This is a genomic window from Streptomyces sp. HNM0645 (assembly GCF_030056615.1).
In the GTDB taxonomy this organism is placed as follows: Bacteria; Actinomycetota; Actinomycetes; order Streptomycetales; family Streptomycetaceae; genus Streptomyces; species Streptomyces marianii.
This window is the reverse complement of sequence record NZ_JASHLT010000041.1, coordinates 1-57,671: the sequence shown is the minus strand read 5'-3', so window position 1 is coordinate 57,671 and position 57,671 is coordinate 1. Positions and strand designations below refer to the sequence as shown.

40 protein-coding genes, 3 tRNA genes and 5 pseudogenes (1 of these 48 running past the window's edge) are annotated in these 57,671 nt (G+C 71.4%); 22 read left to right on the top strand and 26 right to left on the bottom strand.

The window, feature by feature from the left end:
- A protein-coding gene (ppdK, locus tag QMZ92_RS25505) for a pyruvate, phosphate dikinase (RefSeq protein ID WP_283299813.1) crosses the window boundary here: on the top strand, positions 1 to 1,256 show its 3' end. The gene continues 1,453 nt to the left of window position 1, outside the view; only the last 1,256 of its 2,709 coding nucleotides appear in the window; its start codon lies beyond the left edge, outside the window; the stop codon is at positions 1,254 to 1,256.
- A 582-nt stretch (positions 1,257 to 1,838) separates the two neighbouring features.
- Positions 1,839 to 2,870: an ArsR/SmtB family transcription factor gene (locus QMZ92_RS25500; RefSeq protein WP_283299812.1), complete on the top strand. Its 1,032-nt coding sequence runs from the start codon at positions 1,839 to 1,841 to the stop codon at positions 2,868 to 2,870.
- On the opposite strand, the gene QMZ92_RS25495 is transcribed toward QMZ92_RS25500, so the two are convergent.
- Entirely contained in the window at positions 2,836 to 3,996 is a 1,161-nt protein-coding gene (locus tag QMZ92_RS25495; protein WP_283299811.1) for a PhoX family protein, read from the bottom strand. The genes QMZ92_RS25500 and QMZ92_RS25495 overlap by 35 nt on opposite strands.
- Positions 3,997 to 4,454: 458 nt before the next feature.
- Between QMZ92_RS25495 and QMZ92_RS25490 the strand changes: the two genes are divergently transcribed.
- Positions 4,455 to 4,865 (top strand): VOC family protein, encoded by a 411-nt coding sequence (locus tag QMZ92_RS25490; protein WP_269730492.1) that lies wholly within the window; start codon positions 4,455 to 4,457, stop codon positions 4,863 to 4,865.
- Positions 4,866 to 4,996: 131 nt separating this feature from the next.
- On the opposite strand, the gene QMZ92_RS25485 is transcribed toward QMZ92_RS25490, so the two are convergent.
- The 4 genes from QMZ92_RS25485 to QMZ92_RS25470 all read right to left on the bottom strand — a co-directional run bounded on the left by QMZ92_RS25485 (position 4,997) and on the right by QMZ92_RS25470 (position 9,816).
- Positions 4,997 to 5,509 (bottom strand): DinB family protein, encoded by a 513-nt coding sequence (locus tag QMZ92_RS25485; RefSeq protein ID WP_283299810.1) that lies wholly within the window; start codon positions 5,507 to 5,509, stop codon positions 4,997 to 4,999.
- A 224-nt stretch (positions 5,510 to 5,733) separates the two neighbouring features.
- Entirely contained in the window at positions 5,734 to 6,081 is a 348-nt protein-coding gene (gene nirD, locus QMZ92_RS25480) for a nitrite reductase small subunit NirD (protein WP_283299809.1), read from the bottom strand.
- Complete coding sequence (gene nirB / locus QMZ92_RS25475) at positions 6,078 to 8,588, bottom strand: nitrite reductase large subunit NirB (RefSeq protein ID WP_283299808.1); 2,511 nt, start codon at positions 8,586 to 8,588, stop codon at positions 6,078 to 6,080. Before nirB ends, nirD begins: the two co-directional genes overlap by 4 nt.
- Before the next feature lies 1 nt (position 8,589).
- Positions 8,590 to 9,816 carry an NAD(P)/FAD-dependent oxidoreductase gene (locus QMZ92_RS25470; protein WP_283299807.1) on the bottom strand — a complete coding sequence of 409 codons (1,227 nt, stop codon included), beginning with the start codon at positions 9,814 to 9,816 and terminating at the stop codon, positions 8,590 to 8,592.
- A gap of 226 nt (positions 9,817 to 10,042) precedes the next feature.
- Here QMZ92_RS25470 and QMZ92_RS25465 point away from each other — a divergent pair, with 226 nt between their 5' ends.
- Positions 10,043 to 10,822, top strand: coding sequence for a sulfite exporter TauE/SafE family protein (locus QMZ92_RS25465; RefSeq protein WP_283299806.1), 780 nt, complete (start codon positions 10,043 to 10,045; stop codon positions 10,820 to 10,822).
- A gap of 116 nt (positions 10,823 to 10,938) precedes the next feature.
- Here QMZ92_RS25465 and QMZ92_RS25460 read toward each other — a convergent pair.
- The 4 genes and pseudogenes from QMZ92_RS25460 to soxR all read right to left on the bottom strand — a co-directional run.
- Positions 10,939 to 11,541, bottom strand: a pseudogene (locus QMZ92_RS25460) (class F sortase); the annotation flags it as partial.
- 137 nt (positions 11,542 to 11,678) lie between these two features.
- A complete protein-coding gene (locus tag QMZ92_RS25455) occupies positions 11,679 to 12,188 on the bottom strand; it encodes a GVDTG sorting domain-containing protein (RefSeq protein WP_283299805.1) in 510 nt (169 codons plus the stop codon).
- A gap of 256 nt (positions 12,189 to 12,444) precedes the next feature.
- Positions 12,445 to 13,230 (bottom strand): aminotransferase class IV, encoded by a 786-nt coding sequence (locus QMZ92_RS25450; protein ID WP_283299803.1) that lies wholly within the window; start codon positions 13,228 to 13,230, stop codon positions 12,445 to 12,447.
- Positions 13,231 to 13,375: 145 nt separating this feature from the next.
- Positions 13,376 to 13,831: a redox-sensitive transcriptional activator SoxR gene (gene soxR / locus QMZ92_RS25445; protein ID WP_283299802.1), complete on the bottom strand. Its 456-nt coding sequence runs from the start codon at positions 13,829 to 13,831 to the stop codon at positions 13,376 to 13,378.
- A gap of 401 nt (positions 13,832 to 14,232) precedes the next feature.
- Here soxR and cutA point away from each other — a divergent pair, with 401 nt between their 5' ends.
- Together cutA and QMZ92_RS25435 are read left to right on the top strand one after the other, a co-directional pair.
- Positions 14,233 to 14,547: a divalent-cation tolerance protein CutA gene (cutA, locus tag QMZ92_RS25440; protein WP_283299826.1), complete on the top strand. Its 315-nt coding sequence runs from the start codon at positions 14,233 to 14,235 to the stop codon at positions 14,545 to 14,547.
- Positions 14,544 to 14,972 carry a gamma-glutamylcyclotransferase family protein gene (locus QMZ92_RS25435; protein ID WP_283299801.1) on the top strand — a complete coding sequence of 143 codons (429 nt, stop codon included), beginning with the start codon at positions 14,544 to 14,546 and terminating at the stop codon, positions 14,970 to 14,972. The genes cutA and QMZ92_RS25435 overlap by 4 nt, the downstream gene beginning before the upstream one ends.
- Positions 14,973 to 15,073: 101 nt before the next feature.
- On the opposite strand, the gene QMZ92_RS25430 is transcribed toward QMZ92_RS25435, so the two are convergent.
- Both QMZ92_RS25430 and QMZ92_RS25425 read right to left on the bottom strand, forming a co-directional pair.
- Positions 15,074 to 17,359 carry a molybdopterin oxidoreductase family protein gene (locus QMZ92_RS25430; protein WP_283299800.1) on the bottom strand — a complete coding sequence of 762 codons (2,286 nt, stop codon included), beginning with the start codon at positions 17,357 to 17,359 and terminating at the stop codon, positions 15,074 to 15,076.
- Positions 17,360 to 17,458: 99 nt separating this feature from the next.
- Complete coding sequence (locus tag QMZ92_RS25425) at positions 17,459 to 18,154, bottom strand: SanA/YdcF family protein (RefSeq protein WP_283299799.1); 696 nt, start codon at positions 18,152 to 18,154, stop codon at positions 17,459 to 17,461.
- 356 nt (positions 18,155 to 18,510) lie between these two features.
- Here QMZ92_RS25425 and QMZ92_RS25420 point away from each other — a divergent pair, with 356 nt between their 5' ends.
- From QMZ92_RS25420 to QMZ92_RS25395, 6 genes are all read left to right on the top strand, one after another.
- Entirely contained in the window at positions 18,511 to 19,212 is a 702-nt protein-coding gene (locus tag QMZ92_RS25420; protein WP_283299797.1) for a hypothetical protein, read from the top strand.
- A gap of 178 nt (positions 19,213 to 19,390) precedes the next feature.
- The gene (locus tag QMZ92_RS25415; RefSeq protein ID WP_283299795.1) at positions 19,391 to 20,350 is read left to right on the top strand and encodes a sirohydrochlorin chelatase; all 960 of its coding nucleotides are present in this window, start codon (positions 19,391 to 19,393) and stop codon (positions 20,348 to 20,350) included.
- A gap of 41 nt (positions 20,351 to 20,391) precedes the next feature.
- On the top strand, positions 20,392 to 21,744 hold the full coding sequence (locus tag QMZ92_RS25410; protein WP_283299794.1) for a deoxyguanosinetriphosphate triphosphohydrolase: 1,353 nt from the start codon (positions 20,392 to 20,394) through the stop codon (positions 21,742 to 21,744).
- A 390-nt stretch (positions 21,745 to 22,134) separates the two neighbouring features.
- On the top strand, positions 22,135 to 23,403 hold the full coding sequence (locus QMZ92_RS25405) for an NAD(P)/FAD-dependent oxidoreductase (RefSeq protein WP_283299793.1): 1,269 nt from the start codon (positions 22,135 to 22,137) through the stop codon (positions 23,401 to 23,403).
- Positions 23,404 to 23,412: 9 nt separating this feature from the next.
- Complete coding sequence (gene dnaG / locus QMZ92_RS25400) at positions 23,413 to 25,320, top strand: DNA primase (RefSeq protein WP_283299792.1); 1,908 nt, start codon at positions 23,413 to 23,415, stop codon at positions 25,318 to 25,320.
- 194 nt (positions 25,321 to 25,514) lie between these two features.
- On the top strand, positions 25,515 to 26,816 hold the full coding sequence (locus tag QMZ92_RS25395) for an RNA polymerase sigma factor (protein WP_283299791.1): 1,302 nt from the start codon (positions 25,515 to 25,517) through the stop codon (positions 26,814 to 26,816).
- Here QMZ92_RS25395 and QMZ92_RS25390 read toward each other — a convergent pair.
- From QMZ92_RS25390 to QMZ92_RS25370, 5 genes are all read right to left on the bottom strand, one after another.
- Complete coding sequence (locus tag QMZ92_RS25390) at positions 26,804 to 26,995, bottom strand: glycine zipper domain-containing protein (protein WP_283299790.1); 192 nt, start codon at positions 26,993 to 26,995, stop codon at positions 26,804 to 26,806. The two genes, QMZ92_RS25395 and QMZ92_RS25390, sit on opposite strands and share 13 nt — an antisense overlap.
- A gap of 62 nt (positions 26,996 to 27,057) precedes the next feature.
- The gene (locus QMZ92_RS25385; protein ID WP_283299789.1) at positions 27,058 to 28,983 is read right to left on the bottom strand and encodes an ABC transporter ATP-binding protein; all 1,926 of its coding nucleotides are present in this window, start codon (positions 28,981 to 28,983) and stop codon (positions 27,058 to 27,060) included.
- Positions 28,983 to 30,716 carry an ABC transporter ATP-binding protein gene (locus tag QMZ92_RS25380; RefSeq protein ID WP_283299788.1) on the bottom strand — a complete coding sequence of 578 codons (1,734 nt, stop codon included), beginning with the start codon at positions 30,714 to 30,716 and terminating at the stop codon, positions 28,983 to 28,985. Before QMZ92_RS25380 ends, QMZ92_RS25385 begins: the two co-directional genes overlap by 1 nt.
- Positions 30,717 to 31,198: 482 nt before the next feature.
- Positions 31,199 to 32,638 carry an FGGY family carbohydrate kinase gene (locus QMZ92_RS25375; RefSeq protein ID WP_283299787.1) on the bottom strand — a complete coding sequence of 480 codons (1,440 nt, stop codon included), beginning with the start codon at positions 32,636 to 32,638 and terminating at the stop codon, positions 31,199 to 31,201.
- A 178-nt stretch (positions 32,639 to 32,816) separates the two neighbouring features.
- The gene (locus QMZ92_RS25370; protein WP_283299786.1) at positions 32,817 to 33,116 is read right to left on the bottom strand and encodes a YtxH domain-containing protein; all 300 of its coding nucleotides are present in this window, start codon (positions 33,114 to 33,116) and stop codon (positions 32,817 to 32,819) included.
- Positions 33,117 to 33,368: 252 nt separating this feature from the next.
- On the opposite strand from QMZ92_RS25370, the gene QMZ92_RS25365 reads away from it, so the two are divergent.
- The 3 genes from QMZ92_RS25365 (at position 33,369) to QMZ92_RS25355 (ending at position 33,781) form a co-directional block, all read left to right on the top strand.
- A tRNA-Asn gene (locus tag QMZ92_RS25365) sits at positions 33,369 to 33,441 on the top strand.
- 5 nt (positions 33,442 to 33,446) lie between these two features.
- A tRNA-Asn gene (locus QMZ92_RS25360) sits at positions 33,447 to 33,519 on the top strand.
- A gap of 188 nt (positions 33,520 to 33,707) precedes the next feature.
- Positions 33,708 to 33,781: transfer RNA gene (locus tag QMZ92_RS25355), tRNA-Ile, on the top strand.
- Positions 33,782 to 33,932: 151 nt separating this feature from the next.
- On the opposite strand, the gene QMZ92_RS36515 is transcribed toward QMZ92_RS25355, so the two are convergent.
- Both QMZ92_RS36515 and QMZ92_RS25335 read right to left on the bottom strand, forming a co-directional pair.
- Positions 33,933 to 35,450, bottom strand: a complete 1,518-nt coding sequence (locus QMZ92_RS36515; RefSeq protein WP_502962134.1) for a helix-turn-helix transcriptional regulator — start codon at positions 35,448 to 35,450, stop codon at positions 33,933 to 33,935.
- A 197-nt stretch (positions 35,451 to 35,647) separates the two neighbouring features.
- Positions 35,648 to 35,962 carry an NlpC/P60 family protein gene (locus QMZ92_RS25335; RefSeq protein ID WP_283299785.1) on the bottom strand — a complete coding sequence of 105 codons (315 nt, stop codon included), beginning with the start codon at positions 35,960 to 35,962 and terminating at the stop codon, positions 35,648 to 35,650.
- 492 nt (positions 35,963 to 36,454) lie between these two features.
- Here QMZ92_RS25335 and QMZ92_RS25330 point away from each other — a divergent pair, with 492 nt between their 5' ends.
- The gene (locus QMZ92_RS25330) at positions 36,455 to 36,886 is read left to right on the top strand and encodes a hypothetical protein (RefSeq protein ID WP_283299783.1); all 432 of its coding nucleotides are present in this window, start codon (positions 36,455 to 36,457) and stop codon (positions 36,884 to 36,886) included.
- Positions 36,887 to 37,022: 136 nt separating this feature from the next.
- Here the strand turns inward: QMZ92_RS25330 and QMZ92_RS25325 are convergent, their stop codons facing one another.
- Positions 37,023 to 39,938, bottom strand: a complete 2,916-nt coding sequence (locus QMZ92_RS25325; protein WP_283299825.1) for a DNRLRE domain-containing protein — start codon at positions 39,936 to 39,938, stop codon at positions 37,023 to 37,025.
- Positions 39,939 to 40,835: 897 nt separating this feature from the next.
- Here QMZ92_RS25325 and QMZ92_RS25320 point away from each other — a divergent pair.
- Both QMZ92_RS25320 and QMZ92_RS25315 read left to right on the top strand, forming a co-directional pair.
- A complete protein-coding gene (locus QMZ92_RS25320) occupies positions 40,836 to 48,359 on the top strand; it encodes a ricin-type beta-trefoil lectin domain protein (protein WP_283299824.1) in 7,524 nt (2,507 codons plus the stop codon).
- Positions 48,338 to 48,874 (top strand): HEAT repeat domain-containing protein, encoded by a 537-nt coding sequence (locus QMZ92_RS25315; protein ID WP_283299781.1) that lies wholly within the window; start codon positions 48,338 to 48,340, stop codon positions 48,872 to 48,874. Before QMZ92_RS25320 ends, QMZ92_RS25315 begins: the two co-directional genes overlap by 22 nt.
- Before the next feature lie 104 nt (positions 48,875 to 48,978).
- On the opposite strand, the pseudogene QMZ92_RS36510 reads toward QMZ92_RS25315, so the two are convergent.
- Together QMZ92_RS36510 and QMZ92_RS25310 are read right to left on the bottom strand one after the other, a co-directional pair.
- Positions 48,979 to 49,265, bottom strand: a pseudogene (locus tag QMZ92_RS36510) (penicillin-binding transpeptidase domain-containing protein); the annotation flags it as partial.
- A gap of 14 nt (positions 49,266 to 49,279) precedes the next feature.
- A pseudogene (locus QMZ92_RS25310) lies at positions 49,280 to 49,555 on the bottom strand (penicillin-binding protein 2); the annotation flags it as partial.
- Between the two features lie 38 nt (positions 49,556 to 49,593).
- Between QMZ92_RS25310 and QMZ92_RS25305 the strand changes: the two are divergent.
- Positions 49,594 to 50,073, top strand: coding sequence for a cation transporting ATPase C-terminal domain-containing protein (locus QMZ92_RS25305; protein WP_349307763.1), 480 nt, complete (start codon positions 49,594 to 49,596; stop codon positions 50,071 to 50,073).
- Positions 50,074 to 50,299: 226 nt separating this feature from the next.
- On the opposite strand, the gene QMZ92_RS25300 is transcribed toward QMZ92_RS25305, so the two are convergent.
- The 3 genes from QMZ92_RS25300 to QMZ92_RS25290 form a co-directional block, all read right to left on the bottom strand.
- On the bottom strand, positions 50,300 to 51,433 hold the full coding sequence (locus tag QMZ92_RS25300) for a PP2C family protein-serine/threonine phosphatase (RefSeq protein WP_283299779.1): 1,134 nt from the start codon (positions 51,431 to 51,433) through the stop codon (positions 50,300 to 50,302).
- A 1,164-nt stretch (positions 51,434 to 52,597) separates the two neighbouring features.
- Complete coding sequence (locus QMZ92_RS25295; RefSeq protein ID WP_283299778.1) at positions 52,598 to 53,236, bottom strand: CBS domain-containing protein; 639 nt, start codon at positions 53,234 to 53,236, stop codon at positions 52,598 to 52,600.
- Between the two features lie 270 nt (positions 53,237 to 53,506).
- Entirely contained in the window at positions 53,507 to 53,662 is a 156-nt protein-coding gene (locus QMZ92_RS25290; RefSeq protein ID WP_283299822.1) for a PAS domain-containing protein, read from the bottom strand.
- Positions 53,663 to 53,920: 258 nt separating this feature from the next.
- Here QMZ92_RS25290 and QMZ92_RS25285 point away from each other — a divergent pair, with 258 nt between their 5' ends.
- Complete coding sequence (locus QMZ92_RS25285) at positions 53,921 to 54,439, top strand: HEAT repeat domain-containing protein (protein ID WP_283299777.1); 519 nt, start codon at positions 53,921 to 53,923, stop codon at positions 54,437 to 54,439.
- A gap of 396 nt (positions 54,440 to 54,835) precedes the next feature.
- On the opposite strand, the pseudogene QMZ92_RS36105 reads toward QMZ92_RS25285, so the two are convergent.
- Positions 54,836 to 54,979: pseudogene (locus QMZ92_RS36105) on the bottom strand (IS5 family transposase); the annotation flags it as partial.
- Between the two features lie 511 nt (positions 54,980 to 55,490).
- Between QMZ92_RS36105 and QMZ92_RS25280 the strand changes: the two are divergent.
- Both QMZ92_RS25280 and QMZ92_RS36505 read left to right on the top strand, forming a co-directional pair.
- Positions 55,491 to 56,372 (top strand): CAP domain-containing protein, encoded by an 882-nt coding sequence (locus tag QMZ92_RS25280; protein ID WP_283299776.1) that lies wholly within the window; start codon positions 55,491 to 55,493, stop codon positions 56,370 to 56,372.
- A 480-nt stretch (positions 56,373 to 56,852) separates the two neighbouring features.
- Positions 56,853 to 56,990 (top strand): annotated as a pseudogene (locus tag QMZ92_RS36505) (transposase); the annotation flags it as partial.
- A gap of 487 nt (positions 56,991 to 57,477) precedes the next feature.
- Here QMZ92_RS36505 and QMZ92_RS25275 read toward each other — a convergent pair.
- On the bottom strand, positions 57,478 to 57,671 hold a 194-nt coding region (locus QMZ92_RS25275; RefSeq protein WP_502962034.1), incomplete at its 5' end, for a transposase.

Genomic DNA, 57,671 nt, shown 5'->3' with positions numbered 1-57,671 from the left:
CGGTGAACGGCACCGTCGTGGAGGAGGGCGACGTCGTCTCCATCGACGGTTCCACCGGCAAGGTGTACCTCGGCGAGGTCCCGGTCGTGCCGTCCCCGGTGGTGGAGTACTTCGAGGGCCGGATGCACGCGGGCGCCGACGACGCCGACGAGCTGGTCCAGGCCGTGCACCGGATCATGGCCTACGCGGACCGGGTACGCCGGCTGCGGGTACGGGCCAACGCGGACAACGCCGAGGACGCGCTGCGTGCCCGCCGCTTCGGAGCCCAGGGCATCGGGCTGTGCCGCACCGAGCACATGTTCCTCGGTGAGCGCCGCGAGATGGTCGAGAAGCTGATCCTCGCCGACACCGACGACGAGCGCGAGGACGCTCTGAAGGCGCTGCTGCCGCTGCAGAAGAAGGACTTCGTCGAGCTCTTCGAGGCGATGGACGGGCTGCCGGTGACGGTGCGGCTGCTGGACCCGCCGCTGCACGAGTTCCTGCCGGACATCACCGAGCTGTCGGTGCGCGTGGCGCTCGCGGAGGCCCGCAAGGACGCCAACGAGAACGACCTGCGCCTGCTGCAGGCGGTGCACCGCCTGCACGAGCAGAACCCGATGCTGGGGCTGCGCGGGGTCCGTCTCGGTCTGGTCATCCCCGGTCTGTTCACCATGCAGGTGCGGGCCATCGCGGAGGCGGCGGCGGAGCGGCGGAACGCCAAGGGCGACCCGCGTGCCGAGATCATGATCCCGCTGGTGGGCACGGTCCAGGAGCTGGAGATCGTCCGCGAGGAGGCCGAGGAGGTCATCGCGGAGGTCGAGGCGAGGACCGGCGTGGAGCTGAAGCTGGCGCTGGGCACGATGATCGAGCTGCCGCGTGCCGCGCTGACCGCCGCCCAGATCGCGGAGGCGGCCGAGTTCTTCTCCTTCGGTACGAACGACCTCACCCAGACCGTGTGGGGCTTCAGCCGGGACGACGTGGAGGCGAGCTTCTTCACGGCCTACCTGGAGAAGGGCATCTTCGGCGTCAGCCCGTTCGAGACGATCGACAAGGACGGCGTCGGTTCGCTGGTGCGCAACGCGGCGGCGGCCGGCCGGGCCACCCGCCCGGACCTGAAGCTCGGCGTCTGCGGTGAGCACGGCGGTGACCCGGAGTCGGTGCACTTCTTCCACGAGGTGGGCCTGGACTACGTCTCCTGCTCGCCGTTCCGGATCCCCGTGGCCCGCCTGGAGGCCGGCCGCGCGGCGGCGCAGTCCTCCGGGAGCGACAGCCGCTGACGGGAGTGAGTGCCGTCGGCGGAAGCCGTCGGCGGTACTGATTCCCGCCCCCTGAACCCGGGGCCGTCGGTGGTCCCCGACCCTCACCGACCGGCCGGCGGTCCCGGTGCACCGAGGGACGAGCGGGACGGGCACCTTGTGCGGAGGTGCCTGTCCCGCTCGTTTCCTTTTGACGATTACTGTTGCCGGTGACTCCTGACCGGCGGGCCGTGCCGCGCCGTCGGGCCCTGTTGAACGACGGACCAGTAGCGTGTTTTAAGGAAGCTCGATTTTCGCCATTCGTTGAGCAAAGAACAGGCGGGGCGCGGTCGACGGATCCCCACCCGCCGGCCGCGCCCCATTACCGATGCCGGACACGGAGCCGCAACCTCCGCCGACCGCCGCCAGGCGCGGAAAGCCCCCCACGGTCTTTGCCTCGCCCCTCGGTACCCGAAGGTTTCGTGCCCGACGTCGTACAGCTTTTCGGTTGACCACCCTGTTGCGCGATGCGTTTCAACTGTGGCTGAAACACCGTGGTAACGTCCTGTGATTGCATGCATACTCAGTGACGGGGGCGATTGCGGATGCAACAGTGGGGGTTCCGTGCTGCGAATCCACTTCACCGGTGAAGACCTCGCCAGGGTGCGGATGGCGGCCAGGCCGGACGTTTTGTGGGAAGCGATTCTGAGTTTCCACCGTTTACGGGACCGGCGCGGCGCCACCGTCTTCGGGGAATGGCGGACTCAAACCCGGGCCCGGCTGAACGGTGAAACACGGCTCCTCGCGGCCCTCGTTCCGCAGCGCGGCTATTTCCCGGACTTCCTGACCCCGCCCGAGGCGCTGGAGGGCCTGGAGGAGGGCCTGCGGGCGGTGCGCGCCACCCCGGTGCGCAGGCTCGCCGCCGAACTGGCGCTGCTCGCCGCGGAGCGGCCGCACTCCGTGCTCACGGGCCGGCTCGCCGGGCTCGCCGAGGGCGCGGACGGGCCGATGGACCGGCTCGTGGGGGCGCTGCGCAGCTACCACCGGTCGGCGATCGAGTCGTACTGGCCGCACATCCAGGCCGCGGTGGAGGCCGATCGTGCCGTGCGCGGCCGGGCCCTGCTCGACGGGGGAGCGGACGAGCTGCTGGCCTCCCTGCCGCCGATGCTGCGCTGGCGTGCGCCGGTGCTGGAGGCCGACTACCCGGTGGACCGCGAACTGCGGCTGGAGGGGCGCGGGCTGCTGCTGCAGCCGTCGTACTTCTGCCGCGGCACGCCCGTCGTCCGCCGGGACCCGGACCTGCCGCCGGTGCTGGTCTATCCCGTGACGCACACCGGGTCCCCGGTGACGTGGGAGCGGGACGGGCTGTCGCTGGGCCGGCTGGTGGGGCACACCCGCTCGGCGGTGCTGCAGTCCATCGGCAGCGGCTGCACGACGAGCGAACTCGCCCGCAGGGCGGGGGTGTCGCTCGCCTCCGCCAGTCAGCACGCGTGCGTGCTGCGGGAGGCCGGGCTCGTGGTCACGCTGCGGAACGGGAACGCGGTGCTGCACACGATGACGCCGCTGGGCACGGCCCTGCTGAGGGGCCGCGCCCAGCGCGATCCGGAGCCGCCGGGGGTGCTTACGCCCGGAACGGCCCCGTCACCTCGTAGGTGATGCCGCCCGACGAGCTGCCGCTGGTGCCGCGCTGACTGGAGAAGTACAGCCGCCGCCCGTCCGGGGAGAAGGCCGGTCCGGTGATCTCCGAGCCGGACTGGCCGCTGATCCGCAGGAACGGCGCGACGACGTCGTCGGGGGTGATGAGGCAGATCTCCATGTTGCCGCCGTCCTCCGCGACGAACAGATCGCCGGAGGGCGAGCCGGTGACGTTGTCCACGCCGGTGAGCGGGGCCGAGCCGCCCGTCACCAGCGAGTCGTCGTAGGCGAGTTCATAGGTGCCGCTGGTGAGGTCGAGCTGCCAGAGGCGGTTGTCGCCCTTGGTGGTGAACCAGACGGTGTCGTTGGCGTAGTGGCAGCCCTCGCCGCCGTTGAACCTCTTCGCTCCGGACACCTGGCTGCGGGTCGCGGTGGGGGAGCCGTCCGGATCGGGCACGTTCGCCCAGCTGAACGACCCGGTGGTCGCGGTACCGGCGACCAGCACCTGGAGCGTGCCGGAGGACAGGTCGCCCCAGGTCGTGGGGACGAAGCGGTAGAGGCAGCCGTTGGACTCGTCCTCGGTCAGGTACACCACCCTGCGGACCGGGTCGGCGGCCGCGGCCTCGTGCCTGAACCGGCCCATGGCGTCGCGGCGGACGGCGGCCTGCACGCCCCACGGGTCGGTCTCGTAGACGTAGCCGAGGCTGACCTCCTCGCACGACAGCCAGGTGTTCCACGGGGTCTTCCCGCCCGCGCAGTTGGTGCGGGTGCCCGACAGGATGCGGTAGGCCCCGGTGATCGCGCCCGCCGAGGAGAACCGCACGGCGCTCGCCCCGCCGGAGGGGTTGATCTCCGAGTTGGACACGTAGATCCAGCCGGAGCCGTCGGCGAAACAGGCCCCGCCGTCGGGGGCGTTGTGCCAGGTGTACGAGGTGGAGGCGACCTTCTGCCCGGACCGGGCGATCACCCTGCTGGTGAATCCTGCCGGCAGCCGGATGCCGTTGGCGTCGGCCGCGCCGAGTGCCCCGTACGGCCCGGCGCCGGGCTGCGCCGGGGCCGCGGAGGCGGCGCCCTGCCACAGCGTGCCGCCGAAGGCGGCCGCGGAGGTGCCGATGACCGCTCCGCGCAGGAAGCTGCGTCGTTCCACTGTCACTCCAGGGGAAGTCGTGACTGCCCCGGCCCACCGGGCGGCGGGACGGGGTCGCGCGCCAACGGACCATAGAGGTCCGGAGTTGACACAGCGTCAACGAAGGGTGACGTGGAGGCGTCCCGGACGGGGCGGGGCGAACGCGCCGCCCCGCCGCGCCCTCCGGGGGCCGGGGGGCGCGCGGGGCGTCGTCGGCGAACCACGGGGCGACGGGATGCGCCGGGACGTCGCCCGCCCCTGCTGTCGCCGTCGGAGCCCTGCCCGACGGCGCGCGGACCGCGCTCCTGCTCGTACCCCACGGTGATCGACTGTGCGCGCCGGGCTCGTCCGGCGATGCGGATGCGCTGATTCCGAAAAAAGTTCCCGCTGCGGCGATGAGTCCGGCGCGCACCCCGGGTCCACCCCCACGACAGACGACGCCCCCGGGCGCGACGACGAGCACGAGAAAGGCACCCGCCATGACCCAGATGATCTTCGTGAACCTGCCGGTGAAGGACCTCGACGCGTCGAAGGCCTTCTGGGAGGCGGTCGGCTACACCTTCAACCCCCGCTTCACCGACGAGACCGCCGCCTGCCTGGTCATCAGCGACTCCATCTTCGCGATGCTGCTGACCGAGGCCCGGTTCAAGGACTTCACCAGGAAGGACGTCGCCGACGCCGCCACCAGCACCGAGGTGATCGTCGCGCTGAGTGCCGAGAGCCGCGAGAAGGTCGACGAGCTGACCGACGCGGCCCTCGCGGCCGGTGGCTCTCCGGCGAACGAGCCGCAGGACCACGGCTTCATGTACGGCCGTTCCTTCCAGGACCCGGACCACCACATCTGGGAGGTCGTCTGGATGGACGAGAAGGCCGTCGAGGGCGGCGAGTAGCCCGGCCGTGGGCAGCAGGCCCTCGGCGCCACGTCCGCCGGACTCTCCGACCCGCGCGGGCTCCGCCCGCTCCCCGCCCCTCGCGCTGGGCAGGAGCGGCATCGGCCCGTCAGCGACCCCGGCCGGCCGGGTCAGTAGTAGCCCCTCTCCCCGTCGAGCAGTTCCCGGACGGTGTCCAGGTGGCCGGCGTGCCGGGCGGTCTCCTCCACCATGTGGATCAGCATCCAGCGCAGGGAGGCGGCGGACGACTCGTAGTCGGGGTGCCGCCCGGCCTCGTCGAGCGAGTGGGCCGCGATGATCTCGTTCGAGATCGCGCACTGCCGCTCGTAGTCCCCCAGCAGCCGTGCCAGCGGGACGCCCTCGACCCGCATGTCGGCGTCCTCCGGGGACTCGGCGAACTGCGGGCCGTCGGCGGGCCGGCCGAGGAAGAGGACCTCGAACCAGGTGTTCTCCGTCCAGCGCAGATGGGAGACGATGCCCGCCACCGTCATCAGGGGCGAGGCCGGCAGGACGGACCGGTGGGCGTCCGCTTCCGCGAGGCCCTCGCACTTGTAGTGGACGATCGCGCGCTGCATGTCGAGCCAGCCGACCAGCTGGGTCCGTTCGTCCGCCACGAAGGGGGGACGTATCCGGGGAGGCGTCATGGACGCCGACGGTAGTGGAGGACGGCTGCGGGCCGCACGTCGATTGCGCTCCGGCGAGCGGAGGCCGCCGCCCGGCGACCGCGGGGCCGGGCCCGTCTCACGTGTGCGCTCCCCCGGACGGCGCGGGTCTCCCGCCCCTCGGGACGCGTGTTTCCCCGACCGGCACGGGCGCCCCGTGCAGCGGGGCCGGCGGCCCCCCCGTCGTGCCGCCGGCCACCACCTCGTCAGGCCCAGCGCACCGCGAACGCGCGCACCGAGACCTCGTCGTCGTCCAGGCAGCGGCCCGTCGCCAGGTCGAACCGCTGCTTCAGCAGCGGGGAGGCGACGAACACCCGCCCGTCCGCGGTGCCCACCAGGCCCCGCGACAGGACCTGGGCGCCGGTGAACGGGTCGCGGTTGTCGATCGCGTACGGCGTCCCCGCGCGGTCCAGGAAGACCGCGGCCTGGCGCCCGTCGGGGAGCAGGGCGGCCATACCGCGGCCCGGGGTGAGTCGGGTGATCTCGCAGACGGGCAGCCAGCTGCCGGCCAGTTCGATCTGGAGCGTGATCGGGGGCGCGTCCTGGATCGTCATCGTGCGAGCGTCCCTTCCAGGTTGAGAACGGTGAGGTCCGGCTTGATCTGGTCCCGCTCGGGGACGAACCTCACGGACGGGTCCGGTGCGTCCGGCGCGTTCACGAAGGACACGAAGCGGCGCAGCCGGTCCGGGTCGTCGAGGGTCTCGGCCCATTCGTCGTGGTAGCCGGCCACGTGCCGGGCCATCATCGCCTCGAGTTCGCCGCACAGACCGAGGGAGTCGTGCACCACGACGTCCCGCAGGTGGTCGAGTCCGCCCTCCAGGCGTTCCAGCCAGACCGAGGTGCGCTCCAGGCGGTCCGCGGTGCGGATGTAGAACATCAGGAACCGGTCGATGAGCCGGACGAGTTCGGCGTCGGACAGGTCCTGGGCGAGCAGGTCCGCATGGCGCGGGGTGGCCCCGCCGTTGCCGCCGACGTACAGGTTCCAGCCGCTGGCGGTGGCGATCACGCCGAAGTCCTTGGACTGCGCCTCCGCGCACTCGCGGGCGCAGCCCGAGACCGCCGACTTCAGTTTGTGCGGGGCGCGCAGTCCGCGGTAGCGCAGCTCCAGGTCGATCGCCATCCGGACGCTGTCCTGGACCCCGTAGCGGCACCAGGTCCGCCCCACGCAGGACTTGACCGTTCGCAGCGACTTCCCGTAGGCGTGGCCCGACTCGAAGCCGGCGTCCACCAGGCGGGTCCAGATCGCGGGCAGCTGGTCCACGCGGGCACCGAACATGTCGATCCGCTGGCCGCCGGTGATCTTGGTGTAGAGGCCGAAGTCCCGGGCGACCTGGCCGATCACGATCAGCTTCTCGGGGGTGATCTCCCCGCCGGGGATGCGGGGCACGATCGAATAGGAGCCGTTGCGCTGCAGGTTGGCGAGGAAGTGGTCGTTGGTGTCCTGAAGGGCGCCCTGCTCGCCGTCGAGGATGTAGCCGTTTCCGAGGCTGGCGAGGATCGAGCCGACGGCCGGCTTGCAGATCTCGCAGCCGTCGCCGCCCCGGGCCTCCTCCCGCCCGTGCGAGTCGAGGAGTTCGGCGTACGAGGTGAGGCCGAGCGTGCGGACGATCTCGTACAGTTCGCTGCGGGTGTAGGAGAAGCAGCCGCACAGGCCCTGGTCGGCGGCCTGCGGCAGCAGCTGGCCGATGACCTTGACGCAGCTTCCGCAGCCCGTGCCCGCCTTGGTGCACTTCTTCACCTCGGGCAGGGCGGTGTGGGCGCAGATCTCGCCCTTGGTGACGTTGTGGCAGGAGCAGATCACGGCCTCGTCGGGCAGCGCGGACGGGCCGAGCGCGACGGGCGCCCCGGCACCGGCGGGCAGCACCAGCTGCTCCGGCGGCACGGGCGGCACCGAGCCGGTGAGCGGGCGGAGCATGCCGTAGGAGTCGGCGTCGCCGACGAGGACGCCGCCGAGCAGGGCGCCGTCCGCGCCGACGACCAGCTTCTTGTAGACCCCGGAGCGGGAGTCGGAGTAGACGACGTCCAGGCAGCCCTCGGTCGTGCCGTGCGCGTCGCCGAACGAGGCCACGTCCACGCCGAGGAGCTTCAGCTTGGTGGAGGTGTCGGCTCCGGTGAAGGCGCTGTCGGAGGTGCGGTCGGCGAGGACGTCCGCGACGGTCTTCGCCATGTCGTACCCGGGCGCGACGAGCCCGTAGACCCGCCCGTCCGAGGCGAGGGCGCACTCGCCGATCGCGTAGACGTCCGGGTCGGAGGTGCGGCAGCGCTCGTCGACGACGATGCCGCCGCGGTCGCCGACGGCGAGGCCCGTGTCGCGGGCCAGCTGGTCGCGGGGGCGCACCCCGGCGGAGAAGACGACCAGGTCGGTGGCGAGCGTCGAGCCGTCGGAGAGCTTCATGCCGGTGACGGCGGGGCCGTCGGCGACGATCTCCTGGGTGCCGACGCCGGTGTGGACGGTCAGGCCCATGCCCTCGATGGTGCGCAGCAGCGCGGCGCCGCCGCCGTCGTCGACCTGCACGGGCATCAGCCGGGGCGCGAACTCGACGACGTGGGTGTCCAGGCCCAGGCCCTTGAGCGCGCCGGCCGCCTCCAGACCGAGGAGTCCGCCGCCGACGACGACGCCGGTGCGGGAGGTCTTGGCGTACTCCTCGATCGCGAGGAGGTCCTCGATGGTGCGGTAGACGAAGCAGCCCTCGGCGTCGCGGCCCGGGACGGGCGGCACGAACGGGTAGGAGCCGGTGGCCAGGACGAGCGTGTCGTAGGCGAACGTCCGCCCGCTGCGCGAGGTGACCGTGCGGGCGGCGCGGTCGATCTGCTCCGCCGGGTCGTCCAGGTGGAGCTCGATGCCGTGCCGTGCCATGAAGCCGTCCTCGACGAGCGAGAGGTCGTCGGGCGTCCGGCCGGAGAAGTACGAGGTGAGCTGGACCCGGTCGTAGGCGGGGCGCGGTTCCTCGCACAGCACGACGACCCGGGCGCGACCGGTGACGCCGCGCTCCGCGAGGGCCTCCAGGAAGTGCTGGCCGACCATCCCGTGGCCGACGAGCACGATCGTGGGGGTGGTCATCTCAGAGTCCTCCATCGGTGGTGAGCAGGTGGAGCAGGGGTGCTTCCGGGAGCGGGTCGTCGCCCTCCCAGGCCCGGGCGAGCGCGCCGACGGACGCGAGGTCCCCGAGGAGCACGCCGCCGACGAGCCGGTCGCCGCGGACGACGACCTTCCGGTAGGCGCCCCGGGTGGCGTCGGCGAGTCGCACGACGTCGTCCCCGGGCCGCGGCGCGGGGTCCCCGAACGCGGCGACGTCGAAGGCACCGGCGGAGCCGAGGGTGAGCCGGGTGAGGGACCGGGTGCCGGTGTAGCGCGGGGCGCCCGGCCCCTGGCCCGGTACGGCCGAGGCGGCCAGGACCGCCGCCAGCACGTCGGCCTGTTCCAGGGCTGGGGTCGCCAGCCCGTAGACGGTCCCCGCGTGTTCGGCGCAGTCGCCGACGGCGTGGACGTACGGGTCGGAGGTGGTCAGGGTGTCGTCGACGACGACGCCCTGGCGGACGGTGAGGCCCGCGTCCGTGGCGAGGCCGGTGCGGGGGCGGACGCCGCAGGCGAGGACGACGTGGTCGGCGCCGAGGACGAAGCCGTCGGCGAGCTCGACCCCGGTGACGGACCCGCCGCGGTGGCGCAGCCCCCGGGCGTGGCACTCGGTGTGGACCTCCACACCGAGTTCCTCCAGGTGGCGGCGTACCAGGCCGCCGGCCTCCGGGTCGAGGTGGCGGTCCATCAGGGTGGGGCCCTGGTGGGCGACGACCACGTCCGTGCCGCGTTCCGCGAGCGCCCGCGCGGCGGAGACGCCGAGCAGCCCGCCGCCGACGACGACCGCGCGGCCGCCGCGGCGGGCCGCGGCCGCGAGTGCCAGGCAGTCGTCGAGGGTGCGGAAGGGGTGGACGCCGTCCGGCAGCCCGCCGTCGAGCCCGCGCAGCGGCGGCAGCACCGGGTTCGACCCGGTCGCCAGCACCAGCCGGTCGTACACCACCGACGAGCCGTCCGCGCAGAGCACGGTCCGCGCCTCGCGGTCGATCCGTACCGCCCGCACCCCGCGCCGCACCTCGGCCCTACCGTCCGGGACCGGCGGCAGCGCGATCACCTCGGGTCCGTACCGGCCGGCCAGGACGTCGGCCAGCAGCACCCTGTTGTAGGGGGCGTGCGGCTCCTCGCCGAGCAGCGTGACGTCGCACGCCGGGGCGAGCTGCCGCGCCAGCCGCGCGCCTGCCATCCCGGCGCCGATCACCACGATCCTCGAATCCATGTACGCAGCGTGCGGTGTGGGTGTTACCCGTCCGCATCCCGGTTGTTTCCCGTGCGGAACACTGCCCTCAGCGCGCGCCCGGCCGCCGTGTGAGGGGTGGGAGGCGGGGCTCGCTGCCCGGTCCACCGGGGGCGGGAGACCGCTTCCGCCACGCGAACCTCAGACGTAGCTCAGGACTCAGGGGATTGATGGACGTCACACGCATCTTTTCCGTAGGGTCGCGGCCATGCCCGACATATCGCTGACCACCCTCGTCCTGCTGTGTGTGGCCGCCGCGGCGGCCGGCTGGATCGACGCGGTGGTCGGCGGAGGGGGGCTCCTGCTCCTGCCGGCGCTGCTGCTCGGGATGCCGCAGGTGCCGGCCGCGCAGATCCTCGGCACCAACAAGGCGGTCGCCATCGTCGGCACGACCGGTGCTGCGGTCACCTACGTCCGCAAGGCGCCGGTACGGGTGGGGACGGCTGTACGGATCGGGCTCGCCGCACTGGCCGGCTCCATGGGCGGGGCGTTCTTCGCGGCGGGCATCGGCAGCGAGGTGCTCCGGCCCGTGATCATGGTGGTGCTGCTGGGCGTCGCGGCGTTCGTCATGCTGCGCCCGTCCTTCGGTACCCGTGCGGACCGGGGACCGGTCACCCGCGCCCGGATCGCCACGGCGGTCGTCCTCGTCGGCGGCGGGATCGGCTTCTACGACGGCCTGTTCGGGCCCGGTACCGGTACCTTCCTGGTGCTCGCGCTGACCGCGGTGCTCCATCTGGACCTGGTCGCGGCCTCCGCCACCGCCAAGATCGTCAACGTGTGCACCAACGCCGGCGCCCTCGCGATGTTCGCCTACCAGGGGACGGTGCTGTGGCGGCTGGCCGCGCTGATGGCGGTGTTCAACCTGGCGGGCGGCATGTTCGGCGCGTGGACGGCGCTCCGCAAGGGCGCGGAGTTCGTGCGCGGGGTGCTGCTCGTGGTCGTGTTCTCGCTGGTGGCGAAGCTGGCGTTCGACCAGTGGTCGGGGTAGGACCGCGTCGGCGTGGGGGGACGCGCGGACGCGCGGCGGGCTTCTGGAGCGGGCCGTTCCGCGAGTGCCGGACGGGCCGGCGGACGTGTGGCGGGCCTAGCGGACCGGGTAGTTCCGCGCACGCCGACCAGATGTGCGAAGGCCACCACGTTGCCTCCGTATCCGGTCTTCTCGTCGAAGGACCCGCCGCAGGTGATCACCCGTAGTTCGGCCCCGCGTGCGGCCCCGTACACCTTCCGGTCGGGGAAGGCGTCGTTCTCGTACACCTCGACCGCGTCGACCGTGAAGACCGCCGTGCGGCCGTCCTCGCGGAGGACCTCGATGCGGTTGCCCTTCTTCAGCGTGCCCAGCTTGTAGAAGACGGCCGGCCCTTCGGCGGTGTCGACGTGACCGGCGACGATCGCGGTGCCCCTGGCGCCCGGCGTGGTGCCGCCGCCGTACCAGCCGGCCACCTCGCCCTCGTCGGCGGGCGGCACCTCGAGGCTGTCGTCGGGGGCCAGTCCGAGGCGCGTCACGGGCGCGTCCACGGCGATCCGCGGGATGCGCAGCCGCACCGGCGGTGACGGCGGCAGCGGAGGGGCTGCGGCGTCCGTGTGCCGGCCGGTGGCGAAGGCCTCGGCAGCGGAGGGAGCGGGCGGGGTGACGGGCCGGGTGCCGTTCTGCACCAGCCACACACCGGCGCAGACGGCCGTTGCCAGCAGCAGCCCCTTCGACTTCATGAGCTCCTCCGGGACTCCTCGGACGCCTGCCTGGTCCGGGAGGGGAAAACTCCCCGCCCCCGTCAGCCGGACGAAGCGTGACGGGGGCGGGGACGGCGGTACGAGGGACGGTGGAGGCCGAGCGCGAACGCTCTCCGTCAGCCCTGCGCGCCGCTCGCCCGACGGCGCAGGAACCAGGTCCCGCCGACGGCGGCCGCGGCCAGGACGGCCACCCCCGCCGTGATCTGGGTGGTGTCGGGGCCGACGCTGCCGCCGACTCCCGTCTTCACATGGCCGCTCGGTTCGTGCCCGTGGGCCCGCACCACGAGGTCCCCGGCGGCCTTCTTGCCGTTGTCGCACAGCACGGAGACCGTGTAGGTCCCCGGCTCGGTGTCCTCGGGCACCGTGAACCTGCCGGCCGCGGTGTCCTTGCGGGCGCCGGGCGCCAGGTCGAACTCGTCCGCGCCGAGCGACTCGGCGTCGCCCGTGGCGTGACCGCGCTCGCCGCACCCGGTGGTGCTCACGGTCACGGCGGCACCGGCGGTGGTGCTCGAGGGGGTCAGGGTGAGTGTCCCGGGGTCCGCCGCGTACGCGGCGGGAAGGGTCGTCGCACCGACGCAGGCGGCCGTGAGCGCGGGGCCGACCAGCAGGCGGGCGGTGGTGCGCATGACGTCCTCCGGGGCGATGGCCGGTGCCGCCGGACCGGGGTGCCGGCGGCCGTTCCTACACCTCAAGAGGTAAGGCGCAGACCGCCTCCCACGCTTGCTGATGGGCGATCAGTTTCGCTCGAACCGTGCGGCGTGTCGTCTTGGTTCGGAGGTGTCGTCGCAGGTCACAGGGGTGTGATTGCGCCATTGGCCGGGCGGTTCGAGGTGCCGCGCCGAACGAGTGACGCCCCCTGCGCGCAGGCCGCGCGGGACGCCGTCAGATCTCGTCCCACGGGACCGTCCCGTACGCCTCGCGCAGTCGGCTCATCAGCGCCCCGTCCACGGTGAACTCCGTCGTGCCGATGCGGTGGACGGGTGCGATGCCCTGCGAGTTCATCAGGACCGCCGCCGGGTACGTGCCGAGGTCCGCGAGCCGCACCTCCCGCCGCTCGTGCGGAAGCCGCCGCTCCAGCAGCGTCATCGTGATCCCGCGCAGTGCCGGCGCGTCCGGCCGGACGAGCGAAGTGCCGTCCCAGAAGGCGACATTGGCGATGTGGCCCTCCGCGACCTCTCCGCGGGGGCCGGTCAGCAGCGCGTCGTCGAAGCCCGCCAGCGCGGCGGCCCGTCCGTAGTACGGCTGGCCGACCCCGCCCGCGTGCTTGATGTGCGGGACCGGCCGCAGGAACGGCACGGGCATCATGCTCCTGGGCGCCCCCGGCATGGACTGCGGCTCCCGAACGGTCACCACCACCGTCGGCGCGCCGCCTCCGGACGCCGCCCCGTACACGTACACCCGCACGCCCGCGTCGGCCCGGCCCGACCCGTCGAGCGCGTGGCGGACCAGCGCCCGCACCCGGTCCCCGTCGAGGTCCGCGCCGAACAGCTCACGCGTCCCGTGGTCCAGCCGCTCCAGGTGCAGTGCCAGGCCCCGGGCCCGGCCGTCGCGCACCTGCATCGCGGTGAAGTGCCCGTAGGCGCCCTGGAGCACGGGGATCACGACGGGATCCAGTCCGGCCGCCGGCCGGCCGTCGATCTCGATGTGCACGTTCGGCGGATTCGTCATCCGCCCACCCTAGGCCGGGCCCGCGACGGCGCTCTGCTGCGGACGGGCCCGGACGGGCGCCGCTGCGGGCAGGGCCCGCGACGGTCCTCCTCCGGGGTCCCGGTCCGGGACGCGGACCGACGGGCCGGCCCGGTCGCCCGCCCGCTCAGTCCTCGATCAGCCGGCGGGGACCGGGGCCGTGCCCGGCCAGTTCGTCACCCGGATTGGACAGCACGCAGCGGTCCAGTGACAGGCAGCCGCAGCCGATGCAGTCCGTGAGGTTGTCCCGCAGCCGCTGGAGCGTACGGATCCGCACATCCAGGTCCTCGCGCCAGCGCTCGGAGATCCGGGCCCAGTCCTCCCGGGTGGGCGTGCGGTCGTCCGGCAGCAGCCCCAGCACCTCGCGGATGGCGGCCAGCGGGATACCGAGCCGCTGCGAGGTCCGGATGAAGGCGACCCTGCGCAGCGTGTCCCTGCTGTAGCGCCGCTGGTTGCCGGCGGTGCGGCGGCTGGTGATGAGCCCCTCGCGCTCGTAGAAGCGCAGTGCGGACGGGGCGACGCCGCTGCGCTCCGCCAACTCACCGACCGTGGCTTCCCTGGCGTCCGGGGCGAGATGCGACATGGTGTCAGCCTATCGCTCGACTTCGACAAAGGTTTAAGTATTCCGCTGAGCGGTAGGAACCCCATCCCGCGCGTGGCCGCCGCCGATTCCGTGTCGCCGCCGCACCCCGTATCCGTCGCGACGCGGTCATCCGGCCCCGCTTCCGGCCCCGCTTCCGGTTCCGCTCCCGGACCCGGCTCCGCGTCCGCACGATTTCCGTGGCCGCCGCCGCACCAGGGGCCGAGGGGCGACGGTTCCGTCCCGCGGGTCCCGCCCCGTGCCGCCCGGCCGGGGCCGGCACTGGATCACCGGGCGAGGTCGATGGTAGACGTACGGCCGTGACCCCGGCCCTTCCGCCGGGGCGCGCAGGCCGCGCGGACGTGCCCGTCCGCGCCGTACGAGGAGAGTTCGTGACCCGGGCCATGACCGTACTGACCACGACCGACAGCGCCGCCAAGGCCGAGGAGCTGGCGCGCGGCGCGGTGGAGGCGAGGCTGGCCGCCTGCGCGCAGATCTCGGCGCCCGTCACCTCGGTGTACCACTGGCGGAACGCCATCGAGACCAGCGAGGAGTGGCAGGTCCTGCTCAAGACCACCGAGGACCGCTACGACGCGCTGGAGGCGCATCTGCTGGCCCACCACGACTACGACACCCCCGAGATCATCGCGACACCGGTCGTGCGGGGCAGCGCGGGGTACCTCGCGTGGATCGCGGCGGAGACCGCGGAGCAGGCGTGACGGGCCGGCACCGGGAGCCCCGCCTGCCGTTCTTCGTCTACGGCACACTGCGTGCCGGCGAGCACAACCACGACCTCTTCCTGCGGGGGCGCACCGCGGCCGAGGAACCCGCCCGGCTGCGCGGCGCGCTCCTGTACGAGGGCCCGGGCTACCCGTACGCGATCGAGGGCGACGGCGTCGTCACCGGCGAACTCGTCACCGCGGCGCCGGACCGCTACCGCGAGCTCATAGCCGTGCTCGACCACCTGGAGGAGTACTTCGGCCCCGGCGACCCGCGCAACCTGTACGTGCGGGTCGAGCGCCACGTCCACACGGCGTCGGGCACCGTACCGGCCTGGGTGTACGTGGCGGCGGGCCCGGTGGCGCGCGAACTGCGGGCGAAGGGCACACCGATCCCCGGCGGCGACTGGTCCGCGCGGGGCTGACACCACGGGCGTCCGTCGCGGCGCGGCAGGACCGGCCGGCACCGGGCGGGGTTCCGGGCTCCGGCGCTCCGTGCCACCCGGCTCGTCCGGGTGGGTCTCCGTCAACCCGCCGCCCGCTCCAGGCGCACCGCGCAGACCTTGAACTCCGGCATGCGCGACGTCGGGTCGAGGGCGGGATTGGTCAGCGTGTTGGCGCGCCCCGCGCCCGGCCAGTGGAAGGGCATGAACACCGTGTCGGGGCGGATCGCCTCGCTCACCCGGGCCGGAGCGACGGCCCGCCCGCGGCGCGACACCACCGCCACGGGCTCGCCGTCCGAGACCCCCACCCGTGCCGCGAGCTGTGGGTGCAGTTCGACGAACGGACCCGGGGCCGCCGCGTTCAGTTCGTCGACCCTGCGGGTCTGCGCCCCGGACTGGTACTGGGCCACGACCCGCCCGGTCGTCAGCACGACGGGGTACTCGGCATCGGTCGGCTCGGCGGCCTCCCGGTGCACCACGGGCACGAACCTCGCCCGCCCGTCGGGCGTCGCGAACCGGTCGAGGAACAGCCGCGGCGTCCCCGGATGCGGGTTCCCGGCGGGCCGGTCCGGCTCCCCGGTGTGCCCTCGCGGACTCTCCGCCGGTCCGTCCGGCCCTCCGCCGGCCTCCACGGAGCATCGCCCCGGCCCCTCCGGCCCCTCCGGCCCCTCCGGCCCGTTCGTTCCGTCCGCTGTTCGTACCGTGTCCTGGTCCGGTCCGTTCGTTCCGTCCGCCGGCCCGTCCGCCTCCGGGCACGGCCAGAAGACGCCCTGCTCGTCCTCCAGCCTGCGGTAGCTGATGCCCGCGTAGTCCGCGTGGCCGCCGGAGGAGGCGCGCCGCAGCTCCCCGAAGACCTCCTCCGGGTCCGTGGGAAAGCCCTTCTCGTGGCCAAGCAGCCCGGCGAGCCCGTGCATGACCTCCAGATCGCTGCGCACGCCCGGCGGCGGCGTCAGCGCCCGGCGCCGCAGCAGCACCCTGCCCTCCAGGTTCGTCGTCGTCCCCGTCTCCTCCGCCCACTGGGTCACCGGCAGGACCACGTCGGCCAGTTCCGCCGTCTCCGACAGCACGACGTCCGCGACCGCGAGGAAGTCCAGCGAGCGGATCCGTTCCTCCACGTGAGCGGCTCGGGGCGCGGACACCACGGGGTTGGACCCCATCAGCAGCAGCGCCCGTACGTCCCCGCCGAGAGCGTCGAGCAGTTCGTACGCGCTCCGGCCGGGGCCCGGCAGCGAGTCGGGGTCGACACCCCACACCCCGGCCACGTGCGCACGCGCCGCCGGGTCGTCGAGCCTGCGGTAGCCGGGCAGCTGGTCCGCCTTCTGGCCGTGCTCCCGGCCGCCCTGGCCGTTTCCCTGGCCGGTGAGGCAGCCGTAACCGGCCAGCGGCCGGCCCGCGTTGCCGGTGGCGAGGGCGAGGTTGATCCAGGCGCCGACCGTGTCCGTGCCCTTGGAGTGCTGTTCCGGCCCGCGGGCGGTGAGGACCATCGCGTTCGGCGCGTCGCAGAAGAGGTCCACCGCCGAACGCAGCAGGGGCACGCCCACCCCGGTGATCCGCTCGACCAGTTCGGGCCAGTGCGCCATCGCCGCAGCCCTGGCGTCCTCCCACCCCGTCGTGCGCTCCCGGATGAACTCCTCGTCGGTGCGGCCCTGCGCCACGACCAGGTGCAGCAGGCCGAGCGCGAGGGCGAGGTCGGTGCCGGGGCGCGGCGCGAGGTGCAGATCCGCCTGCTCGGCGGTCCTCGTACGCCGCGGGTCGACGACGATCAGGCGGCCGCCGTTGTCCTTCAGCTCCGTGAGGTAGCGCAGCGCGGGCGGCATGGTCTCGGCGAGGTTCGAGCCGACGAGGACGACGCAGCCGGTGCGCGGGACGTCCTCCAGCGGGAACGGCAGCCCCCGGTCCAGCCCGAACGCCTTGTTGTGCGCCGCCGCCGCCGAGGACATGCAGAACCGGCCGTTGTAGTCGATCTGCGAGGTGCCGAGCACGACCCGCGCGAACTTGCCCAGCGCGTACGCCTTCTCGTTGGTCAGGCCCCCGCCGCCGAACACGCCGACCGCGTCCGCCCCGTGCCGTGCGCGGGTGCGCCGCAGCCCGTCGGCGGTGACGCGGAGGGCCTCCTCCCAGGTGGCCGGCTCGAGCCTGCCTGTGGCGGGGCGTCGGACCAGGGGCCCGGTCAGCCTGACCCGGGAGGAGAGCACCGCGGGTGCCGTGCGGCCCTTGCCGCACAGGGCGCCCCGGTTGACGGGGAAGTCGTCCCGCTCCACGACCTCGACCGTCTCCCCGGACCCGCGCAGGTTCATCCCGCACTGCAGGGAGCAGTAGGGGCAGTGGGTCGGGACGAGGGCGGGCGCCGGGGCCGGTGCGTGGGACATGCGCCCCAGCGTGCGTCGTCCGTGTTACGGCGGCGAGCCCGCCGCATTACGGCCTCGGTACGCGGCCCTCCCCGGGCCGGGCGAGCGGCGGTGAGCGGCTCAGGGCGCGGTGTCCGCCGAGGCCAGTGCCTCGGTCACGCCCGTCTCCTCGGGCCCCAGGAAGTGCGGGTCAGGCCGGAGCGCCACGTCCAGTGCCGCCTTGCCGGCCGCGAACAGCTCCCGCGTGCCACCGTAGTACCAGACCGAGTCGTGGGGCTCGGCGACGCCGACGCCGTACGACTCGATCCCCGCGGCGTCGCACAGCGCGATCGCACGCTTGATGTGGAAGCCCTGGGTCACGAGCACGGCCCGGTCGACACCGAAGATCTTCTTGGCGCGGACGCAGGAGTCCCAGGTGTCGAAGCCCGCGTAGTCGCTCACGATCCGGCCGTCCGGCACGCCGTGCCTCACGAGGTACGTGCGCATCGCGTCCGGCTCGTCGTACTCCGCACGGCTGTTGTCGCCCGTGACGAGGACGACCTCGACCTTGCCGGAGCGGTACAGCTCGGCGGCGGTGTCCAGCCGGTGGGCGAGGTACGGGGTCGGCCGTCCCTTCCACAGCCCGGCGCCGAACACCACCGCGACCTCGCGCTCGGGGGCGCCGGCGACCGTGCCGGTGCGGCTGTCGGCCACCGCGTGCAGCCAGGTCGCCGGGGCGAGTGCGAGCACCGCCGCGAGCATCAGCGCCTGCACGGTCCGCCGCTGCCCGCGCCGGGTCCTGGGCACGAGCCTGCTCGGCAGCAGCCGCTTCGGCACCGGTCCGCCCGGTGGGAACCCGCGCCGCGCGGGCCGGTCCGGCACGGGACCGCGCACCGCGGGTCCGCCCGGCGGAGATCCGGACCGCACGAGTCCGCGCGGCGGCAGTCTGCGCGGCGGGAACGCGCGTGGCGGGAACTTCCGCATCGATGACCCCCTGGTTCGTCGGCTCACCTCCTCCGACGTTCGGCGGGGTGCAAAGGTTCGCCCGTCCGCGCGATGTGAGCGGGAGAACTCACCGGCTCGTCATTTGGAAGGGCGGGAGCCGCCTGCAGACGTCGTAATCCGAGGCGCAACAGCGTTCTCCGCTCCGGGACATGATGCCGGTGCGCCGCAGATTGCGGCATGATCGAGCCATGATCACTGTCTCTGCCCGGAACAATGCCGAGTGGTGCCACGCGATGTGCCGTGCGCACGGGATCCCCGGGGTGTTCGGTGACCGGGCCTGGACCAGCGAGCGGCGCACCCCGCCGTTCTACCCGGATGCCGTCACACTCGCCCCGGACGCCACGGAGCGCGAGGTGCTGGGAGCGATCGACCTCACGGGGGCGGGCTGTTCGGTCAAGGACAGCTTCGGGCGGCTGGACCTCTCGGCCGACGGTTTCGACGTGGCCTTCCAGGCGCGCTGGATCCACCGTCCCGCCGTGCTCGCCGCACCGGTCGCACCCGACGACGTCGTCTGGCGCCCCGTACGGACCGCCCCTGCCCTCGACCGCTGGGAGGCGGCGTGGTCCGGGGGCGACACGGCCCGGACCGGGATCTTCCGTCCGGGACTCCTGTCGGACCGTACCGTCACCGTCCTCGCCGGCACCGCCGACGGCGGCAGCCGCACGGTCGCCGGAGCGGTGGTCAGCCGCAGCGAGTCCGTCGTCGGCCTCTCGAACGTCTTCGCCGCGGACGGCGACCCGGACCGCGCCTGGTCCGGCTGCCTCGCCACCGTTGCCCGCCTGTGGCCGGGCATGCCCGTCGTCGGCTACGAGCACGGGGAGGACCTGGAGGCGGCGGCCGGGCAGGGCTGTGTGCCCGGCCCCGAACTGCGCGTATGGCTCGCGAGCTGACGCGTCTCCGGGGGCCGTCCCCGTACCTGCGCCCTTCCGGACATCGCCGGCTCCGCCCGGCGTCGCCCTCCGCCCCCGGACATCGCTGACATCGCCCTCCGCGCCGCCGTGAGGCCGCGGTAAACACCCGTCACCGCGGCGCAACGACGCGGCAACCTGCGCCGGGCAGTATCGGTTCATGACGGAGTCGGCACACCCTCGCGAGTCACTGGCCCCGAACCCGCTGCCCCTCGACAGCACCGCGCAGCTGCTCACCCGTATCACCGCGCAGCTGGGGGCACAGCTCAGTCACGTCCAGCTCAACGGAGTTCGCAGGTCCATGAGTTCCCCCAGCCCCCCGTCCGCCGCCGCGGGCGACCCGTTCACCGCCCGATCGGCCACCGGGCCCGCCGGCGCCGCCCCCGTACTCGTCGCCGTCGCCCACGGCAGCCGGGACCCCCGTGCCCTGCGGACCGTCACCCGGCTGCTCGACCGGGTGCGGGAGCTGCGTCCCGGTGCCGACGTGCGGCTCGGGCACATCGAGCTCGACGAACCGCTGCTGCCGGACACCCTCGCCGGTCTGGGCGGCCGTGAGGCGGTGCTCGTACCGCTTCTGCTCGGCCGGGGCTTCCATGTGAAGCACGACATCCCCGCCGCCGTGGCCGCCGTGCCGGGGCTCCGGGCCCGGATCGCCCCGCCGCTCGGCCCGCACCCCCTGCTCGTGGAGGCGCTCCACGACCGGCTCGTGGAGGCCGGCTGGCGCGGTCCGGAGGACGGCGGCCGCGGCGCCGGAGTGGTCCTCGCCGCCGCCGGATCACGCGACCCCGCGTCGGCCGCCGACGCCCGCAGCACCGCGGCGATGCTCGCCGAGCGCCTTGGTGGTGTGCCCGTCCTCCCCGCCTACGCCTCCGCCGTCTCGCCCTCCGTGCCCGAGGCGCTGCGCGCCCTGGCCGCGCGCGGCCGGCACCGGGTGGCACTGGCCTCGTACTTCACCGCGCCCGGCCGGTTCGCCACGGCCTCGCGGAGCGCCGCGCCGTGGATGGCGGCCGCGCCGCTCGGTGCCCACCCCGCGCTCGCCCGCCTCGTGCTGCAGCGCTACGACGAGGCCCGGAACGCCCCGTACACGCCGACCGACCCGCGCCGGCTGGTCACCGTCTGAAGTCGCGCCCGGCCCCGGCCGCTGCCGTTACCGTCGTGGGCATGGAAGGCACCACGGGCAACCGCACCGAACACCGCGCGCATCATCGCGACCCCTGCGAGTACGACGACGCGGCCACCGCGCGCTGGGCCCCCGAGCCCGACAAACGCCCAGGCCGCACGGCCTTCCAGCGCGACCGCGCGCGGGTGCTGCACTCCGCGGCGCTGCGTCGGCTCGCGGGCAAGACCCAGGTGGTCACGCCCGGCTCGCGCAGCGCGGCCTGGGACCCCAGCCCCCGCACCAGGCTGACCCACTCCCTGGAGTGCGCCCAGGTCGGCCGGGAGCTGGGCGCGGCCCTCGGCTGCGACCCGGACCTGGTCGAGGCGGCCTGCCTCGCCCACGACCTGGGACACCCGCCCTTCGGGCACAACGGCGAGCAGGCCCTCAACGAGGTCGCCGAGGACTGCGGCGGCTTCGAGGGCAACGCCCAGTCGCTGCGGCTGCTCACCAGGATCGAGCCGAAACGGTTCGTCCGCTCCGGCGCGGTCACCTCCGCCGTTCCCGAGTCGGGCGGTGAGCTGATCAGCGTCGGGCTGAACCTCACCCGGGCCGCGCTCGACGCGGCCACCAAGTACCCCTGGTCCAGGGGCGGCCACCCCACCGACCCCGGCTCGCCGAAGTTCGGTGTGTACGAGGACGACCTGCCGGTCTTCGCCTGGGTGCGGGAGGGCGCCCCGGTGTACCGCACATGCTTCGAGGCCCAGGTCATGGACTGGGCCGACGACGTGGCCTACTCCGTCCACGACTTCGAGGACGGCCTGCACGCCGGCCACATCGACCCGAACGTGCTGCTGTCCGAGACCGAGCGTGCGGGGATCTGGGCGGTTGCCATCGGCCGCTACGTCCCCGAGGAGACCGATCCGCAGGCCCTCGCGGACGCCCTCGACCGCCTCGTCGACCAGGAGTGGTGGCCGCACGGCTACGACGGCTCGGCCGTCGCCCAGGCCCGGCTCAAGGACGCCACCAGCCAGCTCATCGGCCGGTTCTGCCTGGCCGCCGAGGGCGCCACCCGGCAGGCGTACGGCACCGGCGGGCTCACCCGGTACACGGCCGAGCTGGTCGTCCCTGAGGAGGCCCGCCTGGAGTGCGCGGTCCTCAAGGCGGTCGCCGACCGCTATGTGATGCAGCGTGCGGAGCAGGAGGCCCTGCGCGCGGACCAGCGCGTCGTCGTCGCCGAGCTGGCCGAGGCACTGGCCGCCCGGGCGCCCGAGGGCCTGGACCCGCAGTTCCGCGCGATGTTCGACGGCGCCCACGACGACCGTGCCCGCAAGCGGGTGATCGTCGACCAGATCGCCTCCCTCACCGATGCCTCCGCCCGGGCCCTGCACCACCGGCTGCGCCCGCACGCCCGGTGAACCGCGGCGGCGTCCGGCCGTGACCGCGGGGCCGTCCGGGTGGGGCGCCCGGCTGCGGCAGGTGGCCTGATACCACCCGTCGCCGTTCCGCCGCAGCCCGCCCGGTCGCACCGGTTGCGCCCGCCCGGTCGGACCCGCGGCGGCCATCTGGCCCGTCCGGCCCGGTTCCGTACGGCCGCCCCGCACCGCCACGGTCCCGTGCACGGTGGGCGCGGACCCCCGGCCCGGCGGTCACGGGGGCCGGATCCGGCTGCTCCGGTACGCCCACCGGAGCGCCCCCTCTTCCGCCATCACGCTCTGTGCGGGACGCTCGCAGTAAGGCGGCGTAGCGTGCTGTGTCATCCCGGAGGACACCTCCGGGACCCCCGGCGGTGAACAGGGAGGCAACAAGTGGTCGATGCACATCGGACTTTCGTCATCGTGGGCGGGGGGCTCGCCGGGGCCAAGGCGGCGGAGACCCTCCGTGCCGAGGGCTTCACCGGCCGGGTGATCATCATCGGTGACGAACGCGACCACCCCTACGAGCGGCCGCCCCTCTCCAAGGGCTATCTGACCGGCAAGGAGGAGCGCGACGCCGTCTTCGTCCACGAGCCCGCCTGGTACGCCCAGCACGACATCGAGTTGCATCTCGGCCAGTCCGTCACCGCCGTCGACCGGGAGGGCCGGTCCGTGCTCCTCGGCGACGGCACCACCGTCCACTACGACAAGCTGCTCCTCGCCACCGGCTCCGAGCCCCGCCGGCTCGAGGTGCCGGGCACGGATCTGGTCGGCGTCCACCATCTGCGCAGGCTGGCCCACGCCGACCGGCTGCGTCAGGTTCTGGCCGCTCTCGGACGCGACAACGGCCATCTGGTGATCGCCGGGGCGGGCTGGATCGGCCTGGAGGTCGCGGCCGCCGCCCGCGGGTACGGGGCCGAGGTCACCGTCGTCGAGCCCGAGCCCACGCCGCTGCACCAGGCCATCGGCCCGGAGCTGGGGCAGCTGTTCGCCGATCTGCACCGGGAGCGCGGTGTCCGCTTCCACTTCGGCAGCCGGCTCACCGAGATCGTCGGGCAGGACGGCATGGTGCTCGCCGCCCGTACCGAGGACGGCGACGAGCACCCCGCCCACAGCGTCCTCGCCGCGATCGGCGCCGCCCCGCGCACCGGCCTCGCCGAAGCCGCCGGACTGGCGCTCGTCGACCGCGAGCACGGCGGCGGCGTCGCCGTGGACGCGTCCCTGCGCACCTCCGACCCGGACATCTACGCCGCCGGTGACGTCGCGGCCGTGCACCATCCGCTGCTCGGCGTCCGGCTGCGCGTGGAGCACTGGGCCAACGCGCTGAACGGCGGCCCGGCCGCCGCCCGCGCCATGCTCGGCCGCGAGGTCTCCTACGACCGGATCCCGTACTTCTTCTCCGACCAGTACGACCTCGGCATGGAGTACTCCGGCTGGGCCCCGCCCGGCACGTACGACCAGGTCGTGCTGCGCGGCGACGCCGGGAAGCGCGAGTTCGTCGCCTTCTGGCTGAAGGACCGGAAGGTCCTCGCCGGGATGAACGTGAACGTGTGGGACGTCACCGAGGGCATCCAGGGCCTGATCCGCTCCGGCAGCGCCGTGGACACGGACGCCCTCGCCGATCCGGGCACGCCGCTCGGAGCTGTCACACCCGCCCCTTAAGATTTACGCGTGGCGGGAAGGATCAACGACGACGACGTGAAGGCGGTGCGGGACGCGGTCCCCATCGACTCCGTCGTGTCCGAGTACCTCCAGCTGCGCAACGCGGGCGGCGGCAACCTCAAGGGCCTGTGCCCCTTCCACGACGAGAAGTCCCCCTCCTTCCAGGTCAGTCCGAGCAAGGGCCTCTTCCACTGCTTCGGCTGCCAGGAGGGCGGGGACACCATCACCTTCGTGATGAAGGTCGACCATCTGTCGTTCTCCGAGGCGGTCGAGCGCCTCGCCGCCCAGGCCGGAATCACCCTGCGCTACGAGGAGGGCGGGTACAACCCGGCCCACCAGCGCGGCGAACGCATCCGGCTGGTGGAGGCCCACCGGATCGCGGCCCAGTACTACGTGGAGCAGCTCGACGGCGCGGAGGCCGAGATCGGCCGGAAGTTCCTCGCGGAGCGCGGCTTCGACCAGGGGGCCGCGCAGCACTTCGGCGTGGGCTACAGCCCGGCCGGCTGGGACCACCTCACCCGCTTCCTGCGCGGCAAGGGCTTCTCCGACAAGGAGCTGCTGCTCTCGGGTCTCTCCCAGGAGGGCCGCCGCGGCCCCATCGACCGCTTCCGCGGCCGGCTGATGTGGCCGATCCGGGACATCTCCGGCGATGTCGTCGGCTTCGGCGCGCGCAAACTGCGCGACGACGACAACGGCCCGAAGTACCTGAACACCCCCGAGACCGCGATCTACCGCAAGTCCCAGGTGCTCTACGGCATCGACCTGGCGAAGAAGGAGATCGCCAAGTCCAGCCGCGCCGTGGTCGTCGAGGGGTACACGGACGTGATGGCCTGCCATCTCGCGGGCGTCACGACGGCGATCGCGACCTGCGGCACGGCCTTCGGCGGCGAGCACATCAAGATCCTTCGCCGGCTGCTGATGGACAACGGCAGCGCCAAGGTGATCTTCACCTTCGACGGTGACGCGGCCGGCCAGAAGGCCGCGCTGCGAGCCTTCGAGGACGACCAGAAGTTCGCCGCCGAGACCTTCATCGCCGTCGCCCCGGACGGCATGGACCCGTGCGATCTGCGGCTCGCCAAGGGCGACGAGGCCGTGCGGGAGCTCGCCGAGCCGCGCAACCAGCTGTTCGAGTTCGCGATCCGGCAGATCGTGAAGAACTACGACCTGGAGACCCCGGTCGGCCGTGCCGCCGCGCTCGACGAGGCGGCGCCCATCGTCGCGCGGATCAAGAACAGCGCCTCCCAGCACGAGGTGGCCGTCCAGCTCGCCGGCCTCCTCGGCATCCTCGACACCCAGTTCGTGGTCCGTCGGGTCTCCCAGCTCGCCCGGTGGGCACGGGAGCGGGGGAGCGGCGGAGGCCAGGGACCGGCCCCGGCGCGCCACACGCAGGCCCACGACACCGCGCACCCCTCGCCACGGGCCGGCGGGCCCGCGCTCAACCTGCGCAGCCCGGCCCACCGCACCGAGCGCGAACTGCTGAAGCTCGCGCTCCAGCACCCGGAGCTGGTCTCGCCGGCCTTCGACGCCTACGGGGCCGACGAGTTCACGGCCCCGCCGTACGCCGCCGTGCGCGAGGCCATCGCCGAGGCGGGCGGCGCAGAGTTCGGCGTCCCCGATCCGCCCGCCTACCTGGCCCGCGTCCGGGAGGCCGCGCCCGACGACTCCGTCCGCGCGATGGTCACCGAACTCGCGGTCGAGGCCGTCCACTCCAGGACCGTCGACGAGGGCTACGCGGGCGTCCAGCTCGTCCAGGTCCGGCTGCGCGCCGTCGACCGCCGCATCCGCGACGTCCAGGGCGCCCTCGCGCGCCTCGGCGCCCACGCCGACCCCGAGCGGGCCGCCGCCGTGCAGAACGAGCTGTGGGTGCTCCAGCAGTACGGCCAGTCGCTCCGCAACCGCGGCGCGGACGCGCTGTAGCCGGACGCCGCAGGCAGACCGGACCCCCGCGGGGACGGCGGCCCGTGCGGGCCGGCCGCCTCCGCCGCCGGGCCCGCACGCCGCCCCACCCCGTACCGTCCGCACGCCGGTAACCGCGCGGTCACGGACCGGACGCAAAAAGTCACCGCACGCCCCTCGTGGCGGTGATGTGTCGTACCCCACACTGGGGTGCGGTGCCTGAGTCCCCGGAGCGCGGCCGGTCCACGGCAGGTGGGCCACTCAACCCCGCGGATCCGCTCATCGTGTACGGGACGGACAGCGGCCCGGCCGCCGTCCCCGTCCCGCTGCCGCCTGCCCCCCGACCGGCAGCACCCAGCCTGGAGGTCGCTCCCGTGCAGACCCGGACCCTGACCGAAGCCGAACCGGTCGCGGCGGTCCCGCCGCAGAGCCGGGCAGCGCACCACCCCGAGAACGAGCCCCCGCCGGTGCCGGACGTCGCGGCGGCCGAGGACGGCCCGGGTACGGCGGAACTGCCCGAGCCTCCCGCGTCGCACGACGCCACCAGGACTGATGAGCCGCCCGAGCTGCCCGCGCCGCCGCCCCGTACGGACACCGGTGGGGCCGGCCCCTCGTCCGACCTGTTCCGGCAGTACCTGCGGGAGATCGGGCGCATCCCGCTGCTCACCGCCGCCGAGGAGGTGGATCTCGCCCGCCGGGTCGAGGCGGGGCTTTTCGCCGAGGAGAAGCTGGGCAACACCCCCGACCTGGACTCCCAGCTCGCCCTCGACCTGGACAGGCTCGTCGTCATGGGCCGGATGGCCAAGCGCCGGCTGATCGAGGCCAATCTGCGGCTCGTGGTCTCCGTGGCCAAGCGGTACGTCGGCCGCGGGCTGACGATGCTCGACCTCGTCCAGGAGGGCAACCTCGGACTGATCCGCGCGGTCGAGAAGTTCGACTACGCGCGCGGCTACAAGTTCTCGACGTACGCGACCTGGTGGATCCGCCAAGCCATGTCCAGGGCCCTCGCCGACCAGGCACGGACCATCCGCGTACCCGTCCACGTCGTGGAACTCATCAACCGCGTCGTGCGGGTCCAGCGCCGCATGCTCCAGGAACGCGGCTACGAGCCCACCTCCGAGGAGGTCGCCGCCCAGCTCGACCTCCCCCCCGAACGCGTCGGCGAGGTCCTGCGGCTCGCCCAGGAACCGGTGTCGCTGCACGCGCCGGTCGGCGAGGAGGACGATGTCTCCCTCGGCGACCTCATCGAGGACGGCGACGCCGCGTCACCCGTGGAGTCAGCCGCGTTCCTGCTGCTCCGGGAGCACCTCGAAGCCGTTCTCTCCACGCTCGGCGAGCGTGAGCGCAAGGTGGTCCAGCTGCGCTACGGGCTGGCCGACGGCCGGCCCCGCACCCTGGAGGAGATCGGCCGGATCTTCGGCGTCACCCGGGAACGCATCCGCCAGATCGAGTCCAAGACGCTCGGCAAGCTGCGCGACCACGCCTACGCCGACCAGTTGCGCGGTTATCTGGACTGAGCGTCGCCGTCGGAGGGCCCCTCGGTGGACCGCGCGTTGCGCGCGTCGACGCCCGAGCCGATGGCGACGCCCAGCCCGATGCCCAGCCCCAGGTTGTCGAAAGCGAACCCGATCGGGACCCCGACGGCCATGCCCAGCGAGATCCCGAGTGCCACCCCCGTGCCTGACTTCTTCTCCATCCGGTCTCCCCGTTCCCCGTCGTTCCCGTCGCTCCCCGTGGGGCTCCGCTGGTCGTCGCGGGTCAGTCGACCTCGGCGACCGCCTGTGCGAACTGCGCAGCGTACAGCCGGGCGTACGCGCCGTCCGCCGCCAACAGCTCGTCGTGCGTGCCCTGTTCGACGATGGACCCATTCTCCATCACCAGGATCACGTCCGCGTCCCTGACGGTGGAGAGCCGGTGCGCGATCACGAAGGACGTACGTCCGTCGGCGAGCCGGGACATAGCCTTCTGGATCAGCACCTCGGTGCGGGTGTCGACCGAGCTCGTGGCCTCGTCCAGCACCAGGATCACCGGGTCGGACAGGAACGCCCGGGCGATGGTGATCAGTTGCTTCTCCCCGGCGCTCACGCCGGATCCCTCGTCGTCGATGACCGTGTCGTAGCCGTCGGGAAGGGTCCGGATGAAGCGGTCGGCGTGGGCCGCCCGCGCCGCCTCCTCGATCTCCTCCCGGGTGACCTCGCGCGCGGTGCCGTAGGCGATGTTCTCCGCGATCGTGCCGCCGAACAGCCAGGTGTCCTGCAGCACCATCCCGATCCCGGCCCGCAGGTCGTCCCGGGACATCGTGGCCGCGTCGACCCCGTCCAGGGTGATCCGGCCGCCCGTCACCTCGTAGAAGCGCATCAGCAGATTGACGAGCGTGGTCTTGCCCGCCCCCGTCGGGCCGACGATCGCGACCGTCTGACCGGGCTCCACCTCCAGCGACAGATCCTCGATGAGCGGCTTCTGCGGGTCGTAGCGGAAGGACACCCTCTCCAGCGCGACCGCACCCCTCGGTTCCTCGGGACGCGCCCCGCGGATCGGGTCGGGGGTCTGCTCCTCGGCGTCCAGCAGTTCGAAGATCCGCTCGGCCGAGGCCACCCCGGACTGCACCAGGTTCGCCATCGACGCCACCTGCGTCAGCGGCATCGAGAACTGGCGCGAGTACTGGATGAACGCCTGGACGTCGCCGATCGACAGCGTGCCGGACGCGACCCGCAGTCCACCGACGACCGCCACCAGTACGTAGTTGAGGTTGGAGACGAAAAACATCAGCGGCTGCATGATCCCGCTGTTGAACTGTGCCCGGAACCCGGCCTCGTACAGCGCATCGTTCTGCTCGGCGAAGTCCTTCGCCGATTCCCCCTGGCGCCCGAAGACCTTCACCAGTGTGTGGCCCGTGTACATCTCCTCGATGTGCGCGTTGAGCCGGCCGGTGGACTGCCACTGCCGGACGAACTGCGGCTGCGAGCGCTTGCCGACCTTCGCGGCCACCACCACCGAGAGCGGCACGGTCACCAGCGCGACCAGGGCCAGCAGCGGCGAGATCCAGAACATCATCACCAGCACGCCGACGATCGTCAGCAGGGAGTTGATGAGCTGGCCCATCGACTGCTGCATCGTCTGCGAGATGTTGTCGATGTCGTTCGTCGCCCGGCTCAGCACCTCACCGCGCTTGGCCCTGTCGAAGTACGACAGCGGCAGCCGCGCCAGCTTCGCCTGCACGTCCTCGCGCATCCGGTACACGGTCCGGTTGATGACCCGGATCGACGCCCGCGTCGACACCAGCATGAGCAGCCCCGCGGCCGCGAACACGGCGAGCGCCACGAGCAGCACCCCGCCGACGGCCGTGAAGTCGATGCCCCGGCCGGGCGTGAAGTCCACCCCCGACAGCATGTCCGCCAGGCCGCCGTCACCGCGCTCGCGCAGCGCCTCGACGGCCTGGTCCCGGGACAGTCCGGCCGGCATCTCCCGGCCCACGACGCCCGCGAAGACGAGGTCGGTCGCCTTGCCGAGGATCCACGGCCCGACCACCGACAGCCCCACGCTCAGCACACCGGCCGTGACCATCACCCACAGGGCCCGCCTCTCCGGCAGCAGCTGCTTCAGCAGCCGCTGCCCGGAGCCCTTGAAGTCCATGGACCGCTCGCCGGACTGGCCCATCGTCATACGTCCGCCAGGACCGGCCATCAGGCAGCCTCCGCCTCGGTCAGCTGGGAGAGGACGATCTCCCGGTACGTCTCGTTCCCCGCCATCAGCTCGTGGTGGCGGCCCGTGCCGACGACCCGGCCCTCGTCGAGGACCACGATCCGGTCGGCGTCGCGGATGGTCGACACCCGCTGCGCGACGATCACCACCGTGGACTCGGCCGTCTCCAGCGCCAGCGCGCCGCGCAGCGCCGCGTCGGTCGCGTAGTCCAGCGCGGAGAAGGAGTCGTCGAACAGATAGATCTCCGGCCGCTGCACCAGCGTCCGCGCGATCGCGAGGCGCTGCCGCTGGCCGCCCGACACGTTCGTGCCGCCCTGGGCGACGGGGGCGTCGAGCCCGCCGTCGAGCCCGCGCACGAAGTCGGCGGCCTGCGCGACCTCCAGCGCCTGCCACAGCTCCTCGTCGGTCGCCTCGGGATTCCCGTAGCGGAGGTTCGTGGCCACCGTCCCGGAGAAGAGGTACGGCTTCTGCGGTACGAGCCCGACGGTCCGCGCCATCAGCGCCGGGTCCAGCTCCCGCACGTCCACCCCGTCGACGAGGACCGCGCCGTCGGTGACGTCGAACAGCCGTGGAACCAGCCCCAGCAGGGTCGACTTGCCGCTGCCCGTCGAGCCGATGACCGCGGTCGTCTCACCGGGCCGGGCCACCAGGTCCACCCCGCGCAGCACGGGTTCCTCCGCGCCCGGGTAGCGGAAGCCGGCGCCGCGGACCTCGAGATGGCCGTGGCGCGCCGTCTCACGCACGGGCGCGAGCGGCGGCACGACACTCGACCCGGTCGCCAGGACCTCCTCGATGCGCTCGGCGCAGACCTCGGCGCGGGGCACCATCATGAACATGAAGGTGGCCATCATCACGGCCATGACGATCTGCATCAGATAGGCGAGGAAGGCGGTGAGCGCGCCGATCTGCATCCCGCCGCCGTCGATGCGGTGGGCGCCGAACCAGACGACGGCGACACTCGACACGTTCACGACGGTCATCACGATCGGGAACATCAGCGCCATCAGGCGGCCGGTCGCCATCGACACGTCCATCAGCTCGGTGTTCGACCCGCGGAAACGGTCCTCCTCGTAGCCGTCCTTCACGAACGCCCTGATCACGCGATTGCCGGAGATCTGTTCCCGCAGCACGCGGTTCACGGTGTCGAGCCGCTCCTGCATGGTCCGGAACAGCGGTCGCATCCTCCTGACGATCAGCGACACCGAGATGCCGAGGACCGGGACGACCGCGAGCAGCACCGCCGACAGCGGAACGTCGAGGGACAGGGCCAGCACGATGCCCCCGACGCACATGATCGGCGCGGACACCATCAGCGTGAACGCCATCAGCACCAGCATCTGGACCTGCTGGACGTCGTTGGTCGTACGGGTGATCAGCGACGGGGCGCCGAAGTGCCCCACCTCGCGCGCCGAGAACGACTGGACCCGGTCGAACACGGCGGCCCGCACGTCCCGTCCGAGCGCGGACGCGGTCCGCGCGCCGTAGTACACGGCCCCGACGTTGCACACGACCTGGACGACGCTGACGGCGATCATCAGCGCGCCGAACGTCAGGATGTACCCGGTGTCACCCCGGACGACACCGTTGTCGATGATGTCCGCGTTCAGCGTGGGCAGATAGAGGGTGGCGCCGGTCTGGAGCAGTTGCAGCGCCACCAGCAGGGTGATCGCCTCTCGGTGGGGACGCAGGAACGTCCGGAGGAGTCGTATGAGCACGCGCGGCTGTCTCTCGGTTCGGCGGCATTCGTGGAGTCGCCCCCCATACTCCGGTACCGGACCACCGGCTGCCCAAGGGTTTTCGCCAAGGCCCGGTCAAGAACCCGCCCGTGGACGACGGCCGGTGCGCCGGCGTCCGGTCGCCGCTCCGGGCCCGGTCGGACGTCCCGCTCGACCCAGCCCGCCGCGTACTCGCCCGGTGGCGGCGAGCCGTCGCGCAGGGCCCGCCCGGGCTCGTGCGGCACCGTCCGTACCGGGCTCGGCGCGTCCTGCCACGCGGAGCACTCCTTCAGCCCGGACGCCGCGGCCCGTGCCGGACTCGTCGCCGCCGGCAGATCGGGGACGACGGGGGCCGCGACCACCGGGCGGCCGCGTACGGGCCGATCAACGTGCCGTGCGGCGTCTCGAACGGCAGCCGCCGGCCGAGGCGCTTCGGCACCGGGCAGGTCCGGGCCCCCGGCGGCCCGAGGACCGCGCCCCGGTCAGGGGTTGAACGCCCCCGGATGGATCTGCTCGCGCGTCGCGGCGTACTGCTGGCGCACCGCCTGGCCGACGGAGAGTTCGTCACCCGCCTCGAAGACCTGCGCGGCCGCGCCCTGCCAGGACGGCGGGGTGTGCGGAGCGAGCGTCCCCTGCGCCGTACCGAACGCCCACGCCGCCTGCCGGGCCGCGCCCAGCGCCGCGTAGTCGGCGGGCTGCGGCACGACCACCTGCGCGGCGAAGATCGCGGGGGCGGCGGCCTGGACCGCCGGCAGCTCCGCGGCCTGCCCCAGCAGGAACACCCGGCGCACCACCACTCCGCGTCCGCGCAGCACGTCCAGCGCGTCGGCCAGCGAGCACAGCATGCCCTCGAACGCGGCACGCGCCAGATGCTCTGGCTTCATCGACTCGCGCCGCAGTCCCGTCAGGGTGCCCGCGGTGTGCGGCAGGTGCGGGGTGCGCTCGCCCTCCAGATAGGGGAGCAGCACCAGGCCGGAGGCGCCCGGGGTGGACTTCATGGCCAGCGCCGACAGCTCGGAGAGATCCTCGACGCCCAGTAGCTCGGCGGTGCCGCGGAGCGCGCGTACGGCGTTGAGCGTGTGCACCACCGGGAGATGCATGCCGGTCGCGTCGGCGAACGACGTGATCATCCCGGACGGGTCGGCGAGCGCCTCGTGGTGGATCGCCATCACGGAACCGGTGGCGCCGAGGGACACCACCGCGTCGCCGGTCGCGAGCCCCAGTCCGAACGCGGCGGCCATGGTCTCGCCGGTGCCGGCCGAGATCAGCAGCCCCTCCGGCGTCGTCCCGGCGGCGTCGGACGGGCCCAGCACCTCGGGCAGCGCCGCCTGATGTCCGAGCGCGAGCTCGACGAGATCGGGCCGGTACGAGCCGGTGCCCGCGGACCAGTACCCGGTCGCGGACGCCGCGCCGCGGTCCGTCGTCTTCCGCACCGGCCTGCCGAGCAGCTGCCACACCAGCCAGTCATGGGGCTGGAGCACCAGCGCGGTGCGCCGCGCCGCATCCGGTTCGGTCCGCGCCAGCCAGCGCAGTTTCGAGACGGGCAGCCCGGACTGGGGTACGGAGCCGACGGCCTCGGCCCACGCCTGCCGCCCGCCGAACGCCTCCACCAGATCGGCCGCCGCGGCCTGGGCCCGTTTGTCGTTCCCCACCATGGCGGGCCGTACGGGCGCACCTGACGAGTCCAGCGGTATCAGCCCGTGCTGCTGCGCGGATACGCCGATGGCCTGCACGCCTTCGAGCAGCCCCCCGGCCGCGGCCTCGCCCAGTGAGAGCAGCCACGCCTGCGGATCGACGTCGGTGGCCTTGGCCTCGACGGGATGCGGTGCGTATCCCTGGCGCAGTACGGCGCCCGTGTCCGCATCGCAGACGACGATGCGAGTGAATGCGGACGAACTGTCCAGCCCGGCGACTATCCCCATGCCTTCAGATTCTGCCGCACTCGCGCCACTCGCACGGCCGGAGGGCCTCGCAACGGGGTGGGCGGCGCCTGCCGCGTCCGTCAGGGGCCGGCCGTCATCACGTCCCCCACGGGCGAGCCCCGCGCCGGAAAGGCGCGGGGCTCGGATGCGGCCGGGAGGGACCGGCGCGGGAGGCGGGCTACGTATTGCTCGTGCCCCAGTCGTCCTCGCCGCCCTGACTCCGTTCCCGGAGCGACCGCACCCGCTCGGCAACCGCGTCGGGCATCCGGTCGCCGACCTTGTCGCTCACCGCGTGCAGCGCCTTGCCCGCCACCTCGCGGCTGGTCAGCGCGGCGGACTCCGCCGCGTTCCGCACGGCGGGGTTCCGCGCGAACTCCCGCGCCGACTTCTTCATCTGCTCGTAACGCTCCTGCCCGGCCCGCGCGCCGAGCACGTATCCCACACCGAGTCCGGCCATGAACGTGAGCCGGTAGCGCATGGCTGCCACCCTTCGCAGGCGTCGTCGCCGACACCGATTCGATACGGACCGTGAGCTTGTGGTGCTCGCCTACCCGCGAGGCCCCGAGATCACCCTGCGATCACCCCGGGCGCCTGCCCGGAGCTCACCGCGTGGTCACCGGGGGGAACCGATTGGCGGAGCACCCCCCTGCTTGCGCTAATGTATGTGTCGCAGCGAGCGAGCGCCGCCCGGGAACACCCGGGGTGGGTACGTTCGGTGCACACGCGACGATCCCCTGTAGCTCAATTGGCAGAGCAGCCGGCTGTTAACCGGCAGGTTACTGGTTCGAGTCCAGTCGGGGGAGCGCGATCCCCTGTAGCTCAATTGGCAGAGCATTCGGCTGTTAACCGGAGGGTTGCTGGTTCGAGTCCAGCCGGGGGAGCAGAGACGGAAGAGGGCCCCTCGGGGGCCCTTTTCCATGTTGTTCCATGTTGTCGTCCCGGCGTGGAACCGCCTGGGCGGCAGCGCGGTCCTCATGATCGTGGTCTTGCCGACCATCCGAAGCAGGAGATCGTATGAGCGGCTATGCTGCGGCAGACGGCGCGCACACATGTGCGCGACACGCCGTTGGGGGCGGTAGCTCAGCCGGTTAGAGCAGCGGACTCATAATCCGTCGGCCGTGGGTTCGAGTCCCACCCGCCCCACCGCAAGGTTCTCCCAGAGAACCGTTTCTACCTGCGGAAACGCGAGAACGGGGGGCACCACTCCAAGGTGGTGCCCCCCGTTCATCCGCTCAGACCAAGATCCAGTGGACACACAGTGGACGCGGGGGCGATTCAGTGGACAGAAGCGCCCTCACGCCGCCTTCCGGCGCCTGTTCGGAGCCCGGAGACCGTGGCGGGACGCAGCCGGAGGCAGGCCGGTCGGTAGGGCCCACCCTTCGACGGTCGGGGACTCGGAGCGGGCGACCATGAAGCGCGTGAGCGAGAAGTCGGCTCGCTGCTCCTCGAGGTAGCGGTCGTTGAAGTTCTCCACACGCACCAGCTCCAGGTCGCTCGCGGAGCAGTGATCACGCACCCACTTCACCGCTCCGTTGGCGGCGTCGTCCTGACCCCGGCCGGTCAGGGTGATCATGCCGAGGAGGTCGGAGTCCGGCCGGGTCTGAGCTCCGACGGCCCAGGTGTCACCTGACTGCCTGGCGCCGTGCGCGAAGAAGACGGCGATGTCGTTCTGCCAGGCTGTCTCCGGGATCGTCAGCGGCGTGCGCACCTGGAAGGGGACGACGGCCATGACCGACTCGGCCTCGGCCCGCATCATCTCGGGCAGCAAGCTGGTGTACGTGTCGGAGGTGATCTGGCGCGAGGAGTGCCCCAGCTTCTCCTGGACGACCTTGATGTCGTGCCCGGCAAGCAGGGACAGGGTGGCGGCGAGGTGCCGCAGGTCGTGAAGGCGGACCGGCGGCAGGCCGGACAGCTCGATGAGGCGGGTGAAGCGTCGGGATATCCAGTCGGGTGCAGCGCCTCGCCATTCTCGTGCGTCCAGACCCGGCCGCTCTCGACGTAGGCGTCTCCCCACGGCTGGCGCTGCTTCTCCTGCTTCGCGCGGAAGGCGGCGAGGTTGTCCCCGGACTCCAGGCTCAGGGACAGGGTGCGAACGCTGTCGGCCTTTGGCGCTTCTCCGTAGAGCTCGTACGCCACCTCGACGATCTGCTGGGAGATCCGTAGCCACAGGGCATCGAGGCTGACCTCCGTCCAGGGTAGGGCGGCCATCTCGCCGCGGCGGGGGCCGAGGAAGATGAAGCTGTGCCACAGCTCGTAGAGCCAGTCGTCCTTGACGAAGTCGAGGAACTGACCGGTCAGCTCCGGTGTCCAGACCATGACCGGGCCGGGCTTCTCGCCGATGCGCTTCCAGTGCTCGATGCGCTCGGAAGTCCAGACGAGCGGCTTGGGCCGGGTGACCGCCGGCAGCTCCACGAGCTGGGCCCAGTTCCTCGGGAAGAGCTGTTCGCGCTTGACGCCCCAGGACAGAGCCGAGCTGAGGGTGTCGTTGATGCGGTGCATGGTGGCTGCGGAGGTGATCTTCCGCAGGCCCTTCTTCCCCTGCTTCCCGGCCTCGGTCGCCGTACACCCGCCGGGTGCGGCCGTCGACCACCCGCTGCTCGGACACCAGCAGCCCCTCCGCCTCCAGCCGGTGCAGCGTCGGATACAGGGTGCCGGGGCTGATCCGGTAGCCGTGGGAGGCCAATTCCTCGGTCATCCACGCACCGTGGATCTCCTCCTCGGCCGCGTGATGCAGGATGTGCAGCCGCACCGCACCCCGCTGGAACTCCCGCACCCTGGCCACCTCCGGAAGTGACGAAACCGATATCGGCATCCGATCCTGCGCCGCCACTGACGCCGCCCGACTCCTCCCGCTTCCCTCGCCACGACGAACAGAACGTCGCCGAGACCGTGTACGCGACCATGCTCGGCTGCGGGTTGCCCAGTTAGGACGACCACGAGTATTCGGGGTCTCTCTTCGGTGGCACTGCTTCTAGATATGGCCGGCTGCAGTCGGCAGCCACGCGGCCATCACGGCCGCGTGGCGGCGAAGTACGGCATGGAGCCGAGGTTGGTGATCTCGATGTTCTTGCCCGTGCGCGGCGCGTGGATGGCCTTGCCGTCGCCTATGGAGAGGCCGTTGTGCCGGCTGTTGTTGTACCAGTAGATGATGTCGCCGGGCTGGAGGTCGTCGAGGGCAGGCGCCTTGCAGGCGCAGCGCCGGTAGTAGTTGGGGTTGAACACGTACGCATCCCCTTCGAACGCCTCTGCGAGCCCGATCAGTTGGGAGCTCTTCGGGTGGGACTGCACCCCGTTCAGGAGATCGTTGATGACTTGGTGGGTCATGCCCCTGGTGTTGCCGCCGTTGCGGCCGCTAGCGCGCGCGTGCTGGGGGTCTTCCCTTCGGTCCTGCGTTTCCTGTTGAGCGGTACGGCGAGCTTGCTGGAGAGAGGAGTGTCCGGGCCGAGCGGCATGTGACGGCTACTCCTCGGTGGTGTGGCGGGCCGTGCAGCAGGTAGGTCATGGGTGACCTTTCGGGAGGGTGGAGCAGCGGACAATCGGTGGGGGACAGGCATGTCCCTCGCCGCGTGGCACGCGCACCGCTCGAGCGGGGGCGTGTGACGACTATCGCGAGGCGCGGCAATCAGTCACGCACAGGCCGAATGTACGAGGTATGGGTACGGGATACAGAGGTACGGCGGGCGTAAGGTCAGCCCGGGCTGTGTGCGCCGCGTCGCGGACATGGGCGCGGCAGTACGGGATCAGGCATGCCGGGAAAGAAGTCCCGTCCCGGGTACGGCATGATTCCTCCGCAACCACCGCGTTCCCGGGGAGAACATGCGCCACCGCCACACCGTCACTGCCATAGCGATCACCGCGCTCGCACTTACCGCCTGCTCCAGCAACGACGAGCCCGACCGCCTCACCGCCGAAGAAGTCGCGGCCGAACTTGCCGACGCAACCGGCGTCGTCGACCTCGGCGACCAGACCGACAACACCAAGTTGTGCTCCAACGAGGCTGCCGGCAAAGAGCCGCACAAGAACGACTGCGTCCAGCTCATTGCCACCTACACCGTCTCGATCTACGAGTACGAGACGCCGGCAGTCGCCGCGAACTGGGTCAAGGAAATGAAGAAGGTCGGCAGCGACTGGCGGCAGGTCGACCGGTTCGCGCTCGCCTGGACGGCGCAGGAGCAGAAGAACACGTCCGACCAGCGGCGCACCGAGCTGGTCGCCGCGCTGGAGAAGCTGACAGCGAGCGAGGACTGACCGACTGCCGCTGTCTGGCCCGGCCGCAACGCCACCACGACGGCCGGGCTTCGTACTCGTGGCCGTACGTGAGATGGGGTGAGCCCCCGGCGCCGAGTGGTGCCGGGGGCTCGGTGTCGTCAGCGGGCGGCCGGGATCAGCCGAACGCCTTGACAGTGCTCCAGTCGGTGGACAGGACCGTCTTGACCGGGGCGTTGGTGTCGGTGGTGGACGGGTTGTACAGCTTCATGTTGCCTGTGGCGCCTTCGCGGGCCCACATGTCCGGGACGCCGTCCTTGTTGACGTCCGGGATACCGATCACGGCCGTGATGTTGGTCGCGGTCCAGTTCGTGCCGAACCGGACGTCGCCGTTGACCGAGTTGGCCGCCAGCTTGATCGACTCGAGGTCGACGCTGCCGGCGACCGCGCCGGGCTTGCCGTGGCGGACGTACATGTTGCCGTTGGACACGTTCCGCCACAGCAGGTCGGGCGTGTTGTCCTTGTTCATGTCCGCGATGTTGACGATGTCGCGAGCGGTGGTGGCCCAGGCGGTGCCCTCCATGAGCGTGGCGGACTGGAAGCTGCCGCCGGTGTAGCCGGAGAGGATCCAGAACGCGGTGCCCGCGCGCAGGGCGATGTCCGGGTGCTTGTCACCCGTGATGTCGCCGATCGCCTTCATCTGCGTCCACGTGGACGGCGCCGGGGCGTTGGACGGCAGCCGGATCTTCATGCGCTGGTCGACGTTGAAGGTGCCGTAGCCGTCGCCCGGGTAGAGCCAGAACTGCTTGTCCGGGGTGACGGCGAACAGGTCGGTTGACCCGTCGCCCGGGTAGATGTCGTTGTAGTGCGCGATCAGCGACGGCGTGCCCGCGGTGTTGATCCAGTGGTTCGCCGGGTCGACCTTCTTGCCGGCGGTGACGTACGAGCCGGACAGGCAGTTGTAGAGCTCACCGCCGGTGCCGGGGACGGTCGGGTCGGCGGGGGCGCCGACGCAGTTCCGCAGCCTGCCGTCCGCGTAGAGGACGAGCAGGTCGGGGATGTTGTCGCCACCCGTGTCCATCGGTCCGTCGGCGGCGTCACGCGGGGGCAGGTAGAACTTGTAGTCGCCGCGAATGCTCTGGTTGCCGTTGACGTCGTAGGCGTAGACGGTGATCGTCACCGGTCCCGCGTGCGGCGGGGTGACGTTCGTGAGGGTGACCTTGCCGTTGACCGGGGTCGGCGCGTCGACGTAGCCGTTGCCCTCGAAGGCGTAACGGAACTTGGAGGCGCCGGCGGCGGTGAAGGTGAAGTCACCGGGCTTGCCGAAGTTCACCGTCGCCCACGTCTTGCCGTCGTCGGTGGCCTCGGTGAACACCGTGCTGGTGATGTCCGGCTGCGGCGGGGCGATCGGGTCGACGGTGATCTGGCACGGCTCGCTGCCGTTCGGGAAGAAGGACGAGGTGGAGCCCGCGTTCGGGTACGTCGAGTCCTCGGACCGTACGTCCCACTTGAACAGCGTGTTCGCCGTGAGGCCCGTCAGCAGCGGATCGGTGGCCTCGATGACCATCTGGCCGTAGCCCGTGGAGGTCGGGGTGGCGACGTACTCCTTCTTGGTGGTGCTGCCGTCCTTCCAGAAGCGGAAGCGCAGCTTCGGCGGAGCGCCGTCCGGGTCGGAGCCCTTGGCCTTCAGCGTGATGGTCGTACGGCCGATCAGCGTGCTGGCGGTCGGGCCCGGCACGCACGCACCGCCCGGCGAGGACGTGCCGGAGGTCGGCTGGTTCGGCGGGCGGTTGAACTCGCCTTCGATCCGGGCACCGGTCGCGGCGAACTTGCGCCAGGTCTGGGTGTCGGTCTCGGACGTGGCCCGCATGCCGAGGGTGATGTTCGACCAGCCCTTGTCGGCGGCCTCCTGGGCCGCCGAGGTCACGGTGAACGACTCCCACGCGTCCGGGCAGGACGAGGACCAGCCGTGCGCGAAGGACTTCTTGTGCAGCACCCTCGACCAGCTCGGCTGCGCGTTCCACGTCGTACCCGAGGAGATGCCGCCCGTCAGCCAGAACTCCATCTGACGGGCGGTGCAGGACCAGGAGTGGTTGTTCACGATCTTGAACGTGGCCCAGTCGAACTTGGCGCCCTCGTAGCTGGTGGAGAACCTCATCCGCCAGAAGGAGCGGGCCAGACCGCCGGTGTCGCTCTCGTAGCCCACGCGGGCGTCGGAGGTGCCGGAGGAGAAGTTCGTACCGTTCCAGAAGCTGGAGTTCGGGTACTTCTTGTACGCCACGGTCCAGGCGAGCCAGTCGCTGTTGAGCGGCGGGTCGATGAAGAGCGGGAACTTCGTGTCCTTGTCGGTGAGCAGGCCCGTGGCCGCGACGTCCAGGTTCAGCGTCGCGGAGCCGGTGCCGTCACCCTCGAGGACGATGGGGAGCTGGGCGGACTTCGCGCCCGGCTCGATGCCCGTCAGGCCCGACAGCTTCAGCACGTCGGCCGTGGTGGCCACGGAGGTGCGCTGCGGCGTGCCCGGGGGCAGCTCGGGGTCGCGGCCGGCCGAGTCCCAGGCGAACGGGGTCGGGATGCTGCCGGCCTCCTTGCCGTCCTTGCCGAGGACCTGGATCCGGTTGGCCTTCGTGTCCTGCCGGAACACGGCCGTCTTCGAGCGCAGCCCGTACGAGACGGTCGCGAGGTCCTTGTTCTGCGCGGCCTGCTCGTCCTTGACGATGAGGAGCTGGCCGAAGCCGCCCTCGGCGCGCACGACCAGCAGCAGGTCGACACCCGGGAACACCTCGGGGTAGAGGGCGCGCGGGCCGTCGAGCACCGGCTCGGGCAGGGTGCCCGGCCAGGTGTACGCGACGGTGTGGCCGTTCAGGTCGACCTCGGCGAGGACGGTCTCGCCGGCCAGCGGGGCGCGGACGTACGAACGGTCGGCGCGGTCCGCGGACCGGGTACCGCCGGCGAAACGCACCGGCACGACCGCGTTCACCGGACGGATGCTCAGCGAACCGGCACCCTTCGTCCGGCGCAGCGTGGTGTCGATCGGCGCCCACTTGCCCTGGGCGTTCTTCGCACGCTGCGGCTGGGCGTCGATCTGGGTGCGCATCTTGCCGTTCGGCAGTGCCCAGATGAGCTGGTTCGCGGTGGTCGCCGTGTCGACGAGCACCTTCTTACCGGTACGCCGGGCTTCCGCTGCTGCGGCGGCCTCGTCGCGCGGGCCGACCTTCGCCGGTCTCGCGTCGGTCGTCCCGCCCCCTTGCGCGGTTGGCGGGGCATCGGGCTGCCACCAGGGCAGCAGGGCTGTGGTGAGTGCGGCCAGGACGAGGCCGAGAGTGAGACTCAGCCTGGTGCGTGTGCGCACGAATGGGCTGAGGAAACGAGGCGGCGCGGGCACGGCGGTCTACTCCCGTGTGGACCAGGCGGACAGGACAGCACAGGCAGCCCCCGACGGCAGGCCGCGGGACACAAGGCGCGCACACGATCACACGATCAACATGATCCGTCTACATGTAAGAGTGTTGTAAACATGTTATGCGGAGTGGGTGAGTGCCTGATGTTCGGTCACCAGCGTTGTATCTGCGGCTTTTGATCACCTGTTATGGCATGGATCAAGAAAATCCCGCCGCTTAACCTGAGAGATCATCTGATCTGCTGATCTGTGCGGTTATATCGCGTGAGGCAACTCACGAGAGCGGCGGTCCGCGCCCCTGCCCCGATCTTGAAGCATGTGGCGCTCATGACAGAGAGTGCGCACGCACGCGCCTGATGCAGACGCGTGCTCTTTGGTGTTTCCGCACCTCCGTTGTCTTGTTCGTCTGGGTGGGAGTCGACGCGCATGCGTGCTTCAGGTCCACTGTCATGGCTGGGGCGGGGACGCCTGGCCATGACAGAGTCACAACGACGGCGCCGTCGGCGAAGCCGCACGGCGACCGTCCTTTTGTTGTCATCGATATTGACGGTGACGAGTCTGGGCTCGCAGGCCCTGGCGGTGCCCGGCGACGGGATGTCCCGTGAGGAGACGACCTCTGAGGTCGACCTCCCCGACATTCCGCCGAGCACCACGCTCGCCGACAACGCGCAGGCTCCGAAGACGCTGAGCACGGCGCCGGAGAACCCGATCACGGCCTACGCACCGGTCGCCACGGACCCCTGGGCGGCGGATGCCGGCCAGGCGGACCCGTCGACGGCCACGCCGGGCACCACGGTCCAGGTCAAGAACACGACCACCCAGGCGCTCCTGCCGGTCGGTGTCGGTGTGCCAGTGGGTCAGGACCCGGCGACCATCGCCGGTGACTGGCAGGTCGCCGTCAAGGCGACGACCACGTCCGAGGACACCGGCGTGCCCGGCATGATCATGGAGATCGTGCCGCCGGTGACGGCGGACCCGACGGCGCGGGTGGTCGTCGACGTCGACACGACCGCCTTCGAGGACCGCTACGGTCAGCTTGCCGCCGAGCGCTTCGGTCTCGTCCTGCTGCCCAGCTGCGTCATCGACTCCCCGGAGACCGGCGACTGTGCGCCGGACACGGGCATCCAGACCATGTCGGTCGGGGACGAGCCGGACGTCGAGGTCGAGCGGCTGCGCAGCACCGTCAAGGAGGTGCCGGCGGCCAAGACCAAGCTGAAGGCGACGTCCGGCAAGACCAAGAACGCCGCGACCCGCCAGATCCTCTCCGGCACGGTTCCGGTCGCGAACCTGCTGCCGGACGAGGACGGGTCATCGAAGGTCTCGGGCGCCTCCGCGCGCAAGGCCGCCTTCTCGTCGAACGTGGGCGCCTCGGGCCGCCAGGTCGTCGGCGCGATGGACACCGGCTCCTCGGCGTCCGGTGACTTCACCGCCTCGCCGCTGCTGTCCTCCGGCTCCTGGGCGGCGGGTTCGTCGAACGGTGCTTTCACCTACTCGTACCAGGTGCAGGTCCCGGAGACCGCCGGCGGTCTGATGCCGAAGGTCGCCCTGTCGTACAACTCGCAGACGGTCGACGGCCGCACCTCGGCGTCGAACAACCAGGCCTCCTGGATCGGCGACGGCTGGGACTACAACGCGGGCTCGATCACCCGGTCGTACAACAACTGCCGCCAGGACTCCAAGCGGGCCGGGGCGAACAACACCGACCACAAGACCGCCGACCTGTGCTGGGGCTCGGAGAACGCCACCCTCTCACTGGGCGGCATGACCACCGAGCTGGTCTGGGACAAGGACAAGGGCCCGCTCGGCACCGACGGGAAGCCCGTCGGTCAGTGGTTCACCGCCAACGGTGACGGCTCGAAGATCGAGCGGCTCAAGGACACGTCCAAGGACCCGCGTTCGGGCGTACTGAAGGACGCGGACGGCGAGTACTGGGTCGTCACGACCAAGGACGGCACCCGCTACCACTTCGGTCTGAACAAGCTCCCGGGCTGGTCGGACAACGGCACCGCCGCCGACGACCCGTACACCGACTCCGTCCTCTCGGTGCCGGTGTACGGCAACCACTCGGGGGAGCCCTGCTACGCGGGCGCGGGGACCACCAACTGGAAGAGCTCCTCCTGCCTCCAGGCCTGGCGGTGGAACCTCGACTACGTCGAGGACATCCATGGCAACGCCATGTCCCTCTTCTGGGAGCGCGAGGAGAACTACTACGCGAAGAACTTCTACTTCAAGGGCCCGGTCAAGTACCACCGCGGCGGCTACCTGTCGCACATCTACTACGGCCAGCGCAAGGAATCGATCTTCTCCGCGACGGCCCCGGCCCGCGTCGGCTTCACCGTCGCCGAGCGCTGCTACCCCGAGGCCGGCCTGACCTGCTCGGAAGCGGAGTTCACGGACAAGGACCCGGGCAAGTACCGCATCTGGTACGACACCCCGGCCGACCTGAACTGCAAGGCCGTCACCTCGACGTACACCCGCAAGTGCTGGAACGCCGGCCCGACGTTCTGGACCCGCAAGCGCCTGGCCAAGATCACCACCTCGGCGCAGCGCCGTACCGACACCACCGCGCGCCAGGTCGTCGACGAGTACCAGCTCAAGCAGAGCTTCCCGGTCCTGAAGACCGGCGCCAACACCGCGCTCTGGCTGGAGTCGATCCAGCGCACCGGCTACGCCCGCAAGGGTTCCACCGACGCCTCGGTGAAGCTGAACGCGGTGCGGTTCGAGTCGAACTCCGACGACATGCCCAACCGCGTTTACCGCGGCAGCGCCGCGACGGATCCGCGACCCGGCTTCTCGCGTCTGCGCATCGCGCGTGTCGTCAACGAGTACGGCGGCGAGACGGTCGTCACCTACAAGCCCCGCGAGACCGCGTGCCAGGACAGCACGAACCTGCCGGGCAAGACCGAGACCGCCGCGCTGAAGTCCAACACCCGTCTCTGCTACCCGGTGTTCTGGCACCCGGACGCCGAGATCGAGGACATCGACTGGTTCAACAAGTACGTCGTCGACACGATCGAGGAGCTGCCGAACGTCGACGGTTCGTACTCGACGCTGACGGCGTACGACTACAAGAACGCCGGCTGGAAGCTGGCCGAGGCCGAGTTCACGAAGAAGTCCACCCGGACCTACTCGCAGTTCGCCGGCTTCGAGCAGACCACGGTCACCACGGGCGAGCGCAAGGCCACGGCCGACAGTGGTGAGGGCACCAGCCCCGCCGAGGAGATCCCCGGCGTCGACGGCCCGAAGACCAAGGCCGTCACCCGCTTCTACCGCGGCATGGGCGACACCGTCCCCATGAAGGACGTCCACGGCAACACGATCACGTACAACGGCCAGCCCGTGTACGACCGTGACGCCTTCGCCGGCCGCATCGCCGAGGAGCTCTCCTACTCCAACGCGACGGACGCGGACACCAACTGGCTGACCCGCAGCATCACCATCCCCGAGGCGACCGAGCTCGCCAGCCGCGACCTCGGCGACGGGCTCAAGCCGCTGCAGGCGTGGCGGGTCACGGAGCCCGAGGAGATCGCGTACACGAAGTCCTCGGGTGCGGGTGACGACACGCGCACGCTGCGGACGGTCGAGACCAACACGACCTACGAGTCGACGTACGGTCTGCCGACCCTGGTGGAGAGCCTCGGTGACACCGGTAAGACCGGTGACGAGTCCTGCACCAAGCTCGGTTACCTGCACCGCACGGACAAGAACCTGATCGGTCTGTCGAAGCAGGTCCTGGTCTCGCCGACGACGTGCGCGAACGCCAACTGGACGAACCTGTCCACCCTCAGCGGGGCTCAGCGTACGGCCTACGACGGTCAGGCGTTCGACGCGAACCAGACGTCGCTCCTCGCCACCACCCGTGGCCTGGCCACCGAGTCGTGGTCGCTGAACGGCACCGGCACCGACTTCCAGACCAACGGCACCACCGGCTTCGACTCGATCGGCCGGGTGATCCGGACGACCGACCCGGAGCAGCTGACCATGCTGACGCCGAAGTCCTCCACGATCAGCTACGAGCCCATCGGGCCGGCCACGGGCCAGGTCTTCAAGGTCACCACGACCAACGAGCTCGGCCACAGCCAGATCCAGGAGCTGGAGCCGGGACGCGCCACCACGGTCAAGACCACGGACCCCAACGGGCACGTCAGCGAGGCGCTGTTCGACCCGCTGGGCCGTCTCGCCGAGGCCTGGGCCGCGGGCCGCACCCCGGCCGCGGGCGCCGTGCCGGACTTCAAGGCCGAGTACACGATCCCGCAGGAGGAGCCCGACCCGAACGACCCCAACGGCGGCAAGGTCCGCAAGCCTCCGTACGTCACCACGTACGCGCGTGGTTACGAGGACCGGGTCGAGAAGTCCGTCACGATCTACGACGGTCTGGGCCGGGAGCGCCAGTCCCAGGAGCAGGCGGACGGCGGCGGCCGTCTGATCACCGACACGCTGTACAACCGCGCCGGTGAGATCTACCAGACCAACAACGCCTACCTGAACCAGGACGCCCCGAGCGGCGACCTGTTCACCCCGCAGGCGGACACCACCGTCCCGAACATCACCCGTTTCAAGTACGACGGTCTCGGCCGCGTGCTCGAGGAGATGCCGGTCCTCAAGGTCAAGCTCACGGGCACGACCGAGGCCATCTCGCAGGAGGTCCCGGAGAAGGCCGTCCGCTACGAGTACGGCCCGGACTGGTCGAAGGTCATCCAGCCGCAGGGCGACTCGGCCTACCGCGTCTGGACCGACGCGACCGGCCGCACCGTCCGCACGGACACCTTCAACCCGGCGGCCCCCGGCGGCTTCACGTCGACGCGCTACGAGTACGACACGCAGGGCCAGCCCGTGAAGGCGACCGCCTCGGCGGACCCGACGCACCCGTGGACCTGGACGTACGACCAGCGCGGCCGCCTGGAGACCACCACCGACCCGGACAAGGGCACGACCCGGATCGAGTACGACTCCCTCGACCGTCCGCTGACCACGACCAACGCCCGTGGCGTCAAGGTCTGGAACGGCTACGACGAGTTGTCGCGGCCGATCCAGACGCGTGAGAACAGCGCCACCGGCAAGGTCCTGACCGACCTCACCTACGACACCGCTCCGGGCGGCAAGGGCATGCCCGCCACCGCCACCCGCTACACGGACGCGCTGGCGTACACGCAGAAGGTCAACGGCTACACGAAGGACTACCAGCCGACCTCGACCACCCTGTCCCTGCCGCAGTCCATCGTCGACACGTGGGGCTTCGCCAAGGACTACACGTACGACTACGTGTACTCCGACAACGGCATGCTGAACGAGACCACCCTTCCCGCGGTGGGCAAGTTCGCCAGTGAGAAGCTGATAGTCCGCTACAACAAGGACGGCAAGCCGCTCTCGATCTCCGGCAAGGACTGGTACGGCTCCGAGACCGTCTACTCGCCTTACGGCCAGGTGCTCCGTTCCACCCTCGGCGCGATGCCGTACCGGGTGTGGACGCAGAACACGTACGACGAGAGCAGCGGTGAGCTCCAGGAGCAGTCGGTCCACCGCGAGAAGGGCGGCCCCAACGACACGACCGCCGACAGGACCCTCGTCGGGGGCAACCTGGTCTCGAACCGGGCCTACACCTACGACCCGGCCGGCAACGTCACCACGATCCAGGAGAAGTCCGTCGGGATCGAGGAGCGTCAGTGCTTCAGCTACGACCCGATGGGTCAGCTGAAGTCCGCCTGGACCAACAAGGAACCGGCGACGCAGGGCTGCACCACGCCGAAGAACACCGACGGCACGCTCAACGCCGTCTCCGGCACCGACGGCTCCGGCTACTGGCAGGAGTACGAGTACGACCTGCTCGGCAACCGCACCAAGCTCACCGAGAAGGACCTCTCCGGCAACACCGCCAAGGACGCCGTCAGCACCTACGCCTACGGCAAGGCCGACGGCAGCCAGCCGCACACGCTGACCAAGGTGTCGAAGACCTACACGACCCCCGCGGGTCAGCAGGTCAAGGCCGAGGCCACGCGTCTGTACGAGCTGACCGGTGAGACCAAGTCGATCACCTCGGTCGAGAACGGTGACAAGCAGGAACTGACCTGGACCTACGACGGTCAGGTGGACCGGATCACCGGCCAGGGCACCGGTGGCAAGACCCCGTACGTGGGTCTCGGCCAGAAGTGCCTCGACCTGAAGTCCGGGGTCGCGTCCGCCGGCCAGGCGATCCAGCTGTACGCCTGCAACGGCACGGTGGCGCAGAGCTGGCAGTTCGAGCCGGTTCCCGGCTCGACGCAGACCCCGCAGACGGACCCGAACCTGGGCACCCTGAAGGTCTACGGCAACTGGTGCCTCCAGCCGGCCGCCAACACGGCGGGCTCCACGCTCCAGCTGCAGAAGTGCAACGGGACCAGCGCCCAGCACCTGAAGCGCAACGCTTCAGGCCAGCTGATCCACCCCGCCTCCGGAAACCTGTGCCTCGCGGTGCAGGGCGCGGCGAACGTGAACTCGACGCCGATCGTGCTCGCCACCTGCGACGCCGCTTCCACGGCCCAGCAGTGGCTGCCGCAGAACGACACCCGTCACATCTACGGCCCCGAGGGCAGCCGCCTGCTGACCATCCAGGGCAAGCAGGCGACGCTGAACCTGGGCGAGGCGCAGGTCACCGTCCAGCAGGGCGGCGTCCTGGTCCGCAGCGAGCGCACCTACTCGGCGCCCGACGGCGCGATCCTGCGTTACGCCAACGGCACGGGCTCCGAGACGCTCACCGCGCTCGCCACGGATCACCAGGGCAGCGTGTACGCGGAGGTCGCCCTCTACACCGGCATGCCGGTGCGGGTGCGCAAGCAGGACCCCTTCGGCAACCAGCGTGGTGCCGACAAGGCAGGGCAGAACATCCAGACCGGGAAGGGGTTCCTGGGCCAGACGCGGAACGACTCGTCCGGCTTCCAGCCGCTGGGTGCCCGTCTCTACGACCCGGTGGTCGGACGCTTCCTGTCCGTTGACCCTGAGCTCGACCTGAACGACCCCCTGCAGGCCAACGGGTACGCGTACGCGCAGAACAACCCGGTCACGTACTCCGACCCGAGCGGTCTCGCGATCACCCTGACCGCCTCCGAGCGGTCCGCGGCCCTCAAGGGCGCGGGACTGTCCCCGGCGATGATCGCCCAGGCGCAGGCCACCATGGGCAAGTCGCTGACGTCGGTGATCATCGGGGCGGCCTGGGGCATCCTGAGCGACTTCATCGGCCTCAGCGATGCCATGGCCTGCTTCGGCGGTGACATGTGGTCCTGCGGCAGCATGATCATCGGGGCCATCCCGTGGACCAAGCTGGGCAAGATCCCGTCCGTTCTGAAGGCCGTCGACCGCACGATCGACGCGATCCAGGCGTTCAAGAAGGCGAAGAAGCTCGCCGAGCAGGTCCTCGCGAAGGCCAAGGCCGCCGAGGCGGCAGCCTTGAAGGCCAAGAAGGCCGCCATCGAGAAGGCCAAGAAGGAGGCCGCGCAACGGGCCAAGAAGAAGGCAGCCGAAGCAGCCAAGAGAAAGGCCGACGCGGCAGCCGCGGCGAAGCGCAAGACGGGTAACCACACCCAGAAGCAGGCACAGGCCAAGGCGGCGCCCAAGCCCTCCTCCATGCCGCAGCGCAAGCCCGTCGCCAGTGGTGGCAAGAGCTCCGGCGGCGGAGGCGGCGGCAAGTCCGGCGGCTCCTCCCGCAGCAACGGTGGATCCAGTGGCGGTGGCGGCTCCGGCAAGGCCGACAATGATGGTGGTGACTCCGACGGGGAAACCTTCTACCGGGCGATGCCAAAGGAGCACTACCAGACCCTGAAGAACGGCGGCGGTCTGTCGGGGACCGGGGAGACGTTCACCTCCCCGACGCAGGGGTTCTCGGAGGACTACGACGGTGTTCTCGTCAAGTTCACGGTGAAGCCGGGCACCACCGCGGCCCTCGCGGCGATCGGGCTGCGGGACGAGTCCCCGATGGTCCGGGCGGCGTACCCGAACATGCCCCCGATCATGGGCGTGAAAAGATGGAACAGGAATCACGCCCATTTCAAGCAAGAGGGCGAGCAGATCAACATCGGCCTGGGCAAGGGTAAGGCGCTCAAGCTCTTCAACGACAACATCACCGCATGGGACGTGGTCAGGGAATGACTCCTGAGGAGCGGGATCTGGTCATGGGCCTGGTGCTCGTACCGGGTAAAGGCCGGACGCGCACGCTGGACGAGGTGCTCGCCCACTTCGGCGAGTCCGACGGTGGGGTCCTGGCGCTCCGGCTGCTCCGGGACGCCATGGACCGCCGGGACGCCGACGACGTCGCGATGGCGTTGATCGTCAAGGCTGCCGCCGGCGCCTCGGGCGAGGAGTTCCTGGAGCCGTTGATCGAGCTGTCCCGTGCCGACTGGCACACTCGCCACGAGGACGTCGTGCGCATGCTGGGCAAGCTCCGTTCGCCCAGGACGGTGCCGGCGCTGCGCGAGGCGGCTCGCTGGATTCCCGAGTACCTGGACTGGGACGAGAACCGGGCGCTCGCGGTGAAGGCGATCTGGGCGCTCGGCGCCATTCCCAGCGCGGAGGCCCGGGAGGCCCTCGAGGGCTTGCGCGACGACGAGAACGAGGTCATCCGCGAGAACGCGGTGAAGCAGCTCGAACGCCGCGGCGAGCTCTGACCGCGGAGTCGTAGCACCTCATCCGGGACGCCCGGCCGAGTTTCCTCGGCCGGGCGTCCCGCCGTTTCCGGAGGCTGTCGAGCGGCGGGCGTCACCCGCGCGCCTCACCGCCCCCGCCCCTCCGCCTCCAGCCGCAACCCCTCCTCCATCACCGCCCGCGCGATCGGCGCCGCGTCCCCGCCCCCGCTGATGTCCGTGCGGTTCGCGTCCGCGTCCTCCACGACCACCGCGACCGCGACCGCCGGCTGGGCCGAGTCGGCGGCCTGGGCCCAGGCGATGAACCAGGCGTCGGGGTGCCCGTGTTGCCCAGGCCGTGCTGGGCGGTGCCCGTCTTGCCGCCGACGCGGGAGCCGGGGATGGCCGCGTTGGTGCCGGTGCTGTCTTCGACCGCCGGGCCGCGGCCGCCGAGGCGTAGCCGGTCACCGGTGCGTACAACGGCCCCTTCGTGTACGTGCGTTCCCAGCGCAGCTACTGTCCGCTGTCCCGGGAGCCGGTGACCGGACGGCCGTCCACCACGATCTCGCCGCGCGGCTGGCCCCAGCGCGTGATGGCGATCCGGCGGTTGGCCGGACTGTCGTCCAGCTCGTCCGCCTCCAGGACCATCACCCGCGCCGCGTCGACGAGCAGCGCGATGAGCAGGACGAGGCAGAGCGCGGCGGCCCGCCGGATGTACCGGATCATGTCGGGCCTCTCATCTCGCGTCCTCCACGATCGGGGCGATGACCCCCGTTTCGGCCATGTCCGGGCGCGGGGCGCGGGGCGAGGAGAGCGTGCTGGGTGCCGGCCTGTGGCCGCGGTTCCTCTTCATGGGGCCCTCGTCGCCGCTGCGACCGTTGCCGCCGGGGTCTGGGCCCGGGAGACGGGCCCGCCCCTGGCAGCCCATGATGTTCTTGATCTTCGGCGTGACGCAGCTCGGCGTGGCACTCGGTTCCCGGGCCCGCCCGGGAAGCCTGGCCAACCCGTTCCTACTCGTTGCCGTCGGCGCCGCGCTGAGCCTCCAAGTGGCCGGTGTCTATCTGCCTGCCCTGCGGGCCCTTCTGGGTATGGAGCCGCTTCCGCTCACCGATCTGGCGATCGCCGCCGCGGCTTCCATCTGGATGAAGCGTCCGTGCCAGGTGTGGCACCAGACCGCGCCGGTACGGGTGTTGACCAAAAGCATGCCGACGGTGTCGTCGCCCCGCAGGGCGTGCAGGGTGTAGTGGCCGGGGAACGATTCGGGGTCAGCCGCGTGCAGGTCGGGACGGTGTTCCCGCAGCCACCGGTCGGCGATCCGCACCGCTTGGCGGGGCTCGACCGTCGTGGCTCCGGTCTGGTTGCGGGCGGGCATCTTGACGATCTTGAGACTCGTGGATGGTCACAAGAGACCGCCGTCGTTCCTGCCTCCGCAGTCCGCCCTCCGCGGTGCGAGGAAGGAGAGCTCCTCGGCTACCTCTCCGCCGAGTACGTGGGGCGCGTGGAGGCTGTACGCGCCGTGCTCGACGTGTATCCGCTGCCGGCGGTGTCCTCGTCGAGCCTGTCGACGAGGATCATCGCCACGTCGTCCGTCAAGCGGCCTCCGGTATGGCGGATCAACGCCTGGTGCAGTTCCTCCAGGAACTCCCGCGGGGTGGTGCTCGCCCGTATCCCCTCCATGGTCTCCGGCAGAGGGAAGAAGTCGTTGCTGCGATTGCGGGCTTCGATCACACCGTCGGTGTACAGGAGCAGACGGTCGCCGCGTACGAACGGAAAGCTCTCGGCCTTGGCGGTAAGCCCGTCCACGAGGTCTTCCAGACCCAGCGGAGGCAGTGGCGTGTCGGGCATCAGGGCCTGAACGCTGCCCCGGTGCAGCACCAGCGGAGGCGGATGGCCACGGTTGACCACGAGCACTACCTGTTCGTCCGGCACCTGGGCCATGAGGACGGTGATGAATCCCTCCGTCAGGACTTCCTGGGAGTACGCACCGGGCACGGCCGCCTCCCGTCGCATCGAGGCCTCGCAGCAGTGCATGACCTCCGTCAGCTCGTCCTCGTAGTGCACGGACACCCGGAACGCGCCCAGGGTCACCGCGACCGCGCGCATGGCAGTCAGCCCCTTGCCCCTCACGTCCCCCACGATCAGCCGGACGCCATACGGGGTCTGCACGGCCTCGTACAGATCACCGCCGACCAGCGCGCCTGTCCCCGCGGCGAGGCTCAGGCTGGCGGCCCGCACCGGGCCCAGCCGCTCGGGGACGGGCCGCAGGACGACCTCCTGCGCCGCCACAGCGATCCGGCGGACCTGGTCGAGCTCGCACTGCCTGCGCGTACGCATGGCGTTGCTCAGGATGACACTGGCCACGGACACCACGAACAGCCCCAGGAAGTTCCCGATGATCAGCTGGGTCAGTGTCCCCCACGAGTGGTTGTAGGTCGCGGAGGCCGCGTTCACACCCGCAGCAAGGACTGCCGTGGACAGCGTGCCCATCGGCCCCATCGTCAGCGCGGCCAGCGCCGGCGTCGTGGTGAGCACGGGGCCGGTGACCAGATAGTGCGCGGGCGAGAACTCGATGCCCAGCACGGCCAGCACGATCGCGAAGGGCACACACTGCCCCAGCCTGAACGGAACTCCGCCGTGACCGCCCGCTCCTGGTCGAGTGGACGCTCCAGGCCGCAGAGAGGGGCGGAGGCGGGAGCCCATAGGTACAGCCTGCCTCGCCGGAAGGGAGCATTCCACCCCTCGGCCCTTGCCGGGCTCCCGGCTCAGCGGACCGGGAGAACGGTGAACGCGTCCGCGCGCGCAGTACCGTCCCAGCCACCCTTGGGCCTGACCAGCCCGTAGAACGCGGCGACCGTCGGGGCCGCGTCCACCGTGCGGGTCGGGGGTGTCGCTCACCGTCTGCGTCCGTACGACGCCCGTGCCGTCCCCGACGAAGAACGGGATGACGAGGGTGGCCGGGTGCCCGTGGTTGCGGAATCGAGTTCGAGAACACGCTCGGGTCCGAGAATCGGTAGCCGGGGCGTACCTGCGCCACCAGGTCGTCGGCGGCGCAGGAGTACTCCGGTCCTGGCCTGGCAAGCCCCCACCGCCGTCAGAATTCGTGAACATCACCCGACTGTGGAAACGGGTGCCTCCCGAACCCATGCACAACCGCCGTCACGACTCGTAGACGGAGCCAGGGAGACCCGGCGGCGCAGCGCCGAGAGCGTCAGGGACGCACCGCCGGAGCAATCATCAGGTCGCCCGGGAAACTCCGCCGCGCACTGACCTGGGACCGCGGCAAGGAGCCGGCTCAGCATGCCCCGACACGGGAGCCAACTCCTGGATCAGGTCGCGCTCTTACACCATCTCCATGGCCCCGACCGAGGGGCAGGAGAGCGGTCAGCGGCGCGCTTGCTCTGGTTTCAGGCTTGGCGGCACTGTTCCGAAGTCTCCGGGGTGATCCCAGGAGCCTGTTGACGCCTGTGCGCGCCAAACGGGCCTCGCCGACGGCAAGGGCGAACTGCACGGGCTTCGCCCCTGCCACTGTTCCCGGGAACGGAACGCATACGAACAGCCCGGCCCCCATGTCGCCGCCGGACCGAGCCGAGGCATGCCAAACACGACTGCGCATGGGCACTCACCAGGGCCGCGGACAAGTCGAAGGCGTACCGATATCGTCACTCCACGTGATCTGCTTCCGTGGCGAAACGCGGCCGTGCGAGGCCGCCAGTCTCCCGAGGGGGCAGGCCCGGAGGGGCGGGAGTTTGACGACAGGGCTCGCTAGCCCTATCGGGTGGCGGCGAGGTGGGCGTCCACGGAGACGACGCCGTCGACACCCTGGCAGAGACCCACGACCACTGGGACGAGACGCGGTTCCGGAACGTGGCCTCGCAGGGTGACGACCCCGTCGTGGACCTCGACCGCGACGGTGCCTTCGTCCAGGCCGAGGATGCGTCCCAGGACGTCCTGCTCGACCTCGCTGCGGATCTCGACGTCAGAGCGGATGAAGGCGTCGAGCAGGTCGCTGCGGCTGACGATGCCGGTGAGGAGCCCGTCGTCACCGACCACTGGCAGTTGCTTGACGTGCCGCCTGCGGAGTTCCCGCGCGTCCCGGGGGATCGTCCAGTCCGCGCGGGCGGTGAAGACGGGGCTGCTCATGAGCGCGCCCGCGGTCCGGGCCCGGGCCTTGCCCCAGGCGCGCTCGTCGTTCCCGTGCTGCCCCTGCGGATCGGGCATGCCGGTCTCGTGCCGCAGCACGTCGGACGCGGACACGACGCCGATGGGCGCGCCGTCGTCGTCAACGACCGGGGCCGCGACGATGTCGTTCGCGTCCAGCAGGGTGGCGACCTCCTGGATCGGTGTGTCGGGGCGGAGGGTGACGACCTCCTCGGTCATCACGTCGTCGACCGTGCGGCGGTGCAGCATGGCATCGGCCTCCTCCGCTTTGCGACGGGGGCAGCCGCCGTCGGACCGCCCGGGCGGACGATGCGGCGCGTCAGCCTCCGCGGCCCTGCCATGCTCGTCCACGCCGTCTTCCCTCCCCATGACAGCACCGCGCCGCTCCGGCGGCCAGTGATGTTCGGCCTGGCGGGGAGGACCGGCGGTCCCACGGCCGGTACCGGCCGAGGGACCGCCGTGCACGAGCCGGTCGAGGACCGGCATACCGCTGACGAGCACCGCGCGGACCGTCCGCCTTCACTCCGTCGGGGTCGGCCAGGTCACCGGTCGGCCGAGCAGTTGCTCGACAGGAGCGCCGCGCATGCCTTCGGAGGCGGTGTTGACGCGCAGGACGCGCAGGACGCGCAGGTCCGAGTCCACCACCACAAGACCCACCGGTGACTGGGTGAACAGAGCGTCCAGGATCGCCAGCCCTCCTCGTCAGCTTCTGTGCCGCGACGACGGGCTGCCCAGACGCCCCAGGCCACCGATCCGTCCGGGCGCAGCACCGGCCCCACGCGCAGGTCCATGACTACCGCCCCGCCGGACACCCGAGGAGCGCCGCGCCGCCCGCACCTCACGGACTCTCCCGGCGTAAGGTGGTCCTTCGACCAAGATCGCGGCATGCCGCCCCACCACGTCGGCACTCACCGCATGGGAGGTGGTCAGGCGATGACTCCTGAGGAGCGGGATCTGGTCATGGGCCTGGTGCTCGTACCGGGTAAAGGCCGGACGCGCACGCTGGACGAGGTGCTCGCCCACTTCGGCGAGTCCGACGGTGGGGTCCTGGCGCTCCGGCTGCTCCGGGACGCCATGGACCGCCGGGACGCCGACGACGTCGCGATGGCGTTGATCGTCAAGGCTGCCGCCGGCGCCTCGGGCGAGGAGTTCCTGGAGCCGTTGATCGAGCTGTCCCGTGCCGACTGGCACACTCGCCACGAGGACGTCGTGCGCATGCTGGGCAAGCTCCGTTCGCCCAGGACGGTGCCGGCGCTGCGCGAGGCGGCTCGCTGGATTCCCGAGTACCTGGACTGGGACGAGAACCGGGCGCTCGCGGTGAAGGCGATCTGGGCGCTCGGCGGCATTCCCGGCCCGGAGGCCCGGGAAGCCCTCGAGGGCTTGCGCGACGACGAGAACGAGGTCATCCGTGAGAACGCGGTGAATCAGCTCGAACGCCGCGGCGAGCTCTGACCGCGGAGCTGTAGCCCTTCATCCGGGACGCCCGGCCGAGTCTTCCTCGGCCGGGCGTTCCGCCGTATCCGGAGCCTGTATGTGTCGCCCTCCAGCGTGGCTTGGGACGTGACGGGGTACGCCGGGCTCGCGCTGGGAAGATGCCAGCCTGTCTCAGCGTAACGGCGGTAGAGCACGAGGGCGGGGCGCTGGCCACCGAGCCGGTCCGAGAGCCGTGAGATCGCGACGGCGGCGCCAGGGTTGTGCATGGGCCCCAGAGGGATGCCGAGGGGGGCGAACGGATTGTGCACAGCCGTCCTCCGTCCTGGATGCACGCATCCGGAGTTGCTCACCGAAAGATTTGGTCGAGGCCGAAAACGAGTGGGTGTGCCTGAGAGGTCGTTCTCGTCCGATGTTTCATCTCGGGATGAGTTGATTGGCGGTCATTTCTGGGTCGCGCCGGGAGATGGTGTCCTCGCCGGTGAGGCGGCGGGCCATGAGGTCGGTCATGGCGAGGTGGATCACGGCTTCGGAGTGGGTAGGCAGGGTTTCGCAGTCGCGGCCCTGACACCGCCGTCCGCCCACGCCCGCGGCACCGCCGGGGGCGGTTGGATCCTGAGCGCGGGCTCTTGCCGCCGGCCGGCCGGATCATCCGCCTCGAATGCTGCACCCGGGGCCTGGGGTGACAGCGCGTCGGGCAGCGTCACCCTCGTGCAGGCTTCCCACCGTCGGCTGCCTCGGGCTGCGCCTCGGCCTCAGGCGTACCCGCCTGTCCCGTGAGGGCGCGGTGTAGAAGACGGACGTGCTCTGCTTGTTGCGCTCAGCCTGGCTCTTGGCCACGAGTCCGCGTCGCGCTCCCGATCATCCTGCCCTGCCTCCGCGCGCGTGGTCACCAACCGGTCGAGCAGTCCCCCGGTCTGCCGCGGGGATTGCCCGTACCGGCGGGTGAGAGGGCGGCCATGAGGCCGATGGCGGAATTCTTTTCGACAAAAGCGTTGTCCCGGCGGGTGCCACCGCTCTCCCAGACGTCGGACATCAGGCCGGCAGACCCGAACCATGACGGAGCGACGCAATGCCCCTGCACAACGAGTCACCCACCCGCGCGGACGAGCCCCGACACGAGGAATCCCGGCGGGGACACCGCCCGGACCAGCGCCGCCACCGCCGCCCGCGAGGGTGGGGAGGAACGGTTGCGGCCCTGTCCGGCACCGCTGCCGTCGCGGGACTGGTGGCCGGCACGATCGTGCTCATGGGGCCGCCGGACCCGGACGAGGTGGCCGCGGCCTCCACGCCGACCCCCGCCGCCAAGTTGGACCGCGCTACACCGAGCCTCACAGCCTCCCCCTCCCTGTCGGCGTCCCCCTCCGCCTCCCCGGTCCCGTCCGCCTCGCCGTCCTCCGGCACGGCATCCAAGCCGACCCGCAGCCGGGACAGCCTGATACGTTCCTCGCCTCCCGCGGCTCCTGCCCCCGCGAAGACCACGTCGTCGAAACCCGCGTCGCCCAAGGGCGGCCCGGTCGGCCCCGACCCCACCATTCCAGGTCCCCGCTCGGCGTCGCAGAGCACCAGCGACGCGGAGGCGATGTCACTGAGGTTGCTCAATGCCGAGCGCGCGACGGTCGGTCTGCCCCCGCTGACCCTGCGAGCGGACCTGAGCGACTTCGCCCGCACCTGGGCCCGGCACATGCGCACCTCCGGATTCGGCCACTCCAGCAGCTCCGACACGCAATACCTGGTCACCGGCGGGCGCACCTGGATAGGCGAGAACATCGTCTGGTGGAGCGACGAGTCGATGACCGCCCAGGAAGCCGCGGAGAAGTTCCAGGCGATGTGGCGCCACAGCCCCGGCCACTACAAGGGCCAGACCAGCACATCGTTCACCGAGGTCGGCGTGGGCATCTACCACGACGACTCAGGCTGGTGGGGAGTGCACAACTTCTCCGACGCACACTGACACCACACCGGCCCCGCCACGCACGTCGGCTTCACCCGCCCCGCTTCTTTGGGGCCTCATCGGCGGAGCGTCCACCCGAGGGTCACAGGACCCCGGCCCGCTGCTCCCGCTGAGCCGGCCGCCGCCGACCGAGGCGGCGGCCCCGGGGTGGACCCGCCCGACCCACCGCGCCAGGAAGGCAGCCCCCGCGCCTCACACACCCCGCCTCCGCGCCCGCACCCTGACGGCACTGGCCGCTCTCAGAAGGTCAAGAGCCGCAAGCGGTTCATCGTCACCGACACCCTCGGCCTGCTCATGGCCGTCCACGTTGTCGCCGCGAGTGTCCAGGACCGCGACGGCGTGCGGTGCCCGTTGCTGTGGACCCGCCTCGACTACCCCGGGGGTGAAGAAGATCTGGGCGGACCAGGGCTTCGTCGGGCGTCTGGTCGGCTGGACGGCCGCCATCCTGAGCCGTGAGCTGGAGATCGTCCGCAAGGACCTGAGCAGCGCGGCTTCCGGGTCCAACCCAAGCGGTGGGCGATCGAGCGCACCTTCTCCTGGCTCACCGCCCACCGCCGCCTCGCCCGGGACTACGAGACCATTCCGGCCCGGTCCGAGACCGTGATCCGCTGGGCGATGATCGGCATCATGGTCCGCCGACTCACCCGCGGCCACCGGCGACGCGGCCGGGCCCGCAGCCGTTCGTACGCACAGCAACCGGACAGGCGAAGCGGTGCTCGCGGACGCGGTCCGGGCTTTCGGGTCGACGGACCCGCACACCGTGGGCATCCGCGACCGTCTCGCCCTGTGGCGCCGGGGCACGCCCGACCTCACCGCGTCCGTCGTCTCCTGAGCCCGGCCCACACGTCCGAGGAGCCGCCGCATGCCCGCCCCCGACCTGCGAACCCGTCTGTCCGACCGGGGTCCTCGCCTTTCAGCGGACCGAAGACCGGCGGTTGCTGTTCGGAACCGACGACGGGGCCGAGCCGGCGGGGGCCGCCCGGACCGCCGCGGCCTGGCCGCACTGCCACCCGTACGACCGCAGCCCCGGCGACGAGGGCTTCGAGGACCTCGCGCGTCCGGTGTTCTGTCTCAGCCCGCTCATGGGCAACGACACAGACCGGATTCAACCGGTCGTTGCAACACCAGCTTGTTGAAGCAACTGTAGCTGCTCGTTGAACGCCTCGGCGGGTGTCTTCCAACCGAGCGTCTTACGGGGTCTGCTGTTGAGAGTGTGAGCGACGGCCTCGATTTCCTCGGCGGACCATCTCGAGAGATCGGTGCCTTTCGGGAAGTACTGGCGCAAGAGCCCGTTGGTGT

What these genes read in the sequence shown, in the direction of transcription:
- QMZ92_RS25490 (WP_269730492.1), top strand. Translation starts at nt 4,455, where the DNA reads ATGACCCAGATGATCTTCGTGAACCTGCCGGTGAAGGACCTCGACGCG.
- QMZ92_RS25485 (WP_283299810.1), bottom strand. Translation starts at nt 5,509, where the DNA reads ATGACGCCTCCCCGGATACGTCCCCCCTTCGTGGCGGACGAACGGACC.
- nirD (WP_283299809.1), bottom strand. Translation starts at nt 6,081, where the DNA reads ATGACGATCCAGGACGCGCCCCCGATCACGCTCCAGATCGAACTGGCC.
- nirB (WP_283299808.1), bottom strand. Translation starts at nt 8,588, where the DNA reads ATGACCACCCCCACGATCGTGCTCGTCGGCCACGGGATGGTCGGCCAG.
- QMZ92_RS25470 (WP_283299807.1), bottom strand. Translation starts at nt 9,816, where the DNA reads ATGGATTCGAGGATCGTGGTGATCGGCGCCGGGATGGCAGGCGCGCGG.
- QMZ92_RS25465 (WP_283299806.1), top strand. Translation starts at nt 10,043, where the DNA reads ATGCCCGACATATCGCTGACCACCCTCGTCCTGCTGTGTGTGGCCGCC.
- QMZ92_RS25455 (WP_283299805.1), bottom strand. Translation starts at nt 12,188, where the DNA reads ATGCGCACCACCGCCCGCCTGCTGGTCGGCCCCGCGCTCACGGCCGCC.
- QMZ92_RS25450 (WP_283299803.1), bottom strand. Translation starts at nt 13,230, where the DNA reads ATGACGAATCCGCCGAACGTGCACATCGAGATCGACGGCCGGCCGGCG.
- soxR (WP_283299802.1), bottom strand. Translation starts at nt 13,831, where the DNA reads ATGTCGCATCTCGCCCCGGACGCCAGGGAAGCCACGGTCGGTGAGTTG.
- cutA (WP_283299826.1), top strand. Translation starts at nt 14,233, where the DNA reads ATGACCGTACTGACCACGACCGACAGCGCCGCCAAGGCCGAGGAGCTG.
- QMZ92_RS25430 (WP_283299800.1), bottom strand. Translation starts at nt 17,359, where the DNA reads ATGTCCCACGCACCGGCCCCGGCGCCCGCCCTCGTCCCGACCCACTGC.
- QMZ92_RS25420 (WP_283299797.1), top strand. Translation starts at nt 18,511, where the DNA reads ATGATCACTGTCTCTGCCCGGAACAATGCCGAGTGGTGCCACGCGATG.
- QMZ92_RS25415 (WP_283299795.1), top strand. Translation starts at nt 19,391, where the DNA reads ATGACGGAGTCGGCACACCCTCGCGAGTCACTGGCCCCGAACCCGCTG.
- QMZ92_RS25410 (WP_283299794.1), top strand. Translation starts at nt 20,392, where the DNA reads ATGGAAGGCACCACGGGCAACCGCACCGAACACCGCGCGCATCATCGC.
- QMZ92_RS25390 (WP_283299790.1), bottom strand. Translation starts at nt 26,995, where the DNA reads ATGGAGAAGAAGTCAGGCACGGGGGTGGCACTCGGGATCTCGCTGGGC.
- QMZ92_RS25385 (WP_283299789.1), bottom strand. Translation starts at nt 28,983, where the DNA reads ATGGCCGGTCCTGGCGGACGTATGACGATGGGCCAGTCCGGCGAGCGG.
- QMZ92_RS25375 (WP_283299787.1), bottom strand. Translation starts at nt 32,638, where the DNA reads ATGGGGATAGTCGCCGGGCTGGACAGTTCGTCCGCATTCACTCGCATC.
- QMZ92_RS25370 (WP_283299786.1), bottom strand. Translation starts at nt 33,116, where the DNA reads ATGCGCTACCGGCTCACGTTCATGGCCGGACTCGGTGTGGGATACGTG.
- QMZ92_RS36515 (WP_502962134.1), bottom strand. Translation starts at nt 35,450, where the DNA reads ATGCCGATATCGGTTTCGTCACTTCCGGAGGTGGCCAGGGTGCGGGAG.
- QMZ92_RS25335 (WP_283299785.1), bottom strand. Translation starts at nt 35,962, where the DNA reads ATGACCCACCAAGTCATCAACGATCTCCTGAACGGGGTGCAGTCCCAC.
- QMZ92_RS25330 (WP_283299783.1), top strand. Translation starts at nt 36,455, where the DNA reads ATGCGCCACCGCCACACCGTCACTGCCATAGCGATCACCGCGCTCGCA.
- QMZ92_RS25325 (WP_283299825.1), bottom strand. Translation starts at nt 39,938, where the DNA reads ATGCGCACCCAGATCGACGCCCAGCCGCAGCGTGCGAAGAACGCCCAG.
- QMZ92_RS25320 (WP_283299824.1), top strand. Translation starts at nt 40,836, where the DNA reads ATGTCCCGTGAGGAGACGACCTCTGAGGTCGACCTCCCCGACATTCCG.
- QMZ92_RS25315 (WP_283299781.1), top strand. Translation starts at nt 48,338, where the DNA reads ATGGGACGTGGTCAGGGAATGACTCCTGAGGAGCGGGATCTGGTCATG.
- QMZ92_RS25305 (WP_349307763.1), top strand. Translation starts at nt 49,594, where the DNA reads ATGACCCCCGTTTCGGCCATGTCCGGGCGCGGGGCGCGGGGCGAGGAG.
- QMZ92_RS25295 (WP_283299778.1), bottom strand. Translation starts at nt 53,236, where the DNA reads ATGCTGCACCGCCGCACGGTCGACGACGTGATGACCGAGGAGGTCGTC.
- QMZ92_RS25285 (WP_283299777.1), top strand. Translation starts at nt 53,921, where the DNA reads ATGACTCCTGAGGAGCGGGATCTGGTCATGGGCCTGGTGCTCGTACCG.
- QMZ92_RS25280 (WP_283299776.1), top strand. Translation starts at nt 55,491, where the DNA reads ATGCCCCTGCACAACGAGTCACCCACCCGCGCGGACGAGCCCCGACAC.